The sequence below is a fragment of the Sediminibacillus halophilus genome (assembly GCF_900103695.1).
Lineage (GTDB): Bacteria > Bacillota > Bacilli > Bacillales > Amphibacillaceae > Sediminibacillus > Sediminibacillus halophilus.
The window spans coordinates 288,358-346,028 of record NZ_FNHF01000003.1 but is presented as its reverse complement, the minus strand read 5'-3'; the positions used below and the strand labels follow the sequence as shown (position 1 = coordinate 346,028).

General features: G+C 43.9%; 47 protein-coding genes and 1 riboswitch (1 of these 48 running past the window's edge). Of the genes, 16 read left to right on the top strand and 31 right to left on the bottom strand.

The annotated features are described in order from the left end of the window. Positions 1 to 581: 581 nt before the first annotated feature. Positions 582 to 1,139 (bottom strand): nitroreductase family protein, encoded by a 558-nt coding sequence (locus BLR82_RS12160; RefSeq protein ID WP_074599715.1) that lies wholly within the window; start codon positions 1,137 to 1,139, stop codon positions 582 to 584. A gap of 309 nt (positions 1,140 to 1,448) precedes the next feature. Here BLR82_RS12160 and BLR82_RS12155 point away from each other — a divergent pair, with 309 nt between their 5' ends. The 6 genes from BLR82_RS12155 (at position 1,449) to BLR82_RS12130 (ending at position 8,297) form a co-directional block, all read left to right on the top strand. Further along, positions 1,449 to 2,615, top strand: a complete 1,167-nt coding sequence (locus tag BLR82_RS12155; RefSeq protein ID WP_074599713.1) for a galactokinase — start codon at positions 1,449 to 1,451, stop codon at positions 2,613 to 2,615. Between the two features lie 26 nt (positions 2,616 to 2,641). Next, complete coding sequence (gene galE, locus BLR82_RS12150) at positions 2,642 to 3,643, top strand: UDP-glucose 4-epimerase GalE (RefSeq protein WP_074599711.1); 1,002 nt, start codon at positions 2,642 to 2,644, stop codon at positions 3,641 to 3,643. After that, entirely contained in the window at positions 3,643 to 5,136 is a 1,494-nt protein-coding gene (gene galT / locus BLR82_RS12145; protein ID WP_074599709.1) for a UDP-glucose--hexose-1-phosphate uridylyltransferase, read from the top strand. Before galE ends, galT begins: the two co-directional genes overlap by 1 nt. Positions 5,137 to 5,151: 15 nt before the next feature. Then, positions 5,152 to 6,195, top strand: a complete 1,044-nt coding sequence (locus BLR82_RS12140) for an aldose epimerase family protein (protein WP_074599706.1) — start codon at positions 5,152 to 5,154, stop codon at positions 6,193 to 6,195. Positions 6,196 to 6,358: 163 nt separating this feature from the next. Further along, complete coding sequence (locus BLR82_RS12135; protein WP_074599698.1) at positions 6,359 to 6,901, top strand: sigma-70 family RNA polymerase sigma factor; 543 nt, start codon at positions 6,359 to 6,361, stop codon at positions 6,899 to 6,901. Further along, a complete protein-coding gene (locus BLR82_RS12130) occupies positions 6,879 to 8,297 on the top strand; it encodes a DUF4179 domain-containing protein (RefSeq protein ID WP_074599696.1) in 1,419 nt (472 codons plus the stop codon). Before BLR82_RS12135 ends, BLR82_RS12130 begins: the two co-directional genes overlap by 23 nt. A 45-nt stretch (positions 8,298 to 8,342) precedes the next feature. Here the strand turns inward: BLR82_RS12130 and BLR82_RS12125 are convergent, their stop codons facing one another. From BLR82_RS12125 to BLR82_RS12100, 6 genes are all read right to left on the bottom strand, one after another. Continuing rightward, positions 8,343 to 8,771, bottom strand: coding sequence for a pentapeptide repeat-containing protein (locus tag BLR82_RS12125; protein ID WP_175486802.1), 429 nt, complete (start codon positions 8,769 to 8,771; stop codon positions 8,343 to 8,345). Between the two features lie 87 nt (positions 8,772 to 8,858). Then, positions 8,859 to 10,076, bottom strand: coding sequence for an ROK family transcriptional regulator (locus BLR82_RS12120; RefSeq protein WP_074599694.1), 1,218 nt, complete (start codon positions 10,074 to 10,076; stop codon positions 8,859 to 8,861). Between the two features lie 156 nt (positions 10,077 to 10,232). Beyond that, entirely contained in the window at positions 10,233 to 11,216 is a 984-nt protein-coding gene (locus BLR82_RS12115) for an aldo/keto reductase (RefSeq protein WP_074599693.1), read from the bottom strand. Between the two features lie 344 nt (positions 11,217 to 11,560). Next, entirely contained in the window at positions 11,561 to 12,979 is a 1,419-nt protein-coding gene (gene araA / locus BLR82_RS12110; RefSeq protein ID WP_074599692.1) for an L-arabinose isomerase, read from the bottom strand. A gap of 34 nt (positions 12,980 to 13,013) precedes the next feature. Beyond that, positions 13,014 to 13,709 carry an L-ribulose-5-phosphate 4-epimerase gene (locus BLR82_RS12105; protein WP_074599691.1) on the bottom strand — a complete coding sequence of 232 codons (696 nt, stop codon included), beginning with the start codon at positions 13,707 to 13,709 and terminating at the stop codon, positions 13,014 to 13,016. A gap of 22 nt (positions 13,710 to 13,731) precedes the next feature. Further along, positions 13,732 to 15,342: a xylulokinase gene (locus BLR82_RS12100; RefSeq protein WP_074599689.1), complete on the bottom strand. Its 1,611-nt coding sequence runs from the start codon at positions 15,340 to 15,342 to the stop codon at positions 13,732 to 13,734. Between the two features lie 424 nt (positions 15,343 to 15,766). Here BLR82_RS12100 and BLR82_RS12095 point away from each other — a divergent pair, with 424 nt between their 5' ends. Beyond that, positions 15,767 to 16,852, top strand: a complete 1,086-nt coding sequence (locus tag BLR82_RS12095; protein WP_074599687.1) for a GntR family transcriptional regulator — start codon at positions 15,767 to 15,769, stop codon at positions 16,850 to 16,852. 311 nt (positions 16,853 to 17,163) lie between these two features. Here the strand turns inward: BLR82_RS12095 and BLR82_RS12090 are convergent, their stop codons facing one another. Beyond that, positions 17,164 to 18,018: a Cof-type HAD-IIB family hydrolase gene (locus tag BLR82_RS12090; protein ID WP_074599685.1), complete on the bottom strand. Its 855-nt coding sequence runs from the start codon at positions 18,016 to 18,018 to the stop codon at positions 17,164 to 17,166. Positions 18,019 to 18,190: 172 nt separating this feature from the next. Here BLR82_RS12090 and BLR82_RS21060 point away from each other — a divergent pair, with 172 nt between their 5' ends. The 3 genes from BLR82_RS21060 (at position 18,191) to BLR82_RS12075 (ending at position 20,275) form a co-directional block, all read left to right on the top strand. Then, the gene (locus tag BLR82_RS21060; protein ID WP_074599683.1) at positions 18,191 to 18,451 is read left to right on the top strand and encodes a hypothetical protein; all 261 of its coding nucleotides are present in this window, start codon (positions 18,191 to 18,193) and stop codon (positions 18,449 to 18,451) included. 458 nt (positions 18,452 to 18,909) lie between these two features. Beyond that, a complete protein-coding gene (locus BLR82_RS12080) occupies positions 18,910 to 19,077 on the top strand; it encodes a hypothetical protein (protein WP_175486800.1) in 168 nt (55 codons plus the stop codon). Between the two features lie 277 nt (positions 19,078 to 19,354). Beyond that, positions 19,355 to 20,275 carry a glycine betaine ABC transporter substrate-binding protein gene (locus tag BLR82_RS12075; protein ID WP_074599681.1) on the top strand — a complete coding sequence of 307 codons (921 nt, stop codon included), beginning with the start codon at positions 19,355 to 19,357 and terminating at the stop codon, positions 20,273 to 20,275. 419 nt (positions 20,276 to 20,694) lie between these two features. Here BLR82_RS12075 and BLR82_RS12065 read toward each other — a convergent pair whose 3' ends face one another. Together BLR82_RS12065 and BLR82_RS12060 are read right to left on the bottom strand one after the other, a co-directional pair. Next, on the bottom strand, positions 20,695 to 21,666 hold the full coding sequence (locus BLR82_RS12065; protein WP_074599676.1) for a ring-cleaving dioxygenase: 972 nt from the start codon (positions 21,664 to 21,666) through the stop codon (positions 20,695 to 20,697). 94 nt (positions 21,667 to 21,760) lie between these two features. Beyond that, the gene (locus BLR82_RS12060; protein WP_074599674.1) at positions 21,761 to 22,552 is read right to left on the bottom strand and encodes an SDR family oxidoreductase; all 792 of its coding nucleotides are present in this window, start codon (positions 22,550 to 22,552) and stop codon (positions 21,761 to 21,763) included. A 214-nt stretch (positions 22,553 to 22,766) separates the two neighbouring features. Here BLR82_RS12060 and BLR82_RS12055 point away from each other — a divergent pair, with 214 nt between their 5' ends. After that, positions 22,767 to 24,509 (top strand): solute:sodium symporter family transporter, encoded by a 1,743-nt coding sequence (locus BLR82_RS12055; protein ID WP_083334867.1) that lies wholly within the window; start codon positions 22,767 to 22,769, stop codon positions 24,507 to 24,509. A gap of 864 nt (positions 24,510 to 25,373) precedes the next feature. Here the strand turns inward: BLR82_RS12055 and BLR82_RS12050 are convergent. Both BLR82_RS12050 and BLR82_RS12045 read right to left on the bottom strand, forming a co-directional pair. After that, positions 25,374 to 25,841, bottom strand: a complete 468-nt coding sequence (locus BLR82_RS12050) for an NUDIX hydrolase (protein ID WP_074599670.1) — start codon at positions 25,839 to 25,841, stop codon at positions 25,374 to 25,376. Positions 25,842 to 25,909: 68 nt separating this feature from the next. Then, positions 25,910 to 26,149, bottom strand: coding sequence for a ferredoxin family protein (locus BLR82_RS12045; protein ID WP_026568729.1), 240 nt, complete (start codon positions 26,147 to 26,149; stop codon positions 25,910 to 25,912). A 642-nt stretch (positions 26,150 to 26,791) separates the two neighbouring features. Here BLR82_RS12045 and BLR82_RS12040 point away from each other — a divergent pair. Then, positions 26,792 to 27,616, top strand: coding sequence for an aldo/keto reductase (locus BLR82_RS12040; protein WP_074599668.1), 825 nt, complete (start codon positions 26,792 to 26,794; stop codon positions 27,614 to 27,616). A 167-nt stretch (positions 27,617 to 27,783) separates the two neighbouring features. Here the strand turns inward: BLR82_RS12040 and hmpA are convergent, their stop codons facing one another. Continuing rightward, a complete protein-coding gene (gene hmpA / locus BLR82_RS12035) occupies positions 27,784 to 29,007 on the bottom strand; it encodes an NO-inducible flavohemoprotein (RefSeq protein WP_074599666.1) in 1,224 nt (407 codons plus the stop codon). Between the two features lie 214 nt (positions 29,008 to 29,221). On the opposite strand from hmpA, the gene BLR82_RS12030 reads away from it, so the two are divergent. Continuing rightward, a complete protein-coding gene (locus tag BLR82_RS12030; RefSeq protein ID WP_074599664.1) occupies positions 29,222 to 29,665 on the top strand; it encodes an RrF2 family transcriptional regulator in 444 nt (147 codons plus the stop codon). Between the two features lie 132 nt (positions 29,666 to 29,797). On the opposite strand, the gene BLR82_RS12025 is transcribed toward BLR82_RS12030, so the two are convergent. From BLR82_RS12025 to BLR82_RS11995, 7 genes are all read right to left on the bottom strand, one after another. Then, positions 29,798 to 31,393: a BCCT family transporter gene (locus BLR82_RS12025; RefSeq protein ID WP_083334833.1), complete on the bottom strand. Its 1,596-nt coding sequence runs from the start codon at positions 31,391 to 31,393 to the stop codon at positions 29,798 to 29,800. Positions 31,394 to 31,982: 589 nt separating this feature from the next. Beyond that, positions 31,983 to 32,948: an ATP-grasp domain-containing protein gene (locus BLR82_RS12020; RefSeq protein ID WP_074599661.1), complete on the bottom strand. Its 966-nt coding sequence runs from the start codon at positions 32,946 to 32,948 to the stop codon at positions 31,983 to 31,985. 32 nt (positions 32,949 to 32,980) lie between these two features. Further along, entirely contained in the window at positions 32,981 to 34,030 is a 1,050-nt protein-coding gene (locus tag BLR82_RS12015) for an LLM class flavin-dependent oxidoreductase (RefSeq protein WP_074599659.1), read from the bottom strand. A 120-nt stretch (positions 34,031 to 34,150) separates the two neighbouring features. Continuing rightward, positions 34,151 to 34,259: riboswitch (SAM riboswitch) on the bottom strand. A gap of 806 nt (positions 34,260 to 35,065) precedes the next feature. Continuing rightward, on the bottom strand, positions 35,066 to 37,387 hold the full coding sequence (gene helD, locus BLR82_RS12010) for an RNA polymerase recycling motor HelD (protein ID WP_074599658.1): 2,322 nt from the start codon (positions 37,385 to 37,387) through the stop codon (positions 35,066 to 35,068). Between the two features lie 61 nt (positions 37,388 to 37,448). Then, positions 37,449 to 38,447: an LLM class flavin-dependent oxidoreductase gene (locus BLR82_RS12005; protein WP_074599657.1), complete on the bottom strand. Its 999-nt coding sequence runs from the start codon at positions 38,445 to 38,447 to the stop codon at positions 37,449 to 37,451. A 144-nt stretch (positions 38,448 to 38,591) separates the two neighbouring features. Next, on the bottom strand, positions 38,592 to 40,421 hold the full coding sequence (locus tag BLR82_RS12000; RefSeq protein ID WP_425440898.1) for an ABC transporter ATP-binding protein: 1,830 nt from the start codon (positions 40,419 to 40,421) through the stop codon (positions 38,592 to 38,594). Then, complete coding sequence (locus tag BLR82_RS11995; RefSeq protein WP_074599656.1) at positions 40,402 to 42,141, bottom strand: ABC transporter ATP-binding protein; 1,740 nt, start codon at positions 42,139 to 42,141, stop codon at positions 40,402 to 40,404. The genes BLR82_RS12000 and BLR82_RS11995 overlap by 20 nt, the downstream gene beginning before the upstream one ends. A 248-nt stretch (positions 42,142 to 42,389) precedes the next feature. Between BLR82_RS11995 and BLR82_RS11990 the strand changes: the two genes are divergently transcribed. Further along, complete coding sequence (locus BLR82_RS11990) at positions 42,390 to 43,577, top strand: MFS transporter (RefSeq protein ID WP_074599653.1); 1,188 nt, start codon at positions 42,390 to 42,392, stop codon at positions 43,575 to 43,577. 540 nt (positions 43,578 to 44,117) lie between these two features. Here the strand turns inward: BLR82_RS11990 and BLR82_RS11985 are convergent. The 4 genes from BLR82_RS11985 to BLR82_RS11965 form a co-directional block, all read right to left on the bottom strand. Beyond that, on the bottom strand, positions 44,118 to 45,428 hold the full coding sequence (locus BLR82_RS11985; protein ID WP_074599651.1) for a lysine N(6)-hydroxylase/L-ornithine N(5)-oxygenase family protein: 1,311 nt from the start codon (positions 45,426 to 45,428) through the stop codon (positions 44,118 to 44,120). A gap of 62 nt (positions 45,429 to 45,490) precedes the next feature. After that, the gene (locus BLR82_RS11980) at positions 45,491 to 46,804 is read right to left on the bottom strand and encodes a purine/pyrimidine permease (protein WP_074599649.1); all 1,314 of its coding nucleotides are present in this window, start codon (positions 46,802 to 46,804) and stop codon (positions 45,491 to 45,493) included. Positions 46,805 to 46,906: 102 nt separating this feature from the next. After that, entirely contained in the window at positions 46,907 to 47,824 is a 918-nt protein-coding gene (locus tag BLR82_RS11975; protein ID WP_074599647.1) for a DUF1002 domain-containing protein, read from the bottom strand. Positions 47,825 to 48,086: 262 nt separating this feature from the next. Beyond that, positions 48,087 to 48,467 (bottom strand): RidA family protein, encoded by a 381-nt coding sequence (locus tag BLR82_RS11965; protein WP_074599643.1) that lies wholly within the window; start codon positions 48,465 to 48,467, stop codon positions 48,087 to 48,089. Positions 48,468 to 48,598: 131 nt separating this feature from the next. Here BLR82_RS11965 and BLR82_RS11960 point away from each other — a divergent pair, with 131 nt between their 5' ends. Together BLR82_RS11960 and BLR82_RS11955 are read left to right on the top strand one after the other, a co-directional pair. Continuing rightward, entirely contained in the window at positions 48,599 to 49,642 is a 1,044-nt protein-coding gene (locus tag BLR82_RS11960) for an oxidoreductase (protein WP_074599641.1), read from the top strand. Positions 49,643 to 49,838: 196 nt separating this feature from the next. Then, positions 49,839 to 50,240, top strand: coding sequence for a secondary thiamine-phosphate synthase enzyme YjbQ (locus BLR82_RS11955; RefSeq protein ID WP_074599638.1), 402 nt, complete (start codon positions 49,839 to 49,841; stop codon positions 50,238 to 50,240). 40 nt (positions 50,241 to 50,280) lie between these two features. On the opposite strand, the gene BLR82_RS11950 is transcribed toward BLR82_RS11955, so the two are convergent. The 7 genes from BLR82_RS11950 to BLR82_RS11920 form a co-directional block, all read right to left on the bottom strand. Further along, a complete protein-coding gene (locus BLR82_RS11950; RefSeq protein WP_074599635.1) occupies positions 50,281 to 51,018 on the bottom strand; it encodes an NAD-dependent protein deacylase in 738 nt (245 codons plus the stop codon). Between the two features lie 82 nt (positions 51,019 to 51,100). Next, positions 51,101 to 52,264 (bottom strand): multiple monosaccharide ABC transporter permease, encoded by a 1,164-nt coding sequence (mmsB, locus tag BLR82_RS11945; protein ID WP_074599632.1) that lies wholly within the window; start codon positions 52,262 to 52,264, stop codon positions 51,101 to 51,103. A 2-nt stretch (positions 52,265 to 52,266) separates the two neighbouring features. Then, positions 52,267 to 53,796, bottom strand: a complete 1,530-nt coding sequence (mmsA, locus tag BLR82_RS11940; protein ID WP_074599630.1) for a multiple monosaccharide ABC transporter ATP-binding protein — start codon at positions 53,794 to 53,796, stop codon at positions 52,267 to 52,269. 71 nt (positions 53,797 to 53,867) lie between these two features. Next, entirely contained in the window at positions 53,868 to 54,947 is a 1,080-nt protein-coding gene (gene chvE / locus BLR82_RS11935) for a multiple monosaccharide ABC transporter substrate-binding protein (protein WP_074599628.1), read from the bottom strand. 403 nt (positions 54,948 to 55,350) lie between these two features. Next, positions 55,351 to 56,472: a GntR family transcriptional regulator gene (locus BLR82_RS11930; protein ID WP_074599626.1), complete on the bottom strand. Its 1,122-nt coding sequence runs from the start codon at positions 56,470 to 56,472 to the stop codon at positions 55,351 to 55,353. Between the two features lie 455 nt (positions 56,473 to 56,927). After that, positions 56,928 to 57,266: a YckD family protein gene (locus BLR82_RS11925; protein ID WP_074599625.1), complete on the bottom strand. Its 339-nt coding sequence runs from the start codon at positions 57,264 to 57,266 to the stop codon at positions 56,928 to 56,930. Positions 57,267 to 57,639: 373 nt separating this feature from the next. Next, on the bottom strand, positions 57,640 to 57,671 hold the 3' end of the coding sequence (locus BLR82_RS11920; RefSeq protein ID WP_074599623.1) for an NADPH:quinone oxidoreductase family protein. 967 nt of this gene lie beyond the right edge of the window; the window shows 32 of its 999 coding nt (coding positions 968-999); its start codon lies beyond the right edge, outside the window; it ends in the stop codon at positions 57,640 to 57,642.

Genomic DNA, 57,671 nt, shown 5'->3' with positions numbered 1-57,671 from the left:
AAACTTATCGAGATGGTTAAACTTTCTTGAAAAAGGGAGAAACACAGTAGAAGGATTTACATTGGAGCCATTTACTAATGCGTCTTAATCCTTCAATCTATTACAATACTAAAAGCAAAAACCCGTACTAGCGCGAATTATCGTTGCATAGATGAGCTAGTTGTTTTTCTAGCAACTTTACAATTTCTTTATGGAAAATTCATACTCCCTTAGCATTGAATGGTTAAACTAACAGTGAATACCCCTTTGTGATGGAAGACCAGCTACCTCCCGCTGCTGGTCTTCCATTTTTTTAATCGATTTTTGTTATTGGTAGTGACAAACTACTCGGTGCTTCTAACCCTGCCAATTCCGGGGAAAACAAAACGGCAGCTGGATTGAAGTTCTTCCTCTGTAAAGGAACTCAAGGCCTCCGTCACGAAATTTTGATTATACTCATGCTGGAAGTCCTCCATTGCTGTGCCTTCCACTCCGATATTCATGGCACGGATTGACTTTATTAAGAGATGAAAAGCTTTTCATACGCGCTTCTGCATATAATTTTGCATAAAAAAAGAGCAGCATCTCTGCCGCTCTTCGACTCAATCTAATTCTGTAATTAGTTGTTGAACATCCGCTCTCGGTCTTGGTTTTGGTACTTTTGCGGGGTAACCGATTTGCAACATTCCTGCCACTCTTTCTCCAGGGTTTACACCTACTGCCTCCCGAAATTCATCCTCCATGGTAAGAGCACCTGTCTTCCAAATCATGCCGATTCCTTTTTCCCAGGCAAGCAGACTGAAGTTCTGAATCACACAACTTGTGGCAGCATAATCTTCTTCACGGAATTTCGGATTGTGGTTTTCTTTAATCGTGACAATCAACAAGGCTGGTACGTTGGCTATTTTCTGGTAAGCCTTTTCTCCATTTACTTTGCGCTCTTCAGGATCAGTACCTTTCTCGCCCAACTTGCGGTTGATTTCGGCGACTTTTTTAAGCGATTCGCCATGGACAAATGTAAACCGCCATGGCTGGGTCATTTTATGATTCGGCACCCAAACTGCTGCTTCCAACATTTGTTTCAATTCGTCCAATGGTACAGGACGGTCCTCATAAAGCTGAATGGAACGTCGGTCTTTCATCAATTCAGAAAGATTCATGATTCTCTCCCCTTTATCCTATATATAGCAATATACGAAGCTGTTAGCATTTATTAATAGTGATAATCATTATCATCAGCTGTCAAACTTATCTTATCAGATTTTAGCAATGTGTCAATTTTCCACCGCGGCCACCAGTAACTCGAGCTTATAATCAGAGAGGCTATCCCATTGACAACATTCTTTCGAACAGAAGGAACAAATTATTTTTGGTACTTGAAAAAGCGTTTAAAGCATAGTAAGCTTAAATTTAGATAATTAATTAACTTAATTAAGTTTTTATAAGCTAACTTTAGAGAGGAGCATTGGATGGATATAGAACAACTGGTTCATACCTTTCAAGATGTTTTTCAGACTGCAGAACAGCCCCATTTGTTCTTTGCACCAGGACGAATTAACTTAATCGGTGAACACACGGATTATAACGGTGGACACGTCTTCCCCGCTTCCATCTCATTCGGAACATACGCGGCCGCCGCCAAGCGCGGCGATCAAATCTATAGGTTTTATTCGGTCAATTTCTCTGAAACCGGTATCATTACATGCGAGATAGAACAGCTTGATTATCAAGAGAAAGATCAATGGGCCAATTATCCAAAAGGCATGATAAACTATTTAATGAAGGAAGGACTCAACATTTCTTCAGGAGCAGATATCTTATTTTGGGGTGATATTCCTAATGGTGCTGGTTTATCCTCGTCTGCCTCGATAGAAATGGTAACTGGCGTTGTGGCCGAGTCGCTATACAATTTATCTATTGACCGCACCCGTATGATCAGGCTCGGCCAGAAAGTCGAAAACGAGTATATCGGTGTTAACAGCGGGATAATGGACCAGTTTGCCATCGGTATGGGCAAAAAAGATCATGCCATATTGCTCGATTGTCAATCGCTAGATTATTCCTATGCCCCCATCCAGCTGGAAGGGTATATCGTGATGATCATCAACACCAACAAGCGAAGAGAATTGGCAGGTTCGAAATATAATGAACGGCGGATGGAGTGTGAGCGTGCGCTTGCCGATTTACAAAAAGTGATCGGCATTAGTAGTTTGGGAGATTTAACAGAGGAACAGTTTGAAAAATACAAACTCGCCATCCAGCATCCGCTCGACCGAAAACGCGCCAAACACGCTGTGTATGAAAACCGCCGGACGGTAAAGGCGCTGCAAAGCTTGAAATCGAATGACCTTAAGCAATTTGGAGAACTAATGAACCAGTCGCACATTTCCTTGCAGCAGGATTACGAGGTCACAGGCAAAGAACTCGATACAATAGTCGCAGCAGCCTGGAGGCAGCCTGGCGTTTTAGGGGCAAGAATGACAGGGGCCGGATTCGGCGGCTGTGCAATCGCCATCGTGCCTGAAGAAAACGTGGAGAGCTTTACCGAAAGGGTCAACCACTTATATCGGGAACAGGTAGGTTACGATGCCACGTTTTACCCTGCAACGATCAGTGACGGAGCAAAACAATTATAAAAGGAACCTGAAAAGGAGTGGGATAGATGAGTATTTTAGTCTTAGGAGGGGCTGGGTACATCGGTTCGCACGCAGTCTACCAGTTAATCGATCAGAATGACCGTGTGGTGGTGGTAGATAGTTTGGAAACTGGACATTGCCAAGCTGTTCACCCCGATGCAGCCTACTATCAAGGAGATATTCGCGATAAACAATTTTTGGACGATGTATTTAGCAAGGAAAACATTGACGCAGTCTTGCATTTCTCTGCTAATTCGCTTGTCGGTGAATCGATGCAGGAGCCATTGAAGTATTTCAGCAACAACGTATACGGTACACAAGTACTGCTGGAAACCATGAAAGAACACAACGTCAACAGGATAGTTTTTTCTTCCACTGCCGCAACCTATGGAGAGCCGGATGCTGTCCCAATTACCGAGGATATGCCGACGAAACCGGAAAGCACATATGGGGAAACAAAACTGACAATGGAAAAAATGATGAAATGGTGTGCAATTGCCTATGGAATCAAATACGTTTCTCTTCGTTATTTCAATGTTGCTGGTGCCAGAAAGACAGGTGAAATCGGAGAAGACCACCAACCGGAAACCCATCTGATTCCCATTGTCTTGCAGACCGCTCTAGAGCAGCGTAAAGCCCTCACTATTTTTGGAGAAGACTATAATACCGAAGATGGCACGTGTATCCGGGACTACATCCATGTGGAGGACTTGATTGATGCTCACCTGCTCGCGCTGTCCTACTTGGAAAACGGCGGGGAAAGCGAGATTTTCAACCTTGGAAGCAACCAAGGCTTCTCAGTAAAACAGATAATCGATACTGCCCGAAAAGTGACCGGCAGATCGATACCGGCCGTCCCTGGTGAACGCCGCCCCGGCGATCCCAGCGTCTTGATTGCATCTGCGGACAAAGCTAAGCGCATTTTGGGCTGGGAGCCATCCCGAACTTCGATAGAAGAAATTATCGAGGATGCATGGAACTGGCATCGTAACCACCCACACGGCTATGATGGTGGAGTGGAGGCGTAATGTCAGTATTTCAAACAATTTTCAGATTAATAGAAAAAGCCATTTCTGCCGGATTGATTGAACGACAGGATACCGTATATGTACGCAATCAGCTGCTCGGTCTGCTGAAGGAAAGTGATTTTCAAGAAGAAGTCTTTATCGGAACGCAACATACTTCCATCCCCGACTTGGTCGAGGAGCTAGTCGATTATGCGATAGAACACCAAGTCATCGAGGACGTGCTGGATGAAAAGGAGATATTCGCTGCCAATGTGATGAATATCTTTATGCCGAAACCTTCCGCTGTCCAACAGACGTTTGAAGCCAAGTATAAGGAAAAGGCAGAACAGGCGACCGATTACTTCTACACACTAAGCAAAAATAGCAATTATATTCAAATGAAGCGAATAAGGAAAAATGTCCACTTTAAAGCGGACACTTCTTACGGGAAAATGGATATTACCATCAATCTGTCCAAACCGGAAAAAGATCCAGAACAAATTAGGCGGGAAAAAGAGGAAAAACAGGTGGTCGGGTATCCTCCATGTGTTTTATGCAGGGAAAACGAAGGGTATGTCGGCAGGATCGGCCACCCGGCTCGGTCTAATCACCGGATAGTCAAAGTGCCTTTGCAAGGAGAAAACTGGTACCTGCAATATTCGCCCTATGTTTATTACAACGAACACAGCATCGTACTTGCAGAAGAACACCGCGAAATGAAAATTGACCGGCAGACATTCCTGCGTCTGACCGCTTTTGTAGAAAAGTTTCCGCATTATTTTCTCGGCTCCAATGCCGACCTGCCGATTGTCGGGGGATCGATTCTCAGCCACGATCATTATCAAGGCGGCCGTTATCGGTTTGCCATGGAGACTGCTCCTGAAACGGAAACATTTTTGTTAAAGGATTTTCCAAATGTGCAGGCCGGAATAGTCGATTGGCCTTTATCTGTTATACGCCTTTCCTCCCCCGATCGTTTGAATTTGGTGGATGCTGCAGACCATATCTTGCAAAGGTGGCGAAAATACGAGGATGAACAAGTATCCATCAAGGCTTATAGCGGTGATACGCCGCATAATACCGTTACGCCAATAGTCCGGATGCGGAACGGCCGCCTGGAAATGGACATCGTGCTGCGCAACAACCGTACATCCGAACAGCATCCTTTGGGGATATTCCATCCACATGCCGATGTTCACCATATCAAGCGGGAAAACATCGGTTTGATCGAAGTAATGGGATTAGCGGTCCTGCCAGCCAGACTGAAATCCGAACTGGAGGAAGTCAAACGCTTTTTACTCGAAGAATCGGAAGAAGTTCCTGCTCACCATCGCAAGTGGGCAGAACAAATCAAACAGCAAAACAAGGTGCAAAAGGAGAATGTGGAAGTCATTTTGCAAAATGAGGTAGGGAAAAAATTCACCAGAGTATTGGAAGATGCGGGTGTCTTCAAACGAGATGAACAAGGGAACCAGGCTTTTCAGCGATTTATCATGGTATTGAATCAAGGCTAGCAAGGAGTGTATCGAATGCAAATCAAACAAGAACAAATTTCCCTTTCGAGCGGACAGAATTGGAAACGTTTCATTTTATCCAACGACCGCGGCATGGAGGTAAGCTGCCTCGATTTCGGCGGCATTATCACGGAGATTCTGATGCCAGACAAGAACGGCCGCAAAGAAAATATTGTGGTGGGATATAAAAACTTCGAAGATTATCTCGATAATCCAAATTTCTTTGGTGCTCTGATCGGCCGTGTAGCCGGAAGAATTGAAGGATCTTCTTTTTCTCTTAATGGAAAGACCTTTCAACTCCCCCCCAATGAAGGGGAGAACCATTTACACGGCGGACCGGATGCCTTTCATAAGACCAAATGGCAGACAGAAACGATTGAAAAAGAAAATTCGGTGGGCGTGGTCTTTACCCATCAAAGCGAACATGGTGAAAACGGATATCCCGGCAACTTGGAAATGAAAATCACTTACACCTTGGATAACACCAATCAGTTTTCAATCACCTATCAAGGATCCGCGGACCAAGACACCGTGTTGACAACGACTAACCATTCTTATTTTAATTTAAGCGGCGATTTAAAATCGACGATCCGGGAACATGAAGTGACCCTCGACAGCAGCCAGTTCGTCGAGCTTGATGAAGCATTGATTCCAACCGGTAACAAATTGGATGTCAGGGACACTGTGTTTGATTTTCGACAGGGAAGAAAAATAGAGGATGGAATCCGCTCCGATCACCAACAGAATCGCTATGCCGGACATGGCTACGACCATTACTTTATATTTGATACCAAGCAGGAATCCCAGGTCACTGCTGTCGATCAAACTAGCGGAAGGAAAATGATGATCAAAACCGACCAACCCGGAATGGTCATGTACACTTCCAATGGTCTTGGAGAAGGATTGCAGCTGAAGGAGCGGGAATCGGCGCAATACTTGGGAATCTGTTTTGAAACACAGGCTTCTCCCGCATCCATTCATCACGATGGATTTCCATCCTGCTTCTTGCCTGCTGGTGAAGACTACTATTCCAAAACGAGTTTTCAATTTTTTTCTTAGAATAGAAAAACAACTAACTCCATAACTATTTATCGAAAAAGGGTGCTAATATTGGTTAGCACCCTTTCTTTATGACAGGATCTCTTTTGTTCTAGGAAATAAATATTTTTTTGAAACTTTTCTATTCACTAATTGCTCTAACAGGTGAAAGGAGGGCAAAAACTTGAAACATTCACCCCTAGTCATAAAAGCAATAAAGGGAGACGAAGCAGCCTTTGAAACACTTATAAAAAACGAAAGCGAAAAATTGTATAAAACGGCATTTCTTTACGTTAAGAATAAAGAAGACGCTCTCGATGTGCTTCAGGAAACAATCTATAAAGCTTTTGTCTCCATAAACCAAGTTAAAAAACCAGAATACTTTTACACTTGGCTTACAAAAATTCTTATTCGCACTGCCTATGAGTTATTGAGAAAACGGAAAAAGGTGGTTTATGATGAAAACCTTATTCACCATTTACCTGAAGCAGAGGGAAGTCAGGATGTAGAAGCAAAGATGGATTTACTGAACGCTATTTCTTACTTAAGTGAACAATATCAAACCGTCATCATCTTATTTTATTACCATGACTTACCCATTCATCAAATAGCTGAAACCATGGAAAAGCCGGAAAACACCGTCAAAACCTATTTGCGCAGAGCAAAAAAGGAATTAAAACATTATATGGAAGGAGTGCATCACAATGGACAAAGAGCATTATCATAAAGAAATCAGCGAGATTGATGTTCCCGAAAGCGAGATTTTTCATGCGATAGACAAAGGAATAACCAGAGGGCGAATAGAAAAAAGAGCACGCAGAAATTCCAAAATCAAGCTTTCCGGCACGATTGCAGCAGGTGCAGCCACCTTTTTCCTGGCAGCCGGATTCGTTTTCGCCCCCGTTTCCTATGCCTTGTCGACGGTCCCTTTACTAGGCAGTGTCTATGAAAAAGCAGGCTTACAAATTGGTCATGAGTTAATGGAAAGTGATTTAGTGACCCAGATAAACAAAACGGCGACGAGTAATGGGATCGATATAACCATAACAAGTGCTTATTATGATGGGAATATTATCGGTGTCACGTTCCAAGCAAAAGGGGAGAAAATTTCTCTGGAAAACATGGGTGGCAATCGCGGACCGGAGGCAGGATACTCCTTTCACCTTTTTGATGGAAAAGAACAAAATCAATGGTCTTCGACGATGAAAGAATTAACAGAAACAGAAGATGGATATATCGCTTCAATGGAGTTTTATAACGCAGAAGCTGATTTGCCTGCAAGCTATTCGTTACCATTAACCTTTACTTCGATTACCGGGGTGAAGGGAAAGTGGAATTTCGATATTCCTGTTGAGCAAATTCCTCCAGAGACTATTTACACAGATGCTAAGAGTCAATTGGCAGGCAAGGGCTACTCTCTTACAATGCAGTCGGTCGTCAAAGGGGAAGCAACCACAACATTAAATTATGAGACCACTTTGCCATTAGAAGGGGAGAAAGATGAAATCAGAATCCATGTAGTCGATAATAATGGTAATCGATTATCAAAATTCCATCCAAATCTTTTAACAACCGAGGCAGATGGGGCTTCTGTTTCAAAAGAATACCAAGAATTATTCAGCGACAAAATCAGTGAGGATGCAAGCTCTCTAACAATCCAACCCGAAATAGTAAAAAACGATACGATGCAGGTTGGAGCGATGAATCAACCAACACCTTTCACAGTGGAAAGCAACAGATTTGACTATGCTGTCAAGGTAACCAACATGGAACAAAACGGAGAACAAATAACAGTTGATTACACGATACAACATACCGATACAAGCAAAATCAGAAAAGATATCATTCAAAACTTTGCGGATTTTATTCAACTGATTAAATCAGACAATGTGCGAAGGGATGAAAAAGGAGAACTGGACAGACAAAAGATGCTTGAACATGAGATTCGGAGTGATCAGGCAACTCTACTCGATGAAAACAGTTTGCACTTTCAATCCATTTATACCTTAGATAATCCGGCGGAGTTCAATTTTAAGGACTATTCTCTACTTGTTCCGTTCGCTACCTTAAGCGCAAACGAAAAACCAATTAAAATGGAACCTATAAAAGTGAACTTGAAATAAAGTGACAACGGAAAAGGAGCTGGAAAAACCCGGCTCCTTTTTCTTTTACCTCCAATGTTCCGGTATCTTTAGTGCTGGCGGAAGGATAGTAGCATGGGGTAATGATGTCCGTGAAATCAGCTCCGCTTTCATTTGCATCTCGTAAGTCTGCTCCAATAATATCGACAGCACGTAATCTGTCTTATACAACTCTGCAGCTATCAGCCACTTTCCTCTAAGATCGGCACCCTTCAAATCGGTTCCGCGTAGATTAGCACCTATAAGGTTATCCTTTTCCGTTAGCTGAAAATCCTTACCGCTATTTATCCTTTCGCGCACCAACTCGCTCGTTTTGACTAGCAACTTATTTACTTTATTTCTATGAATGGAAACATTCACTTGTAAAAGTTCGGCCGGGGATAATTCAGTGAGTTGTACCGTTTCTTCCAAGACTTTTTGCAGTTCACCTGACAATGTGATGTGTTGCATTGCCATATGCAAAGTCCTCGGACTTCGCTGCCGACAAAGCAGGAGGAATGCCTTGTTTATTTTCTCCTCCATCTTTCATGGTTTCCCCCTTCTTCAGTCGGAATTACGAGGCAACGGATCAAACAACTCGGTCAGTACCAGAGCTACGGCCCCTAAAACCGTCGCATTGCTCTGCAACGGCGAAATAGCGATTTCCGTCTGTTTCGCTTCATTTGTCAATGCCCTAGCTTTAATGGTTTGCTTAATTGGCTGTAAAATCATGCCCCCCGCACTGGAAACTCCCCCGCCGATAACGATTTTACTTGGGTTGATGACATGAATCAGATTGGTGAGTCCAATACCGATATAGGTTCCGGTTTCCTCCAGTATCGCCTTGGAATCCTTATCCCCTTGAACTGCTGCCTGATAAACGAGTTCGCCGGACACCTGGTCCGGATTTCCTCCGGCAAGTGAAGCCAGACCTCCAGCCCTCCCCTCTGCAAGCAACTGTTTTGCACGTTTTTCAATCGCTGGACCAGAAGCCACCGTTTGCAAGCAGCCATTGTTTCCGCAGGTACACTCTTCCCCATTTACATCAAGCGTCATATGGCCAATTTCCCCAGCCAAATCGTATTCTCCGTGGTAGAGCTTTCCGTCAATCATCAGCCCGGCACCGATACCGCTGCCGATGTTCAACGCCAGCATGCTTTTTACCCCTTCACTATCACCAAACCATGCTTCTCCAAGCGCCATCGCCCGCGCATCATTTTCGACTTTCACTTCATAGTCGAAAGCCTTCTCTAGCTCCTCTTTTATCGCCACATCGTGTAAGTCCAGATTCGGGGCAAACTCGGACACCCCTTCTTCCACTTTCACAACACCGTGCATTGCCACTCCAATCCCGGCAATTTTGCCAGCCAAGGCTTTTCGGGCCGATAGAACGCTTTTAATACCAGTTACCAAGATATTGATAAATTGGTGGCCGGTTATCTTTCTATCGATCGGAATAATTTTTTCTTCCTTTAGTTCTCCCGACAAATCAGCCAGGACAAATTTAACGGTGCGAGGCCCGGCATCGATTCCGATTATGTAGAATTCTGTACTATTGATAATCAGCATCGTCGGCTTGCGGCCGCCCTGTGAGGTTCCCTGGGCACTTTCCCGGACGATTCCCTGCTCGATCAGTTCTTTTACAATACTGCTTACTGTTGGGGGCGTCAATTTTGTATCCTTGGCTATTTGGGCCCGGGATATGGGGCCGCCTGTCCTGATTTTATTCAGGATGATAGACTTGTTCAATGTCTTCATCCACTGAAAGCTTCCACGCTGCATTGCTTTTCCCACCTGTTGTTGTTTTTGTACCTAGATTATACCACAGCTTAATTAAGTTAATTTATCTTTTACCAGTAGAATACCAGGATAAGGACAAAAAAGACCCCCTCGTTAGAGGAAGTCCTTTTATCACCAGAGGGAAATGTCCGATGTTGCTCAATAGGCGCCGCGAATATGGTCTTGGACATCATGCTGGTAAAACTTTTGCAGTTTGTTCATTTCCTCGGCACTGAAGCTTGGTACATCTAATGACTTTAAGTTATCTTCCACCTGCTTGACCGTCTTGAAACCTGGAATCGCACAGGTGATCTCCTCATGGTCCATGATCCAGCGAAGCGCCGCTTTCGACATGCTGTCCCGATCGTTGGCAATCCATCTAAGCTGTTCGCTTAACTGGACACCTTTGTTGAATTCTAGTCCCGCGAATGTCTCTCCCACATTGAATGCTTCCCCGTTCTGATTAAAATTACGGTGGTCGTCTGCCTGGAAGCTGTGATTCTCGCTAAACTTTCCGGTTAACAAACCACTTGCAAGCGGCACGCGCGCGAGTATCCCTACTCCTTTTTGATAAGCCTGCGGAATCAATTCATCTAAAGGTTTTTGCCGGAAAATATTAAAAATGATTTGCAAAGCAGAAACATCCGTGTTTTCTAAACAATACAAGCCTTCTTCTACGGTTTCAACGCTGACGCCATAATGACGGATTTTTCCTTCGGCTTTTAGTTTATCCAACACCTCGAAGACCTTGCCGTCTTTCAATATGGCGAGTGGCGGACAATGAATCTGATACAAATCAATTGTTTCTCTTTCCAACCGTTTCAAGCTGTTTTCACAATACTCCCTAACCTGCCGCTCGGAATAAGTGTCAGGATCCTCGATATCACCGGCTCGGCAAAATTTTGTCGCAATATGAATGTCATTCTCTTTTCCTTTTGTCGCCTTAGCCAGCAGTTCTTCACTGTGGCCATCTCCGTAAACATCGGCTGTATCGAAAAAATTAACTCCGGCATCCATAGCATGCTGGAGAGCCTTCAGGGATTCTTCATCGTTGGTATTGCCCCAGGAACCACCGATTGCCCAAGTACCAAAACTCAACTCACTTACTTTTAAATCTGTATTCCCCAACTGACGGTAATTCATCTGAACTGCTCCCTCCCATTATATATTTCTGAAAATGTAGTTCAATTATGGCATGCCCGCACCATCACCACAAATGTAACGCTTACAATAAGGAGATCGGTTAGCGTCATGGACACCAATAATGAAGGCCGCCCCACTGGAGTGGTGGCGTGTGATAACAAAGACACACATACACTTCCCTTCATGAAAGGTAATTTTAAGCCAAACCTTATGGGAGGATGTTTTCTGCACCCAAAGGCTTGGCTTAAGTTTAAAATAACCTCTACCTATTCAAGCTAGATAGAATTCCATTCTTCTATTCCATTTCGTTTTCAAGGGATGCGGCGTCTTTTATGATAGATCAATTACTTAATAACAACATATTCCAAGTCAACAAGTTTAGCATACATGATAATTTGATCCGTCGATAAGTTCAACGAAACAACTGTATGGTGACCACCACCATTTTCAATCCAAGTCTTCACCCCATCTTGAAAGGATGGTTTAATTTCCCACATCACTCGGGCCACTGGAAGGTTCGGAGCTGGAACAGTAGGCTCAAACGCAGAAATCTCATTGATAAGCAGTTTATAATGCGTCCCAAAGTCAGCCATTGAAACAACCACACCGTCTCCTTCTTTCCCGTCAAATACTAAACGCGCCGGGTCTTCCGCATTTCCCATGCTTAAGGGAGATACCACTATTTTCGGCCTGTTATTAGCTAGTGATGGATCAACCTCAAGCATATGTGATTGAAGAACTGATTCCGAACCGGCAGCTAGTTCGTATGTATAATCCTCCATAAAACCTGTGGATTGGTTATTGCTCATCACTTTGAGCAGACGATCGAGCGCAGCAGTCTTCCAGTCTCCTTCACCTGCAAAGCCGTACCCTTGCTCCATCAAACGCTGGACAGCAAGACCAGGAAGTTGTTTCATTCCATATAGGTCTTCGAAATTAGATGTAAAGGCATTGTAGCCACCTTCATCAAGGAAACGCTTAATGGCAATTTCATAGCTTGCTTGCACTTTAACACTAGCTTCCCAATCTTTCTTGCTATAATTACCATAATCAAATTCATAAAGATTCTCGTATTCTGCAAATAATGCTTCAACCTCTTCCTCTGTTACAGCGTTTACATACTGGACAAGATCTCCGATGCCGAAGTAATCAACTCTCCACCCAAACTGAATTTGCGCTTCAATCTTATCCCCCTCCGTAACACCAACATGGCGCATGTTGTCACCGAAGCGAGCAACTTTTATATTAAAGCTTTCATTATAAGCGACCGCCACATCCATCCAGTCTGCAATTTGCTGTCGTACCTCTGGCCTTTCCCAATACCCAACGACAACTTTATTTTGTTTGTTTAAACGGGCATTAATATAACCGTATTCACGATCGCCATGTGCTGCCTGGTTTAGATTCATAAAATCCATATCAATCGTTTCCCATGGAATGCTCTCGTTAAATTGGGTTACAAAATGAAGCAAAGGCTTCTGTAACAGTTTAGTACCATGAATCCACATTTTACCTGGAGAGAAGGTGTGCATCCAGGTAATCACACCGGCAACCTCGTCCCGATAATTAACTTCTTTCATAATTGTTGTGATTTTATCTGAATCAACAGCCAATTCTTGTAGCACTATCTGATAAGGTAATGCACCACTTTCGTTTAATGCATCCGTCATTGTTTGTGCATGTTCTTTAACCTCTGCCAACGCCTCTTCTCCGTATAGATGCTGCGAACCTACAACAAACCAAAACTCTTTTTTTGTTGACATAACGACCGACTCCTCTTCATTAAACTGGTTCCCACTAATGTTGTCCATAATAAGCATTTTTTCCATGTTTTCTTAAGTAGTGTTTATCTAAGATGCTTTGCGGTAATTCTTCAGCAAAGTGATTTAATTCACGTGCAAATAAATTCATTTTCGCAACTTCATCTAATACCACACTGTTCATTACTGCCGTTTTTGCATCCTTTCCCCAGGTAAATGGTGCGTGCCCCTTTAATAAAACACCCGGAACGGCTTCAATATCTAATCCGCGCTTTTCAAATGTTTCTATAATCACTTTACCAGTTTCCGATTCATAGCCCCGGTCTATCTCCTCTTGTGTCAGAAAACGTGCACATGGTACAGAACCATAAAATGTGTCTGCGTGAGTCGTTCCCATTGCAGGAATATCAAGGCCGGCCTGAGCCCAAATGGTCGCCCAGGTTGAGTGGGTGTGCGAGATGCCGCCAATTTTATCGTAATGCTTATAAAGCACTGCGTGGGTCTGCGTATCTGAAGAAGGATTTAAATCACCTTCCACAACATTGCCCTCTAAATCGACAACCACCATATCACTAGCTTTCATTGATTCATAACCTACACCACTCGGTTTAATAACAAATAAACCACTCTCACGATCGACGGCACTTGCATTTCCCCAAGTATATTTCACAAGTCCATGCTTAGGCAGGTCCAAATTGGCTTGATATACTTCTTTTTTTAGTTGTTCTAACATGGCAATCCCTCCAATTCTTCGCTCATAGAATCAAATTGTCGACTGCAGCCTGCTCAATCGCCAATCCTTTCTGGTACCGCTCAATAAATATTTCAAACCCTTGAACATCTAAGCTGTCAGGATAAATTTCTTGTCCACCGGCATCTTTGAAAACCTTATTGTCAAGGAACTCCTCCAGATTTTCTTTTTGATCCTTCACCATCATATAAGAGGCTAGAATGGCAATTCCCCAGGCACCGCCCTCTCCTGCCGTGTTCATGACGGAAACCGGAGTATTCATTGCAGCGGCCACAATTTTTTGACCGACTACAGGCGTTTTAAACAAGCCACCATGAGCCAAAATACTGTCAATGACAACGCTTTCTTGCTTTCTCAAAATATCCATTCCTATTTTCAACGCACCAAAAGCGGTAAAAAGGTGTGTGCGCATGAAATTCGCTAGATTGAAGTTACTCTCAGGGGATCGAACAAATAATGGCCGGCCATTTTCTAATCCGGTGATGTTTTCACCCGACAAGTATCCATAACTAAGCAAACCACCACCATCTCGTTCGGCCTCCAGCGCTTTATTGAACATTACTTCAAATAATTTATTATGGTCGACCTCGTAACCCATTGCCTCTGAAAATTCACGGAATAATCCTAGCCAAGCATTGATATCACTGGAGCAATTATTAGCATGTACCATTGCTACCGGACTGCCGTTTGGTGTTGTTACTAGATCGATTTCCGGATAGACCTTTGAAATATCTTTCTCTAATACAATCATGGCGAACACTGAGGTTCCTACTGAAACATTCCCGGTACGTTTCCTCACACTATTCGTAGCAACCATTCCCGTACCAGCATCGCCTTCTGGGGGACAAAGTGAGATGCCTGGTTGTAAATTCCGGGATCTATCCAGAATTTTCGCCCCAATTTCAGTTAATTCCCCGGCTTGTTCACCAGAAAGATAGACTTTAGGGAAAATATCTCTCAGTTTCCAGGAATACTCTTTTGCTGATATTAAATCATCAAACTGCTTTACCATCTTTTGATCGTAGTCTTTTGTGGATTCGTCAATAGGAAATATACCCGAAGCATCCCCCACGCCAATTGCTTTGTTACCTGTCAATAACCAATGTATGTAGCCTGCCAAAGTGGTAACGTAGTCCAAACGCGGTAAATGTTTCTCTTCGTTTAACATCGCTTGATAAAGATGAGCAATCGTCCAACGCTCAGGAATATTGAATTGAAATTTGTCAGTTAATTCTTTTGCTGCGACACCAGTGGTTGCGTTACGCCAAGTTCGAAATGGAACAAGAAGCTCACCGGTTTTGTCAAAAGCCATGTACCCATGCATCATGCCTGAAATCCCTATAGAACCAATTGTTCGTATGGTGATTCCATAATTCCTTTCAACTTCCTGCCTCATTTCCTCATAAGCTGTTTGCAGACCTGTAACAATGTCTACTAAACTGTATGTCCAATATCCATCTTCCAAACGATTTTCCCAATCGTAACTTCCTGAAGCAATCGTTTCAAAACAATTATTAATTAGAACTGCCTTAATCCGTGTTGATCCGAATTCGATTCCAAGGGAAGTTTCTCCCTTAGTAATCGCTTGATTAATACTTGCTCGGTCCGCTTTCATGTTAATCTCCTCTCCGGGCGTGATTTCACAGGCTAACTATTAGAGACACGTTTACTTTGCCTTCTTTGTTTTATGATTCAGGAATAAATTATTTTGTATTTATTTCAAAACGATACATAGCATTGCTCCTATTGAAACGTTTACCTTTAACCTATTCTAATCACTTTAATTATATTTTTTGTACGTACAAAAGTCAATATATCAAAATATTTATACTTACAAATCATTAAAAACTTAAAGACTTATTCTATAAATGGTATACTGAAAACTATTACAACAGAACAAAGAAACAGACCGGAAGATGAATCTATTTTAAATAAAGGCTGTGTCTATCGTTTTATCCCAACTAAAAGGAAAATAAATACGGATAACTATTTTAAACGGATCCATTTTACTATAAACAACTAGGAAAGTAGTGACGAAAATGAAACTTAAATATCAAATCATCATTGATGATATAAAAAGTAAAATTATTTCAGGGAATTATCGCGTAGGGGAACAAATCCCAACAGAATCGAGTATGCAAGAAACGTATAAAGTTAGCCGCCAAACTGTTCGAAAGGCGATTTTAGCATTGGTCAGCGAGGGGTATTTAAGGAGTGAGAGAGGATCTGGCACCTATGTTAGTAACCTATATCAATCAAAAACGAATGGGAAAAGCAATAATAAAACAATCGGTGTTATCACGACCTACATTTCTGATTACATTTTCCCTTCAATCATTAGGGGTATTGAAGAAAGATTGAATAAGGATAATTATTCTTTATTATTAGCGAGCACAAATAATGACGTCGCACAGGAAAAAAAGGCACTGGAAACGATGATGGCATTCGGTGTAGATGGCATGATTGTGGAACCTACAAAAAGTAACCTTTACAATCCTAATATTGCTTACTACCTGTCGTTTAAAGAGCAGGATATACCCTTTATTATGATTAATGCTTATTATCAAGAATTAGACGTCCCTTTCTTTTGTCTTGATGATATACAGTCCAGCTATCTAGCTACAAAAGAATTAATTTCAAAAGGACACAAAAAGATTGGTCTTATTTCAAAGGTGGATGACTTGCAAGGGAAGCATCGGATGAAAGGGTATTTAAAAGCTCTCGGTGAAGCCAAATTACAATTTCGTCCAGATCATATGTTACAGTTCGAAACAGAGACAAAGTTAGAACTATATTCAAGGGTGAAGGATTTTCTTAACAAAAACAGAGGCATGATAACTGCAATTGTCTGTTACAATGATGAAGTTGGATTAGAAGTCGCTAATGTGTGCAGACAACTAAATATCTCCGTTCCGGAGGAATTATCCATTATTGGCCAGGATAATTCTTATATTGCCAAAAATGCAAATATCAATTTGACCACATTAACTCATCCGCAAGAACAAATGGGAAGAGACGCAGCTGACTGGGTCATAAAGAAACTAAAGGGAAAAAAGGATTTAGTAAACGAAAACTATTATCAACCTGTGTTAATCCAAGGTGAGACGGTAAAGAAGCTAGAATAAGGTTCTGCTTTAACTTGATTACTCACTCCGATTGTTTATAAATATTAGATGACAGTTTCTACATTGCTTCATGGGTTGATAGAGAACAGTTTCATAGTAATTCCTTGTCCCAGGAGCGGAATTCCGTTCACCCTCATAACACCTTTGCCAAGTTACCTGCAGCCATGCCCGGGGAAATCGAAGTGCCTTGCTGGAGTGGAGCGTCGCACGATTCATATGAGAAGGGTAGAACGGTTTACTTTTTGTAAACAAAAAAACCGAACGAATCGTTCGGTTTTTATTTTGAACACGATGATTTTGTCCAGTCTCTTTTAGTTAAAAAATGTTTCTTGTAAAAATCGGTATAACCCATCTTCTTTGTGACTGTACGTTGTTATTTCATCCACTTGCTGTTTTACTAATTCCGCCGCGTTCTTCATCGCGACTGCATACCCGGCTATTTTCATCAATGGCAGGTCGTTCTCGCTGTCACCGATCATCATGATGTCTTCATTGTTCAACGCATAATGCTCCAACAAATATTGGACACCTGTCGCTTTGGAGACGTTTTTTTCCATCACTTCTACATTATGATCAGAGGAAGCAAAAGCACTAAAGTCATGCTTTTGCTTCAGCTGGTCCAATGTCTGTTTCCAGAAAGTCATCCGCTGCTTGTCCCTGCTGAAGAAATAAATCTTGGCGGCATCGTCCACCGGTAGATTGTCCGTCCATTCAATATCTTCCTGGATGGCCATCTTTCGGGAAAGCCACTCATCCTCTTTGACGGATTCCGGCTTTGGATCCTGAATCTCTTCCGCGAAAAAGACCTTATCCTGGGTCAAGGCTGCCCCCTTTCCCTCTATTGGGTGTACTTCATAATATATTTTCTCCTCTTGCGCCTTAGCTACCAACTCCTTGACTAAAATTTCATCCAAGGAATGTTTTACAATTTGCTTCCCGTTTATGTAGACCACCATGCCATTGGCACAAACAATTCCATCCACCTCCAAATCAGAAGGAAGGGGATCCTTTACTTCCTTTAGGGTCCTGCCGGTGGCAATGAATACCAGCCTGCCATTTTGACGGATTGTCTTGATAATATCTGCTAATGTATCGCTCACTTGGTTTTCTTGATCAAGCATGGTTCCATCCATGTCGAGAATTACCGCTTTTGCCTGAAATGTCATCTGTTTCCCTCCATTATATATCTTCGCCCTTTTCCAGAATACCGGTTTTTGGTTCATTAGCAAATCCAATGATGTGAAAACCCAAAATTAAAAAGGGGATACGTTCCATATTTACGCATTTAATTATTTATGTTGCAATAATAAATAACCCGAATAGGAAGAGGATGATTACATGAAAAGGTACTCTTGGGTAAGTTTCGTTTCTTTAGCTTTTGGAATAATGGCATGTGTTTTCATTTATACATACAGGAACCCAGAGATAATGCAATTTGGCATTCCGATAAATGCATCGATTGGAATAATATTTTCCATCATCGCCTTTTTTAAAAAATCCGAGAAAAAGATCATTGCATTAATCGCGTTCCTGCTATGCCTGGCTGCTCTATTATTCCTTTTAACAGTAATCACTGTGGCTGGTATGGGGCAGACCTGATTTTATGCGCTTATTAGTTTACCCTCAACCAAGACCTCGTACCTAAAGCTGACACAAAAGTTATCATAAAGAGAATCCTTTCCGCCCCCGTTGGAAGCATATATTCCGTATTGTAATAATAATCCGGTTTTCTTATCCATCCAAAACTTTTCTACCCAACAATTCTCCACTTCGTTCTCCGATCATACATACCTACTTGCCAGCCAAACCAGTGCTTCCACCAGCAAACAGAACCCTAACGCCAGCCGACTAAACATTGGGAGATGATTGCTTCGTTGACTAAGGCTCTAAGAGAAGGTGGCCAAAAACATAATGATAAGTATAAAAGGGAAGGAACAGAGAGCTATGATAGGCTGAATAATGTATTGTCCGCAGGAAGGGTTTTGCTTTAAAAAGGATAGCCAGCCTTGTATGTTTATATATGTATTTTGGACGAATGAGCTTTAAGGAGTGAGTAGATGCCAGATTTAACAAATCACGTCGTTCTGATTACAGGTGCCAATCGGGGCCAGAGAAAAGCCATTGCCCTTCACCTTGCCGGACTAGGGGCCAGAGTGAGGATTGGCGCCCGCAACTATGCCGAGGCCGAAAAAGGGCAGAACCTGATATGCCTTTCCATACCGTAATAGCATCGATTCACAGCCATTAATTCACTTTTGAATAAAATCAAATTAGAGATAATGGTGGAAACTGGAGAAAATGAAAGGATATGAATAGAAGACCGCTTTCAGGTTTTATAAAGTTTAAACTGTACAAACAATTCAAACAAAATCATTAATTTTGACGTTTGAGTATTCTTCCACAAAAAAGATATAGTATTTGTAGACGTTAATTGAGGAATAGTAATGCTACATAGAAGACGAAGCAGGTAGCATTAGGCAAATTAAAGGAGTGTTTGATAAGATGTTTCATTTTAAATGGAAAAAAATAGGGGTTGTTGCTGGTCTGTCTTTGGCGCTTGTCGCAGCTGGATGTGGACAACAAGAAGAGGATAGCGGCGGAGATGATCAGTCGGACAGCTCTGCAAATATTAGCGAAGAGGTAGAACATACCATTACTGGTATTGAACCAGGTGCCGGCATCGCTCAAGCAACAGATAATGCATTAGACGAGTATGAGAATCTTGCGGGTTGGGAGCACGAAAAATCCTCCACAGCTGCCATGCTGACAGCCTTAGGAGACGCTATTGACAAAGAGGAACCAATTGTCGTAACAGGATGGTCCCCTCACTATATGTTTGCCAAATGGGATTTGAAGTACTTAGAAGATCCAAACGGTGTTTATGGCGATGTAGAAAATATTATCACTATTGCAAGAAAAGGTTTAAAAGATGATATGCCAGAGGCTTATACAATTTTGGACAACATCCACTGGGAGCCGGAGGACATGGAATCGGTTATGCTTGATGCCCAGGAAATGGAGTTTGAAGAAGCTGCACAAAAATGGGTGGATGACAACCAAGACATGGTGGATGAATGGACGAAAGGAGTCGAGCCTGTCGATGGAGAGTCGATAGAATTGGTTCTTACCCCTTGGGATACCGAGCGTTCTTCAGCCAATGTGGCGAAAATTGTATTAGAACAACAAGGATACGATGTGACCCTTACCCCAGTCGATCCATCTGTTGTTTTTGAGGCAATTGCAGCAGGAGACGCAGATGCTTCCCTTGCTCCATGGATGCCAGCAACACATGGCGCTTTCTATGAAAAGCATGAAGGAGAATTTGAAGATTTAGGAGAAAACCTAACAGGTGCCAAGATTGGTCTCGTAGTTCCGTCGTATATGGATATCGATTCGATTGAAGACCTTGAACCTGCAGAGTAAGATGGACCAAATACTTCCCTTTCCCCAGGGGAGTATTTGGTTTTTTCTGCCATTTTTCTTCCTCCCGCAAAATGGAAGTTCCTTCTGCATTACTCCTTCTTGTGTACGATGCTTCAAGAGGGATACCCTAGGGAAGCAGTGGGTTACTTGGATTATCAAGGCCAAGGTGATTTAATTCATATAAGACAGACTGGTGTAGCTATATATTTATTCAATATGCTCCACAATTTCTGACGGTAGGTTTGCAGATTTTTAAAGTCAACATTCATTTCTGACCTTTTTTAAAGAAATTCTGTCTTCACAATCTAAAGTTACGACACCTTCTATCCAATACTTTACCATAGTAAATCCGTTCCTTATTTAAGGGGAATACCTATTTTTTCCACAAAAACAGCAGGAGAGGTTCCCCTGCTGTTTTTTTATCCATTCTGATTCGTATCCAATGGTTCCAGTCTCGCTTCGATCTCTGGGCGCTTTCCCTCCAGAAACGGCGGCAATGCGACCGTTTCACCAAGATGATCGATGTCCTCGTCTGTTGCAAAACCAGGACCGTCGGTAGCCAGTTCGAACAAAATCCCATTCGGCTCCCGGAAATAGAGCGACTTGAAGTAGAAACGATCAACCAGACCGGAATTAGGAAATCTCGCTTGGTTTATCTTTTCCGCCCATTGAGCAAGTTCCGCTTCATCCTCGACGCGAAACGCGACATGATGGACACTGCCTCGTCCTGGGCGTTCTTTTGACAGCCCTTCCTGTTCCTCGACGTGAATCTCTGCCCCGGTGCCGCCTTTGCCGGTAGCAAACACCTGAATCGCACTGCCACCTTTCGAGGCATAACTTCCCACCTTGCGGAAACCAAGAATGTTTGTCAGCACTTGTACGGTACGTTCCGCCTGCGGAACTGTCAGCTTGGAAGGTCCAAGGCCGATAATGCCCTGCTCCTGCGGTACCGGACTTTGCTCCCAGGGAGTTCCCCCGGCTACACCTTGATTGGTCTCATCCGATACCAACGCAAGCCGCTGATCCTCCGGGTCGCGGAAATACAATACGTTTCTTCCGAATTGCTCGATAATCTCTTCATAAACAACTTGATATTTGTTGAAACGGTCTTTCCAATAAACTAATGCCTCATCATTTTTCACCCGCAAAGATGTAAGCGAAATACTGTTGTTACCGGGATAAGTATGACCCGCCCGCGGAATTTCAAAAAAGGTAAGGTCCGTACCCGGATTGCCCGCCTCATCGGCATAGAACAGATGATACATACTGGTATCGTCCTGGTTCACTGACTTTTTGACCAGCCTCATTCCCATAACCTGTGTATAAAAACCATAATTGTTTTTCGCATTTGCCGTTATCGCTGAAACATGATGGAGTCCTTTTAGTTCCATATGCATCCCTCTTCTAATTGGATTTTAAAATTATCTCGATTTCAAGATAAATTATAAAGGATGAAAGGATCTCTGTCAAACAATGGATATTTTCCTAGCGAAGCAGGGATTCCGTCCCATCGATATACAGCTCCGTCCCGGAAATATGGGAGGATTCGTCAGAGGCGAGAAACCGGATTAAATCAGCTACCTGTTCAGGTTTTCCTGCACCATGCTCCAACGGTTGATTACCCTCCGGGAATTCAACCGGGATTTTGACTTTTTTCAAGTTTTCCTGATCCTTATGGGTGTTTTCCCTGATATTGGTTTCGATTGCTCCGGGGCAAATGATATTGACTCGTATGCGATATTCTGCCAATTCCAATGCTGCCATTTTTCCGAACGCCATTTGTCCTGCTTTGGAGGAACTGTATGCAGACATACCGATGCCGGAAAACGTACGGTTTCCATTGATGGAACTCGTTATCACGATACTTCCACCCCTGCTTTTCATTGCCGGTATTGCATACTTGACGGTTAAAAATGTACTTTTTAAATTATTGGTCAACGTTTGGTCCCATTCTTCTACAGGCAAGTCCTCAATCGGGGCCAAATGTCCATTGACGCCTGCATTGGCAAAAACAAAATCCAACTGTCCCCACGTATCAAGCACTTTTTTGACACTTTGTTCTACCTGGATAGGTTCAGAAACATCCGCTTCGATAATGATGGCCTCTCCCCCTGCATCTCCGATTGCCTGCTTCACTTCTGCTGCATTTTCTTCCTTGATATCGACTAGTCCCACCTTGGCACCTGATTGCGCCAGCCGCAATGCAGAAGCACGGCCGATTCCCGAGCCCGCACCTGTCACAATGGCTGTCTTGCCTTGCAAGCTTTTGTTTTCCATCTAATAGCCTCCTTCTTCAGCTGTGATCAGTTACTTCCTATATATCCTTCCCCCTGCAATGTAAACACCGTCCGCTCGTCGTTTTACTTAATTGGTTGTTTGAAGAAAGTCAAAAAAGGGGAAGGTCACACCAAAACAAACTTACAAACAATGGGAGCGGGTTGCCTTGAATTATTCCAATCTGTGGTTTACATTATTATCGTGTATCTTTTTTATGGGTATAGTAGCCTGGATTGCTTACCGGCAAACCAAAAATCAAGTTAATGATTCAGCCGGTTACTTCCTTGCCGGCCGCGGACTTTCCGGTGGATTTATAGCCGGCTCTTTGCTACTGACCAATCTTTCTGCTGAACAGCTGGTCGGTTTGAACGGACAAGCTTATCGCGCCAATCTGTCGAATATGGCTTGGGAGGTCACTGCCCCGATTGCAGTGGTAATAATGGCACTTTATTTACTGCCTAAATACTTAGGGGGATCCGTGACAACACTCCCCGAATTTTTAAGCCGACGATTCGATAAGACGGTTCGACTCTATATTGTTGTCTTATTTATGTTCGGTTATGTATTTGTGACCATTCCTTCGATGCTGTATTCTGGCGCTTTAGCGGTACTGCGTCTGTTCAATGTACCGGATCTACTGGGCATTTCTTATGTACAGTCTGTCTGGCTGGTCGTGTGGGTTGTTGGCGTGATCGGAGCGGCTTATGCTATTTTCGGAGGTTTAAAAGCTGTTGCGGTATCGGACACCTTGAACGGCATTGGTTTGTTGATTGTCGGTATCCTGGTTCCTGTCCTAGGCTTTTTCGCCTTGGGAGATGGGGATATGCTTAGCGGCATGAAGGAAATCACGGTAAATAATGCAGAAAAATTGAATGCAATCGGCGGACCGGACGACTCGGTTCCCTTTGGAAGTATTTTTACCGGCTTAATTATCGCCAACCTGTTCTACTGGGCATCCAATCAATATGTCATTCAGCGAACGCTGGGAGCCAAAAGCTTGAAAGAAGGACAAAAAGGGGTACTGTATTCGGGCTTTTACAAGCTGATGGTACCCTTATTCATGATGATTCCGGGGATTATTGCCTTTCATCTGTATGGGGAAAACTTGCGCAATGTCGATCTTGCCTATCCGACGCTAATCTCCAACGTTCTTCCTACTTATCTATCGGGATTTTTTCTGGCTGTTTTGCTGGGCGCTGTGCTTAGCTCTTATAACTCCCTCTTGAACAGTGCCGCCACCATGTTTGCCTTTGATGTGTACAAGCCTCGCGTCAAAAAGGAAGTCAGTGATGAAAAACTAATTAAAATCAGTAAACTATTCGGAACGATCATTGCCTTTATTACATTTTTCATTTCACCGCTGCTCATGTATGCACCGAATGGGCTGTGGGATTTAATTCGGCAGTTTACCGGCTTTTTCAACATTCCGATCGTGACTATTCTGTTAGCGGCAGTTCTATCTAAATACACGCCTGCTGTCGCACCGAAGGTTGTCATTGTTTTTCATGTGATTGCTTATTATTTAATGATTTGGGGGACGGATCATTTGTTTGGATTCTCACTGGATATTAACTATATCCATGTTTATGGAATCTTGTTCGTCATCGAGGTCGGCATCATCCTTGCTTTCCGGTTCACCAAACCCAGGGGAGAGGCTTACGTTTTTAAAAAGGATCCTAAAGTCAGCCTGGTGCCATGGAAGTATGCTTTACCCGTCACGATTTTACTGCTCGCACTGATGTGTGCAGTATATGTGGTTTTTTCACCTATCGGCCTCGCTTACCCAGACGCCGTCGTATCAGGAAGTTTCTGGTACACGATAGGAGCATTAGCAGTCGTGACGGCTGCACTTTACTTCCTTGCACTCCGGAATTGGACGAAAAAATATGCTGCCTATTTGGATAAAGAAGCAGAGCAAAAGCAGCCTTTTTCCACATCCCGGCAGGTTAACCAATAAGAGAATGCATCAATGGAACCGGAACGGCTTCATGACCAAGAATAAAGTGGCCGGGACAAAAGCAGGCCACCACAGCAAAAACCGAGCGAATTTCTACATGCTCTAGTAGAATCGCTCGGTTTTTGGGTATGTTCCTTAGATAGACTCTCTTGTTTGAAAGTGCTGTATCGCTAAGTTAAGATACTACGCTTTCCACCGGCACGGCTCAACTTCCTCAGAACACCAACCGCTTTCTTGCGGGATTTTCAGCTCGTGCTGTTCCCGTTGGAGTCTCCGCATCTTGCCTCCGCTACGTTATCGGAGGTCTGATTTTTTATATAATCTCAAGACAACATAAATACAACCGCATTATTTTATTTACTGTTAGGGTTTCTAAACAGTGATGAAGACAAAACTCAGCACGGAATGTTTTTTATGTAGAAATTAGAACTTGCGAACCGGCACCAAAAAATTAAAAAGAAGTACCACCATTCCATACGGTTTTTAGCTTTCTTCCTATAATAGTAGCAGAAAAAAAGAAATCGGCTAGGGGTGGAGCATCGCTCGTTTGCGAATAATTCCGCGTGAACGGAGGCAAGGTACATAGACTCCTGCGGGATGAGCGCAAGCTGAAGATCCACTTGGTAAAGTGCTTTTCTTTACCAAGTTAGCTGAAGCCGTGCCCGCGGAAAGCGAAGTACCTTGCCGGAGTGGAGAGCTACTCTTTAGATAAGTGAATAGTAGAACGGTTTAATTTTTTAACCCAAAACCGAACGATTCCAATTCGTTCGGTTTTTGGGTTGACCACGATACTTTTGTCTCAGCCAGCCGCTCTATAGGTTGCATGCTTTTGTCCCTGTCTCGTTTTTCAAAGGGAGAGTCTAGTCAGTCAACGATCGGCCGCTGTTTACCGTTAGTATAATCGGCAATAATCGGGACGTGGCTGTCAAATAATTGATCGGGCAGTTCATCAAGCGGAAAAAACCTGGCGTCTAACGACTCTTCATTTTCCTGAATTAACTCGCCACTGTATTCCCTGCAAGTAAACCAAATCTGCACCATGGCGACCTGGTCACCGTTCCCAAGTGTTTTTTCTTTGCCCGGTCCAGAATAGATACTGAATAATTCCAAATCACCTAGACGGAGGCCAGTCTCCTCGGACACTTCTCTTCTTGCCGTATCGGAAACCGTTTCTCCCATCTCCATATAGCCGCCAGGAAGTCCCCATGTTTCATTATCGGATCGTAAATGAAGCAGCAGACGATCCTGGTCATCAAAAACGAAAACCCCTGCCACGACCATGATCACTTTTTCATGTCCGACCATCGAACGCAAATAAGATATGTAATCCATGATTCTCCTCCTTTTCAATACGCAAAAAGGCAGGTCCTCCGTGGAAGAACCTGCCTTCAGCTTGTATGCTATCGATTGGCAAAAAACGCTTCTGCCCTTTCAAGATCGACTTCCTGTTCCGGTGTCAGATCATACTCTTCCTCGATTGCATTAACTGGGCATACCGCTTTACAGGCACCACAATCGATGCAAATATCCGGGTCGATAAAAAATTGATCCGGGCCTTCTTCTATACAATCAACCGGGCAGACAGTAAGACATTCTGCCGCCTTTTCGTCTTTACAAGGACTAGTGATAACAAAAGCCATCGCGATTCCTCCTTTATTAAGCAGAAAGTAGATAAGTACTTCATTTATTATTTAATAACACTTGGCCCATAGTTTGCAAGGATATGAATTATTAATTAGCTGCTAATTGTAGTTAGTCTCCCTACTCCGACCCCATTTTTTTCGTCTCTTTTACGTACGGTGAAAACCTATACCTTTTTTCACAGAAGAAGGAAATAATGTATTGTTATTCTATGAAAACTGGTCACTTTTGCGCTATAAATGTAAGCCGCGACATAGTTTGAATGCGTCCTTCTAACTTCCTATAGGTATTGAGGCGGAGTTAGGCGCTGTAGAAGTACCCTGCGCTTTCCGCTGGCGGCTAGTGAGCTTCCTCGACCCTAGGGGAAGGGAGAGCTAACTCATATAGCACCCTGGCTAAAGTGTTTCCCTTGGAAAGGGAGGTTTTCCACAGCACCCGACTTACACTCAAGTTCCTTAGACCGACTAAGGCAATAAAACGTGGATTTTCACTACCTATTAATGGGCAACAAAGAATGGGAATAAGAAAGGAAAAAGAACTGTGTGATAAAAGCAGGGTTAAAGATTTTTCTCCTCTGGAGAAGGGTTTTACTTTTTCATGAAGAACCTTTATAACATACCAGGTAAAAGGAGCAGGATACGATGAATTTTGTCACCTTAAACAATGGAGTACAAATGCCTCAGCTTGGATTCGGTGTATGGCAAGTAGGAAATGACGAAGCTACCACCGCTGTTTCCAACGCCTTGGACGTCGGTTACACTTCTATCGATACGGCAATGATATACAAAAATGAAGCCGGAGTCGGGAAAGCGCTCCAAAAAACTTCCATACCAAGGGACGATTTATTTATTACCACAAAAGTATGGAACGGGGATCAAGGTTATGAAAATACACTACGCGCCTTTGACGAAAGTCTGAAAAGATTGAACCTCGATTATGTCGATTTATATTTGATTCACTGGCCGACCCCCGAATACGATGACTATGTAGATACATATAAAGCACTCGAAAAGCTTTATAAAGAAGAGAAAGTTAGGGCAATTGGCGTCTGCAATTTTGAAATAGAGCACTTGGAACGGATCTTAAATGAATGTAAAATAAAGCCTGTCCTAAATCAGGTTGAATGTCATCCTTACCTCACCCAAACGGAATTAAAGGCTTTCTGTGCCCAGCATGATATATTTGTCGAGGCATGGAGTCCGCTTGATCAAGGCGGAGAAGCTTTAAAAGACAACGTAATCCAAAAAATCGCCGATTCGCATAGCAAGACACCTGCTCAGGTCATCCTGCGCTGGCATTTACAAAACAACACAATCGTTATCCCTAAATCGGTGACTCCTTCCAGAATAGAAGAAAATATTAACGTATTTGACTTTGAGTTATCACCCGTTGAGATAGAGAAAATCAATAAACTGAACAAGAACAGACGAAATGGCTCACACCCAAATGATATGAACAAGCGATAGTCGTATAAGAGCCTGGAAATAAGCATAGTAAAAAGCAAAAACCGAATGATAATCCAACCCTAAACAATCGAACTCGTTCGGTTTTTGCTTTCCTATAAATGGAAAATGGACTTTCGCTTTAGAATATTCGGGTGGCAAACGTTACCGAAACCATTCGCTTGGTCTCATTATGAAACAGTTTCCAAATTCATCGCCGGTCCGAAAAATTCAAAATGGATACGATGTTCAGGGACTTGCCATTCCATTAAAAATTGATTGATTGCTGACATAAATGGAACTGGACCACAGAAATAAAAATCAGCCTGATTAGTACCAAGGACTTCTTTCAGCCATGGCAGTGTCACATAACCTTCTTTGTCAAAGCTTCCGGCTGCTTTGTCTGCTTCCGTCGGATTACTGTACACGACATAGCTGGTGATATCTCCATTCGCTCTTGCCAGCTCCTTGACTTGTTCGTCCAGCGCATGTACGTTTCCATTTTGGGCGGCATGGATGAACGTAACCTTCCTTCCGGGCTGTTGTTCCACAATTGTCCGAAGCATACTCATCATTGGGGTTAATCCGACTCCTCCACTCAACAGCACGACCGGCCTGTCACTATCGAGGTCAAGTGTGAAATCGCCGGCGGGTGCACTAACCTCCAGGGTATCCCCTTCTTTTACATGATTATGTAGATGATTGGAGATTTTTCCATCGGGATTATTTTTTCCTTCTTCCCGTTTCACGCTGATACGATAGTATGGTTTTCCCGGCGCATCGGAAAGGCTGTATTGGCGAATTTGCGTGTATGCCTCCCCCTCAATTTTCACTTTCACAGAAAGATACTGCCCTGGTAAGTAATCGGCCAGCTTGCCGCCATCTGCAGGAACGAGATAGAAAGACGTAATAACATCACTTTCTTTCACCTTTTTGTCTACGATAAACGGACGGAAGTCTTTCCAACCACCCTCTTTTTCGGCTGCTTCCTGATACATATCTTTCTCTACTTGAATGAACACATCAGCAATGACACCGTATGCCTCTCCCCAAGCCTCAATAATTTCATCTGTAGCCTGGTCTCCCAGCACTTCTTTTATAGCCAGTAGTAAATGCTCTCCTACAATAGGGTAATGCTCCGGCTTTATACCGAGACTACGATGCTTGTGTGCTATTTGCTTTACGACCGGCAGAATTGTCTCAAGCTGATCGATGTGAGCCGCAGCAGCATAAACTGCGTTGGCGAGCGCCTGTTGTTGTCTGCCTTTCTTTTGATTGGCATGGTTGAAAATATTCAATAGTTCCGGATGGTTTTCAAATAATTGTTGATAGAAGCAGGTTGTGATCGTTGTACCGTGTTCTTCTAAAACAGGCACTGTAGACTTTACAATTTCAATCGTTTTTTGACTTAACATAGGATTACCTCCAATTAAAGATGTATTACGTATACATCTTTTCACTCTATGGCTTTTAAAGCAATATTTAAAATACATGTTTTTGAATTTTGCCACATTCCATTCACAAATCGTTCAAATTCCTGGAAAAGCATACGAGGGAAAAACGGCGTATTCTCTCCACCTAAGAAAATATGATACACTTAACACATACTCAGAAAAGAGGAAGATGAGCATGAAATTGACACGTTTTACTGATTATTCGTTGCGAGTACTGATGTTTTTGGCCACTCGTCCGGATGGTCAACTGGTCCAAATCAAAACGATTTCAGCCGTTTATAATATTTCGCATAACCATTTGATGAAGATCATTTATGAACTTGGTAAATTAGGATATATAGAGACAGTCAGAGGACGTAATGGAGGTCTGCGTCTTGCAAAAGATCCCCACACCATTTCGATAGGAGAAGTAGTACGCCAAACAGAGGAAGATTTCTTTGTCGTCGAATGTTTTGATCCCTCCAAGAAGGATACTTGCTTGATCAGCGATGCCTGCCGCTTGCAGGGTGTGCTCGGCAAAGCGCTGCATGCATTCCTGGAAACACTTGATCAATATTCTCTCGGCGATTTGATCATCAACAAAGATCAGCTGCAGGCTCTGATGAAAGAAGTTACGTAGAGAAAACCCCAGAATCGTGATACTCCGATTTCCGGGGCTTTTTTGTATAGCCAATGGACCTTACATTGTATTTCTGCGACTTTCGTAAAAAAATGACCGCCTTTGCAAAAGGCGGTCCATAAAATAAATATGTTAGTCTTCGATTAAATCCTTATCAGCTGTCTCTTCTTCCCGGACAGGCTGACTTGCTTTTACAGGAAAGATTTGCTGCTCTTTCCCTAAAATGCGTGCCACTCTGATGGCATCCCACAATGTCGGAAGCATAAGCAAGGATACCGGCACCGCTGTCACGACGATAGAATTTTGGATGGCCGTGATACTTCCCGGATCTATCGCTAATAAAATGATCGATAGCACACCGAAAAGCAGCACCCAAAATACACGAATCCACTTTTGCGGGTGATCGTTCCCGGTTAATGTGACCGCAACGGTATAGGAAATCGAATCGACTGTCGTTGCCACAAACACAAGGGTGACTATCAAGAAGCCAATCGCCAATAGTAATCCAAGCGGCATCTGATCCATTATTGCCATCACTGCAGCAGGCATGCCACCTTCGCTCAATGGATCGGAAATGACTCCCGGATTGGTTAATTCAGCATCGATTCCGCTGCCGCCGACGACGGTAAACCAAAAATTACTAATCAACGGGGCTACAATTGCAACTGCGATGATCAATTCCCTAATGGTTCGTCCCCGGGAAATCCTGCTGATAAAGATAGCCATCATCGGACCGTATCCCAGAAACCAGCCCCAGAAAAACACCGTCCAGGCACCAAGCCATGCTTGATCCCCCTGATACGTCGACATCGTCAACATATTTTGCAGATGGAACCCTTCCGCCGATATAAACTTATTGACAATAAACATCGTAGGACCGACAACCAGCATGAAAGCTGCGAGCACAACGGTCAAACTGACATTCATCCGGCTCAGAAATTGAATACCGCGATCCACCCCCGTTGCAACTGAAATCGCTGCTATTACAACGAGAACGGCAATAACAATGATATTTGTTACCAGGTTATTCGGCACTCCGAACAAGGAATGCAAACCATAGGTCAACTGCATGCCGAGAAAACCGATTGGCCCCATGGTGCCGGCTGCGACTGCTATGATTGAAACAATATCGGCAATTGAGCCGACTGCACTCTTTTGGAAGATTCTTTCACCAAACAGCGGGTAAAGCATTGCTCTTGGTTTCAGCGGATAGCCTTTATGATAATGAGCGTACATGAGAACAATGGTAGCCAATGTCCCCAAAATTGCCCAAGCCATAAATCCCCAATGCATGAAACTTTGCGCTAACGCAGGGTCGACACCCGCCATGGTCGAGGAGTTGTCTTTAAACAACGGGGGATTTGTAATAAAGTGATACATCGGTTCAGAAGCCGCCCAAAACACACCGCCGCTGGCCATTAATGTACATAAAATCATGGCGATCCAGCGGAAATAACTGTTTTCCGGCTTCGCTTTATTTCCTAACCGAACCTTTCCATACTTGGATACGGCAAGGCCCAGGCCAATAAGCAAGTTCGCTAACAGCAGCAGCTGCCAGTAAGAACCAAAATATTTGGCAGAGAAGTTAAAGGATGTAGTAATCCAGCCTCCAACCATATCTAAATCCATCAGTGATAAAAGGACAAATAAAAGCAGCAGTCCTCCACTTATGATAAAAACGGTATTGTCCGTCTTGTTATTCAAATTTGTTTTTTTATCTTGTCGCACTTTTTTCCTCCTGAAAGTTAAGGAGCAAGTGCCTACAATAACGCTTCCCTCTCTCTATCTGTCATCATTGCAGACCATTGGATGGGAAATTATTCTGCTATAGAATTTATAATCATACCATTTAAAAATCGAATAATTTTCAAGTCCGAAAACCATCGGCTTGCTCTCTGAGTTATTTTTTTACTATGTCTGTAGTGTCTTTTCATTCGACTTTAAACGCTAAAGGAAAACGGTCCACGTCCTTTCTTAGTTTGCCAAAGCTAATAAATATTATAGGGTTTCTTTTAAACATTCGTCAAATATTATATACAAAACGGAAAAGCATAGGCATGCTTGTCTAATCCCGCTATAGAGTGGAACGAATAAGAAGATATAAATAGGTAAAAGTGTTTTTAATAAGGACGCTTGAACAGAGACTATCGTTACAGCAATTCCACTATTTAAAAGTTGGAATGACCAAGATAGTCCGGTTCCACTTTTCCGTTATATTTGCGGGCAACGGAAAAAGCGTCTTAGGGGCGATTAATCCAACCAACCCTAAAGGCGCTTTTAACTTGCTAGCAAGTATAACAGTAATAATTACGTTCTCTTACACCACTTGGCATGTATCAGATTTTTGTTGTACTGCTTCCAATTCCCGCTTCAAAAACCTGGCCATTTCCAGCATGCCATACTGGCCGGCTTTTGCTTCCGCTTCAGAATTATAGTTGGTATTTGTATTGACGTCGTAAGTGAAAAGCTCTCCATCTTCACTGAAAATGAACTCAATACCGGCTACTCGTATACCATTTTCCGCCAGGAATTGCTCATACTTTTCAATAATCGGCTGGTTGAAATTTTCTACAATTCGGAACTTCGATTGATCCTCCGGTTGTTCTCCAGCCGGGCAAAACAAGTCGTCGATCGCGCAGGCATCCGCAGGACATAGTTCGAATCCTTCCGACGTATCGACCTGAACAGCATATAGAAACTTGCCGTCGATAAATTCACAGCGGGTAATATATGGCTCGGGTGCCTGTATATATTCCTGAACAAGGGTGATACCGTCGACCGGCTCGTCAAAATCGGGACCATCCAAGTACTCCTTCAAGCCATCGATAGTATGAAATAACTGTACTCCCAATCCCTTACCGGCCCTGTTGTGTTTCGTGATAAAGGAGGCTGCATGGAGTTTTTCTGCTGCTGCAACGATCTGCTCCTTGCCGACGGCTGCCAGCGTTCTCGGAGTACGAATTCCCGCTTCATTCAACGCCATATACTGATTTACCTTACTCAATTCAAGCCGAAGTGCACTGCTGCCATTGATCACCGTGCGCCCATGTCGCTCCAGCCACGCTAAAACTGCCTCCGTCAACTCAGGGGCATATCGATGATCTCTTGTATGAGATGAGGCACTGATCCGGCTATAAAAGATTCCTTCGGGTGGTTCTGCTGTTAAATCGACCATACCCTGATCCAAAAACCATTCTTCATAAGGAACCTCCAGCTCCTCCAACCGTTTCGTCAGATGTTCGGTCCACTCGCTATTTTCATGGATTACGTACACTTTGCTCATACTGCGGTCTCCTCTCCTTGGTGGGTTTCACATTATTTAAATAACTGACGTCGTTTTTCTTCCACAAGCGGCATGACTTGCTGCGAGAAACGCTCCATTCCTTCCAGCTGAGGCGAAAACTGCAGCAATAATAAGTCCAATCCCGCTTCTTCGTATGCCGCTATCCGTTCCGCGATTTGGTCGGGTGTCCCGATTAAGTTGGGTCGCAATCCCCGGTTCGAGACCGAATAATCGTTACGTTCTACTTGTTGCTCCAACTGCGACTTGCTGACGAAGTCATGGTAGCCAGCATATCCCGCGCTATCTTTCACGTCAGTTATTCGTTTCCATTCTTCCAAAGCTTCTTCCTCGGTGTCCCGACAAATCACGTAAGCCGCCATGCCAAACGATTGGAATTCCGGCTGACCTGCTTCTTCCCGTCTTACCTTCATTTCCGCTATCTTGCTGGCAATTTCATCGACCGTGCCGCCGTGCATGACATAAGCGTCACAGGAATCGACAATCGCCTGTTTGCCACGATCGCTTTCGCCTCCCGCATACAAGGTCGGATAAGGTTTTTGAACCGGCTTAGGAGCCAGTTTGGCATTGTTCACTTCATAATAGTTGCCCTGGTAAGAGAACGTTTCTTCCTGCCACATCCCTTTCAATACCTCCAGAAACTCCTCTGTCCGATCATACCGCTCATCGTGGGCAGTAAATGCTCCACCATATTGTTTCGCTTCTTCTTCCCACCATGCCGAGACGACATTCAGTGTAAACCGGCCATTACTGATATGATCAATGTTCGCTGCCATTTTTGCTGCTACAGCCGGATTGTGAAAACCGGGACGGACAGCTGTCATAATTTTGATTTTTTCGGTCACCGCTGCCAGTCCGGCCGCTGTCGTCCATGCTTCCAGAGAATCTGCATCGATACCTTTTATATCATTTAAATATAACTCAGCAATCAACGTGGTATCATAGCCCCATTTCTCTGCTGATTGGATCACTTGTTTTGCATAATCAAAGGTTGGAGGCATCTGTTCATCCTCTACGTTTCGCAACCATCCGCCGAAAATCGGCAGCCAAAATCCATACTTCATGTTATCTCTCCCCTGCCTGCATGCTGACAAATTTTGTTTCCGAATAAGATCTTATTTGAAACCAGGCGTTATAAAAAAAGCCTTCTCCCAGAGAGGAAGAAGGCTTATTCGTCATTCAGCTTCTTATCTCTCAGAGTACATTCACTCTGTAGGAATTGGCACCTTCCTGAATATATCAGTGGGTTGCCGGGCTTCATCGGGCCTTTCCCTCCGCCTCTCTTCATAAGAATCGTTATTCGGTTGAAGTAATCTTATCAAATAACTCGGGTTAATTGCAACTGGTTGATTTCCCTAATTACATTGATTTAGTTTTTCCGAAGTCTTGTTTTTCGTAAAAAATATAAACTTCACCGTAACTGTAACGGGAAGCTCCATTGCCAATCCAAAAAGCGTGCTAACCAACGCTTCGGTAGCATACTTCGCTTTCCGCGGGCACGGCTTCAGCTAACTTGGTAAAGAAAACCGCTTTCCCAAGTGGATCTTCAGCTCGCGCTTTTCCCGCAGGAGTCTGCGTATGCTACCTGCGCTAGAAGCATGCTGTTTATCGCAAGCCTAGAGACTTTTTCTTTGAGTCCCAACAAGCCATCTTAAAATCGCTTGTCAGGAGACACGTACTTCTCTTCATAAAAAACTGTTCAAGTTAACTCTCGGCTTTCTTCCTATTTTCCCAGCTATAACTATTGATGAGACCTCTCATGTAGTACCAAGTGAATCAAGAGAAAATGCCTAGTGCTCTAGTTTATAAACAGGAATCTGTTCCTAGCGAAGGAAATACCCGGAGACTCCAGCGGGAGGAAAGGCCTCGGTGAGATCCCGCAGAGCGTTAGCTCGAGGAAGCTCACCAGCCGCCCGCGGAAAGCGCAGGGTATTTTCGCAGCGTCGAACTCCCACTCGACGAATATAAGAAGTTAGGAAGACAAATTCAACCTAAATCGCTGTTTCTATCAACTCTCAAGACGAAACAATAACGTCTACGAAAGTATCCTTGTTTTAACTACGGTCCAACTCGGACGGAAATGGTTATACACCTTTTGGCTAAGCCTTTTCGTACAAATCTTCCGGCAGCTGTTGCAAAAAGGCGGACATTGGGCCGATCGAGAACACAGCCAGTTCATGCATCGCCCTCGTACATGCAGTATAAAGCAAATTCCGTTCCAGTTCCCGGTAATATTGAGCAGCCGAAGCATTATAGATGATCGCCGCATCGAACTCGATTCCTTTTGCCAGATAGGCAGGAATCACAAGCAGCCCTTTTTGGAAGGTGTGTGTTTCTTCATCCATCAGTTTCGCTTCCGTTTCCTCGCGTAATAATTGATACGCCTCCTGACTCTCCTCCATCGTTTTGCAAATAATGGCGATCGTTTGGTGGTCAGCACCGGTATAGCCCTTTATTGTCTGTAGGATTTGCTGTTTTAACTTTTGCTGATCAGACACCTCGGTCACCAAGGGTTTTGAACCTTCTCGATTAAACGGCTCAATGATATCACCGCCAGGCATTAAGGCTTTGGTAAACTCCACAATTTGTCTCGTGGAACGATAACTTCTTGTCAGTGTGATCCGTTCGTGCTTCGCTCCCATTTTCGGAGATAGCAACGTCTGTCCTGTTGAGGCATGAGCATAAATTGCCTGGTTGTAATCTCCGAGCAGAGTCATTCTACTAGATGGAAAAACCTCCTTGAAATAGGCAAACTGGAACGAGGAATAGTCCTGAGCTTCATCAATGAATAAATGTCTGATAGACCGATTCACCTGAAAACCGACCAGTCGATTATAAAAATATAAGTATGGTGCAGCTTCTTCCCAGGTTAATTTCCTTTGCTCCAGTAACTCCAGCGATTGACGGCAAATTTCCGGCCAATTTTCCGGAAGCTTTACCCCATCTACTACAACCTCAGCATCAAACAGCTTGTGAAAAGTTTTTTCCGCATGAAAGAAGCGTCGACGCTTTAACTTTTGGCGCAATGGATAGAAGTTATCGTCAATCACCTTTTGACGGAGCAGTTCTTCTTCACGTACAAAGTCATAATAAGGATCATCAGAGGATGCGTCCTCTTCCTGTAATTGCTGATACACCGAAAGAAAATCTTCTTTTTCCAGAAGCTGGCCTTCTTCCAATACCCAGTCCTCCTGCAGCTGTCCCTTCGCATACTTGTCCACTTGCTTCAACAACCATTTAGCAGTCGCCTCCATTTTATTCGGAAGACTCATCACCGGATCAAGACCATAAAAGTATTCCGCTATGGATTCTTTATCAACGATGACTGTCCCACGGAAGGTAACATTCCTGAACTCAACTCCGCCAGTATGCAGTGCTTCGATAAACTGATCCACCAATTTTTTATACTGCGTCCCAGCTTTGAACGTCATTGCGGTTACCCGCGTCTCATATTCCGGTTGCTGGCTTGCAGACAAGTAATATTCCATTTGGGCAAAAGGCGTTTCTATGTCAAAGCGACCGCCAAGGCGCTGGTCCAAATATTCATGGAAGGTCGTCTGCTGCATGTTTTCTTCTCCAAGCTCAGGTAAAACCGTGGATACATAGCTATTGAACAGCGGATTGGGAGAGAACAATACCATATTATCCGAAGATAATACTTCACGGTATCGATACAATAAATACGCGACACGCTGTAAGGCGGCCGATGTTTTACCGCTCCCGGCAACCCCTTGCACAATCAGCAAATCGTTTTTCTCATTGCGGATGATTTGGTTTTGTTCTTTTTGAATGGTCGCAACTATGCTCTTCATCTGAGTGCTGGCATTGTTCCCCAGCACGGACTGCAGCAAGTAATCACCGATAGTCAGACCGGTATCAAACATCCCCTTCAACTGGCTGTTTCGGATAATGTATTGTCTTTTCAGCTTAATATCACCGCTGACCGTTTCTTCCGTCGTTTGGTATTCCGCGGGTCCGGGCGGATAGTCATAGTAGAGGCTCGAAATCGGAGCGCGCCAGTCATAGACAAGAAACTCGTCTTCTTGTTCATCCATCAACGAAGCAATGCCTAAGTAGATTTTATCCGGGCCTTGTTCGCCCTGCTCCTGAAAATCAATCCTTCCAAAATAAGGCGACTCTTTTAATCTGGCCAGTGTTTTCAATTGCTCACTCAGCTGCCCATGACTTCTTTCCCGCTCTGATAACAATTCGGCCTGCTGCTTCAAGCTCGCCTGCGTTTCGATTACGTCATCCGGTTCATCCAGGTTGACGGTAACGTCTTCCCAAAAGTTTTTGCGCAGATCCAGTACCCTGTCTTTAATGCCGCCCTTTCTTTCCTGTAACTTTTCAGCGGTTGTGTCAATCACATCCAATACGTCGTTCAATCGTTCTCTTTCTTGCTTCCAGTCTTTTTCGTCCAAGCCGCCACACTCCTATCGGCATTAATAATCATATTCACGCAACCGCTCCTGACTTGAAAACCTAGGAAAAGGCTGTAGCCAGAAGCTCATATCCTTTTTGTTTATCGGCAAAATAGTAGTTCATCGATGCCAGCATGAACTCCTCTGTCCCATACTCTTCACTCAACTGCAGCAGTCGGTTGCGGACCATTTCCGGAGAGCCTACCAGCATCCGGTTTCGATTCTCCCGGACCATTTGTAACTCGTAAGGCGCAAATTGGTATTCTGCCGCTTCTTCGGGAGGAAGGATGCCTTCACCGGCCTCCCCTCTAGCCATTTTCAACATCTGCAGATCCATGCTTTTCGCCTGCCATTCAGCCTCCTCATCCGTTTCTGCACATACAAGGAAAAATGCCGCCAGTGCTTGCGACTCTCTCTGCAATATCGACGGTTTAAATCGTCGTTGATAACTTTTTACAACCGAACCTCCATGCTGTCCACTGATAAACTGGGCGAATGCATAGGAAACTCCCTGACCTGACGCCAAGCCTGCACTGCCCCCGCTAGAACCAAGCAGCCATAGTTGTGGTGCAGTGTCGATATCGGGCATGGCTTTCAGTCCTCTAAAACGATGGGTTTCAGCGGAAGATCCCGATAAGTAATGAATAAGGTCTTCGATTTGTTGGGGATAGCTGTCTCCTCCCCCAGGTCCTTTATTTTCTTGCAAGGCAGCCGTGGCCAATGGGATTCCCCCTGGCGCCCGCCCGACCCCGAGGTCGATTCTGCCTGGATGCAATGCTTCGAGCAATCGAAAGTTCTCCGCTACTTTATACGCGCTGTAATGCGGAAGCATCACACCGCCGGAGCCGACCCGGATGGTGGTCGTGTTCGCCGCAATGTGAGGCAGAAATACCTCTGGACTGGAGTGGGCCAACGTTTCCAAATGATGTTCCGATACCCAAAAGCGGTGGTAGCCGAGCTGTTCGGTCATCCGTGCCAATTTCACCGTATTCTGTAACGCTTCCCGGGCTGACCCGCCCCGTGGGATCGGTGACTGATCTAACACACTTAAACGTACCATGTACTTCCTCCTAAACAGAGAGTGCCACTTCAACCATTCCAAGCGGCGCATTCAGCTCGATTTATTTATGATGCTTGATTATTCATTATTTTAATATGGTACATCCATAATTATGTATTTGCCAATTTCTTGCATACAAATTTTTCACCCATTTGCCCGTAAGCTGCTGGATTGGACTAGCGAAGCGTAGTAACCGTTTTGCTTGAGCAGTTCTTGATGCGTTCCCTTTTCGGTGATTTTCCCAGACTGAATCACTACAATCATATCCGCACTTTTTACCGTGTTGAGGCGATGGGCAATCACGAAACTCGTTTTTCCTTTCATCAGCTGCCTGAAGGCGTCATTGATTTTCATTTCCGTAATCGTGTCGATACTGCTGGTTGCTTCGTCCAGAATCAACAATGCAGGATCAGCAACCATCACTCTGGCGATGGACAACAACTGCCGCTGGCCATGGCTGATGCCGGAACCATCCGCATGCAGAATGGTGTCATACCCATTGGGAAGCTTTTGGATAAAATCATCTGCATTCGCAGCTTTAGCTGCTTGTACGACCTCTTCATCCGTTGCTGCCAGCTTGCCATAACGGATGTTTTCCCTGACAGTTGTTTCAAACAAATAGGAATCCTGCAGGACAATACCCATGTTACTGCGCAGACTTGACCTCCGTATCTTGGAAGCATCTTGTCCATCCAACAAAATTCTACCACGTTCCGGTTGATAAAACTGGGCCAGCAACGAAACCAGCGTCGTTTTCCCAGCTCCTGTAGGTCCGACTAACGCTACGGTCTGCCCGGAATCCACCCGAAAATCGATATTCGACAGCGTCCGCCCCCCTTCCTGATAAGCAAAATCAACGGACTGGAACTCCACCTCACCATGCAAACGTTCAACTCGGATTGCTTGCGGATCATCCTTTTCCGGCTCTTCATCCATAATTTCAAATACCCGTTCTGCCCCCGCTACTGCAGACAAGACCACATTGTACTGGTTGGCCAGATCATTTAGCGGACGTGTAAACTGTCTTGCATATGTAGTAAAGGTGACAATGATACCGATGGAAATCAAGCCATTCACAGCAAGAATGGCACCGAACCCTACAATGATGGTGAAACTTAGATTGTTCAGGGAGTTCATCAGTTTGGGAATGAAACCCGAGTATGTCTGTGCCCAATACCCTGAGTCACGGAGACGTTCATTTTTTTCGTGAAATGCTGCTGTTACCCGTTCCTCCTGGGAGAACGCTTTGATAATATGGTGACCGGACAGTGTTTCTTCTACATATCCGTTTACATCACCAAGGTCTTTCTGCTGCGCTTTAAAGTATCGCCCTGTCCTGTTTGTAATCCACTTCATTCCCCAAAACATCAATGGTACAATCGTGAGGGTCAACAGCGTCAGTAGCGGACTTAACCAAAGCATGATCGAAACTGTTCCGGCCAGCGTCAGTACACTCGTTGCCAGCTGAATCACGGAGGAATTCAACGTCCTGCTTACGTTTTCCATATCATTGGTCAAGCGGCTCATCACTTCACCGCTCTGCCGTCTTTGAAAAAAAGGCAGCGGCAGCAGTTGTATATGATAGAATAACTCGTTTCGCATTGTCTGCACGGTTTCCTGAGCAATCGTAATCATCCAATAGTTTTGCAGCCAAACAGCAACGGACTGGGTAATAAAGATTACCCCAAGCAGGATGAGCATGAAGGTCAACTCACTGGTTTGAAAATCAGCGATCATGTGATCCACCGTTACGCCAAGCAAATACGGTCCGAGCAGCGAAAGAGTAGAACTGGCAACCACCATGAAGAGGGTAAGAAAAAACAGCAGTTTTTTAGCATACATGTATTGCCATATCCGTTGTAGCGTCTGTCTCATGTTTTTTATTTCCGGCTTTTGCCTGGGGGCTCCGTGGTGATGTCTGGAGGGCATTCTGGCAGGCTGCTGCCCAGATTGGTTACCATTTGTTTCCTGCATGCTCGAATACCTCCGTTTCAGACTGGGATTGATAGATTGTACGGTAATAAGCATTTTGTTTGATAAGCTCGTGATGTGGACCGCTTGCCTCCAGCTCTCCGTGTTTCAGCAGCAATATTTGCTCAGCACTTTTAACGGAACTGATCTTGGAAGCGATAATAAAAACCGTACAGGACCGTCGACGAAGCGCCTGTAACACCTTCGCCTCCGTGTTTGCATCCAAAGCGCTCGTACTGTCATCCAGAATCAGAATTTTCGGTTCGCGGACTAATGCCCTGGCAAGAGAAAGGCGTTGTTTCTGCCCGCCCGAAAGGTTGATTCCCCGCTGACCGATTACCGTATCATACCCATGAGGCAGACTGATGATGTAATCATGGATGCTGGCATCTTCCGCCGCCTGAATGATCTCCTTATTGGACGCCTCCTCATTTCCCCAGAGTAGATTTTCTCTAATCGTTCCGGAAAACAAATGCGCTTGCTGTGGAACTATTCCGATTTGCCGCCGTAGCTGCTGAACCCCGATAGATTCGATCGGCCTTTCGTCAAAATAAATACTGCCCAGGGTCACAGGAAAAAGGCCCGGAATCAGTTGTACAAGGGTCGATTTTCCAGACCCGGTTTCCCCAATGACGCCCACCACTTCACCAGCCTCAACAGAAAAAGATACGTGCATTAATGCCGGCTGCTTTGCTTTCGGATATCGAAAGGAGACCTCGTCAAAAGTAATTTGACCCGAAAGCTTTTGTTCTCTTTGGTCACCTTTATCCAGTCGTTCTTCCGGTTGTTCCAAAAGCACTTCTGTTATACGTGCAGCTGAGGCCTTGCCACGGGAAAAATTCATCAATAAAAAAGAAAAGACACCGAATGAACCGAGGATTCGCGTTGCATAATTTAAAATAGCGACAACCTCGCCCGGTTGAGCATCACCTGCCTCCATTTGAACTGAACCAAACCAGAGGATAGCGATGATTCCCGTATTCATCCCAAGCATCACTAGCGGCATCACTGTCTCCATTAACTGCAGTGCCCGTTTGTTGACCTCCATCAGGGAATGATTGACCTTCCGGAACCTGGTCGCTTCGAAGGTGCTCCGCAAAAAAGCCTTCACCAGCCGGATACCGAGTAAATTTTCCTGAATGATGGCATTCAGTCGATCAATTTTACCCTGGACCGAACCAAACAGCTTGACTCCCTTTGTCATCAGAAAAAACATGATGAGTAGTAAAAAAGGCACGAATGCTGCCAAAATAAGTGCCAATCGTACGTTTACGGTAAAAGCCATGATGACTCCGCCTATGATGAACAAAGGTGCACGCAGCATGATTCGCATTGCCATGAAAATCAACGACTGAATTTGGGTGACATCAGCCGTCAATCTCGTAATTAACGAAGACGCCGCAAACCGTTGAATTTGCGTCACGGAAAAATGCTGAATCCGTTCATACACATCTTTTCGCAAATCATACGCAGTTCCCTGGCTGACTTTTGAAGCAAAAAAAGAATTAAGGATGCCGGAAGCAAAGGCGAGCACGGAAATGCCGAGCAGGACCGCCCCCCAAAAACCAATACTACCTATATCGTGCTGCGTTACGCCCGTATCAATAATCGCGGCCATGATAACCGGCTGGATCAATTCGACGACAAGCTCGATTGCCATCAAAAACAAAGCAAAGACTGCCGCTGCCTTATATTTGGCTACGTATGTAAAGATTTCCTTCATCTCTATTTCCCCCGTAATGTGCCGTTGAACAAAAATGTTACTTATTATTATACGTCATTACCTAGAAGGTATGGCGGTTAACGGTTCATTTTTCGAGGTTTCATTACCGACACTCGGTAAAAACAGATTGCAAATTCCTTTTTATTTGAGAGTGTATCGGCTAATATATTTAGTGTTACGAAATATTTTGAAAGAAGTGACCCATTATCACGACACAGGAGAAAATCGCAAAAAAGAACTTGTTCATCATGTGGTTTGCCAACTTTTTTATCGGCGGGAGTATGACCATGATTCTGCCGTTTATTTCGTTATACATCGAAACGCTTGGCAATTTTTCTGATACATTTGTGCAAAACTGGTCTGGGTGGACATTTGGAATAACATTCGTTGCCGCCTTCACCTTCTCTCCGATCTGGGGAAGGATCGGAGACCGATACGGAAGAAAACCGATTCTGGTCATTTCTGCAGCAGGGCTTTGTGTATCTGTTTTCGCGATGGGATTTGTCACCACGGTTTGGCAGTTATTTTTACTTCGGCTGTTCATGGGGATTTTCACTGGATTCATCTCGATGTCGCAAGCGCTGATTTCCACCCAGACTCCGAAGCACATCGCCGGAAAAGTACTAGGCACGTTACAGACCGGCAGCATCACCGGCAGTCTGATGGGACCATTGATCGGCGGTGCTGTCGCCGATGCGCTCGGGTTCGCCACAACATTCAAAAGCATATCGATCGCTTTGCTCATATCGGCTTTGCTCGTGTTATTCGGCATCAAGGAACAACGAATTGAGGAGGAAACCGGAAGACAAGCATCCTATACAAGTAAGGAAGTCATCCTGCACATCATTCGTCATCCTGTTCTGCTGATTGTGATGCTTGTCTCGATGTTTGTCCAAATCGCCCATTTCAGTATTCAACCGATTTTATCCTTGTATGTGGCAGAATTGCACGGTCCCGCGAATATCGCCCTCTTTTCCGGGATTGCATTTTCAGCGGCAGGGCTTGGGAATTTGCTGATGGCAAGGAATTGGGGGAAAATCGGAGACCGGGTCGGCTATATTAAAATTTTGGTGTTTTTATTATTCATGGCCGGTATTGTCTATTTTCCCGGAGCCTTTGTTACGAACATTTGGCAGCTGGTTGTACTACGCTTCTTTCTGGGAGTGGCGATCGGGGGCATTATACCAGTCCGGATTGCCTATATCCGGCAGGAAGCTCCTATTGCCATGCAGGGAGAAGTACTTGGCTACAATACCAGCATCCGCTTTTTCGGCAATATGATCGGACCAGCCTTGGGCGGGATGCTGTCGGGGTTCTTCGGCTTCGCCTCGGTGTTTTTTGTTACAAGCAGCCTGCTCGTTTTAAGCGGACTTGTTTTACTCGGCACGATGTATCGCCATCCTGGCTTGTCAGGGCAACAGTCTCATTCCCATTAAGATGGAAATGATTATCACTTCACAAGGAAGTTACCATTCCAGACTGCAATTAGTAGAAATATCAAAAAGGTGGAGCTGGGACAAACGCATGTTGGCCAAAGCAAAAACCGAGCGAATTCGAACACTTAGCATGTCGAATATCGTTCGGTTTTTGCTTTACTATTTTTTCATATTGGGTAATCCATCAATAGGCTTCTTTTTACATTGTCTTTTGCTGGGTGCTTCGGATCGCTACGGCAAGATACTACGCTTTCCATAACGTAACAGCAGCCGGCAAAAACGGAAATCTTATATAGAAGGGAAGTATCTAAACCCAACGCTGCAGGCTCCAGCGGAAAAAGCGCGAGCTGAGGATCCACTTGGTAGAGCGGCTTTCTTTACCAAGTTAGCAGAAGCCGCGTCCGCGGAAAGCGAGTTACCTTCCCGGAGTGGATTGGTTATCATCATTGAAAACAGAATTTTTTTCATACTTCCTACCTGATTATCGTTTGGTTTTTACAAATTCGGTTTGTTCCAACTCTCAACTCTTTATTCATTATTCTATTCCATGGTGAACTGCTGAAAAATGGTATCGCGCTGATTGGGGTAGACCTCCCTGCCGGCAATATTGTTGATTATATGCACGTTCCGCTGAACAGCCAAGCCTAGGTTGGTCGCTCCCGCCCCATGGGAATGCTCCAAATTGGTCAAGGTGAAAAATTGGTTCGGACGTGTCTGCTTGAAGGCAAGTTGGTAATCCCTCGTCACCTTGAATCGTTTGTCATCCTCCCACTCAATTTTAGCCGCGAATCGGTCCTGGAACCAATCAGGAATGGCAGGCTTGTATCCTGTTGCAAGCACCACTTTATCGGTGTGAAAAGGGAACGTTTTATCCTGCTGCCATTGATGACAGGTTAACTGATAGCCACCCCGATTTTTCTTAATATCTTTTATCTCTGTCAATGGTTGGATGGTAACTGGAATTTTCCGGCCGCCATGAGATTTCTGATATAGTATGTTGTAAATCTCCCTCAACGTGTCCGGGTCGATTCCTTTTCGGAGCTTGTCCAACATTTCTAATGTATTGTTACGCTCTTCAAAACCCAGAGAATGAAAGTAATCAACATAATCCGGGGAAAAGAACTCCTGTCCCAGCTTTGCCTGCTCCAGTTGAAACAAACCAGGAGAACGGGTGAACAAAGCCAGATGGCAACCGATCCTGTCCTGTTCTCTCAACAGATCGAGAAACACTTCGGCTGCACTTTGTCCAGAACCAACAATCGTAATACATTCTGCTTCAAGCAGATTCTCCTTTTCCTCCAGGTAGCGGCTAGTATGTACAACGTCACTGGCCGGCATCCCTTCAAGTTGCTGGGGTACAGATGGTGTACTTCCGGTACCCATCACGACATGGCGCGCATAGTGTCGGGTGCGCTTTCCGTTGTTAACAGCTTCTACAACCAACTCATAATGAGGGTCGTTTGCATCCTGATGATCCAGAATATCGACAACCCGTGATTGAAAGTGGAGGTTATCCAGCTTTTGGATCGCCCACCTTAAATAGTCATTGTATTCATTTCTCGGGACCTCAAACTTTTTAAAAAAATAAAATTGGTACATTCGGTTGCGCTCATGAAGAAAGTTCAAATAACTGAAGCGGCTTGTCGGATCTGCGAACGTCACCAAGTCGGCCAAAAATGGGACTTGTAAATCCATTTCTTCAATCAACATGCCTGGGTGCCAGGCAAATTCCTGCGATTCATCGAAAAAAGCAGCTTCCAATTCTGGTGCTTTTTCGAGCAATGCGGCAAGTCCCAGGTTATAAGGGCCGAGGCCTATTCCGATTATATCCTTTATATTTACACTGTCCATCGGTTGCACACTCCATCCTTGCAAGAAATAATTAGTATAGGTATCCCCAAGGCTGGGTTATTTTACGCTGGACGACTAGTTCCCGTTTCTCTCCAGCACTGTTCCAACACTATGACCAAAATGGTTCCAACCAGCAGGCCGTTGCTCGCCAGATTTTGAATCAGCACTGGAAGCTCTGCGAATACCTCCATCGGTAAAAACATACAGCCAATCCCGAATAAGTAAGAAACGCCGATGATGGTCAACCTTCTGGAATCCAGCTGCTCGCTGGCGATATTGCTAAGACCAAGTCCCATCAGCTGTACGAAAGTCGCGAGGATAGCTGCATTGGCTATCGGTGCAGGAATGCCGGAAATCCAAGCCACGATTGGTGGAAAGAACGCAACGATGATCAATAAACCGGATGCATACAAGAACGGTCGCTTCCTCGTTTGACCGGTCATTTTTATAAATCCAGCCGACGTTGCAAGCGGTACGTTGGCAATTGCTGAAAACATTCCGACCAATCCATGGTTAACCCCGAGAACCGTGCTGCCCCTATTAATTTGACTACTCGAATAGGAAGCCTTTCCATACACCGACTGGCTCGTCGCCACTACGGAAGCCACCACGTTCGATAACAAGATGACAGCTGTTATGAAAGCGATTGGAACGACTCCCCAGTCCATAGTGGGGAATCCCCAGGCAAACCATTCCGGTACGGAAAAACCGGCCATTTCCGTTGTCTGGGAAGGTTCATTCCCAATAAATATGCTGTAGGAAATCCAGCCGATTACAATACCAATCAGTACGGCGTAATTGCCAAGCCAACCCTTGCCGAAAATCGACAGACCCAACACAATAAAGAAAGTAAGAAATGCCAAGATTGCTTCTGTACCGTGAATCGCTTCCACTTTCTGCTGGATACCGAGCATTCCTTCCAGAAACGTACCGCTCAATTGTATTGTCAACAGGAACAGAAACGATCCCGTTGCTAGTGGCGTAAACAGCGGCAACAACTTCTCAGCAAGACGGAATACCCCAAAAATGACCAGAAAGCCACCGGTGAACAACATCGATGTCTCTACTGATTGCAGTGTCTCTCCAGTGCTCATTCCTTGCTGGGCCCCAGTGACTGCCATCACGGAAAAAATACTGATCCATAAACCCGCAGGACCTTCCATGATAGGCAATCGATGGCCGAGCAGACCTTGCAATAACGAGGCTGCCCCAACAATAAAAAAAGTGCGCTGCATTAAGCCGGCGACTTCTGTAAAGCTCATCTCATATAGAGAGCCGATAACAATCGGCAAAGCGACCGAGCTAGCCAACAAAAAGATGAACCATTGTAACGTCTCAAGCCCGGTTTTGGAAAACGATATATTGGATGAATTCATGCTAATCTACGCTCCTGTAGCCCAAAATATAATGTGCTCTTTTCCTATCATAATAGGAAAAAGCCGCTATCGTCTATTATAGCGGCTTTGCAATAACATTTTTTAATTGAATAACCCTTTGATTCCTTCGATCAACCGATTAAAGAAATCGGCCACTCCCTGCCAGAATCCTTCATTGCTGGCAACTTCATCAAGTTTGGAACGGATATCACCGGCGATATCATCCAGCTGGCTGCGTACATTATCAAAATCGATGTTGATGTTTCGCATTTTTTCGAAAAGATTCGTGAGCATTTGCCTGTCCTCTTCGCTCAACTCGATATTCATTTTATCCAGCTGTTCCTGGACGATTTGTTCCACTTCTTCCTTGGTTGCAGGATTTTGTTCTGCAATTTGCTGCTTGATTTGAGTCAACAAATCACTTACTTTTTCCTGGTCCATTCCTTCCTCATCGGCAAGATCGGTCGCAACGTCCAATTCTTCATTCGCCACTTCCATCCGATCCTTATCCAACGACTCACCTTCCACGTTAAAGGCTTTGTAAATACCGGTGAGCGCCGAATGACCCGTCACTTTTACCGGGGAAGCGACATCTACAACCGCATTTTCCACTCCTGCAGTCAACAAGGCGTTCGCATACATCTCATTGGTAACCTGTGTAATGTTTTCGGAATTGACGACATTGATCACCAAGCCGCTTCCTTCTTCTGTCCGGGTGATTTTCGCAGACGAATACATTCTGGAACTCGGATCGCCATCAATGTAATTGACAAGATCCTCAGCCGTTACGATGTACTCGTCCACCGATTCTGGATTCTCCACTTCGAGGAGCTTTCGTACTTGATCTTTCTGGGCCTCTGTCAGTGTTTCTCCATAAACAACCCGAGGAACTCCCAATTTTTCATTGATCACTTCACCGCTTTCTTCACCGTTACCGTCACTGGCGAATACCGTGGTGGCTGTACTGAGAAATCCTATGACTAACATCAAAATGAACGATAATTTTACCCATCTTTTCATTGTGTTAACGTCTCCTTTTTTCAAAGCGAGTAATAATGGTTGTCCCATCATTATTATTATGCTGTTTTTTTCATAATATGGGAAGATATTTTGAGAAGTTATTGGAACAAACATACTGCCAACTCTATCAGTATCTCTGGTGAAAGGAATCGGCCTAAAGGCGTATTTTTCTCGGCGATACCCAAGCAAAAGAGGACTGAACCTGAATCCGCACTGCTGGGAGAGTATAAAGGAGGACAGCAAATTGCAGCCCTCCTTCCTTTTACTCTGTAACTGCCAAGACGTCCATCTCGATGCGGACATCTTTCGGAAGCCTGTTGACTTCTACGGTGGCTCTGGCTGGATATGGTTTGCTCAAATAGTTAGCATACGCTTCATTCACGGTCGCAAAATCATCCATTGATGTTAGGTAAATCGTAAACTTTGCGACGTTGGCAAACGTCAAGTCCGCCTCTTCCAGCACTGCCTGGAGGTTTTTCATCACCTGGTTGGTTTGCTGTTCGATCCCTTCAACGACTTCACCTGTAGCTGGATCAATCGGAATTTGACCGGATACAAACACAAATCCTCCCGCTTCGATGGCCTGAGAGTAAGGTCCAATTGCCTGTGGGGCGGCATTTGTTTGAATTTCTTTTCTGTTCATCAGCTTTCTCCTCCCATTTTTCTGAATCTTTTTCTATTTCCAGTCTATCATATTCAAGTCCTCTCAATAAGCTTTATAGAGCCTGCATGTTACAATAGGGAAAACAAACGGAGCAGCGAGGAGGATACATTTTGGATAAAATCAATGTCGGTCTTGTCGGGTATGGCTTCTCAGGGGCGGTGTTTCACGCTCCGCTACTGAAGGTTTCCGAACAGTTCGCTATCACCAAAGTACTCACTTCCCGGCTTGACGAAGTGGCCAAGGACCTGGGGACAGTGGAAGTTGTCGATGAATTAGACGAAATACTCCAGGATAGTACGATAGAGTTGGTTATCATCACCACCCCCAATCAATTTCATTTCGACATGGCCAGGCGCAGTTTAACAGCCGGTAAACATGTGGTACTGGAAAAACCGATGGTGCTCACCAGCAAAGAAGCAGAAACGCTCATTGAATTGGCAAAGCAGAACGATCGTGTGCTCAGTGTTTACCAAAACAGACGATGGGACAGTGACTTTTTGACCCTGAAAGAATTAATCCAAAACGAGAACCTAGGGTCCATCAACACGTATGTCGCTCATTTCGATCGATTTAATCCGCAGCCGAACCAACAATGGCGAGAGGACCGTCAAAAAGGTTCCGGGATGCTCTATGATTTAGGTTCTCATCTAATCGATCAAGCCTTATATTTATTCGGTGAACCACAGGAAGTATTTTGTGATCTTTGGAATCAGCGGGAAGCCTCGCTGGTAGATGACTACTTTCATATCATCCTGGGGTACCAGCGAATGCGTGTAATCCTGCACTGCGGCTCGATCGTCAAGCAGCAAGGACCGAAATTTATGGTGCATGGCAGTAAGGGCAGCTTTATTAAGTATGGAATCGACGGGCAGGAAGCAGCCTTGAGTGCAGGACAATTGCCCGATCAAGAGGATTGGGGTGCCGATAAACCGGAATTCTACGGGAAGCTGTATGTAAACGAGACTGGACAAGAGATGGAAAAAACGATTAAAACCGTTCCCGGCAATTATCCGGCTTATTATCAGGGGATTTATGCGTGCATCCGGCATGGCGCTGAAAATCCGGTCCCGGCAGAAGATGGATTGCGTACCATCAAGATCATCGAAACCGCAGTGAAAAGCAGCAAAGAAAAGGCGGTAATCCGGCGTTACTAAAGACTTTAACGCAAATGATTGTTAAGTGTGTCAGACCCCGCAGTGCTTAGCTCGAGGGGGCTCTCTGCAGCCACTAGCGGAATGCGTAAGTTTTTCCGCAGCGAAACGCCAAAACATGCTTTGGTTATCCCAGACAACATGCCATAGCTTCTTGTATCTTTTTTTAAAACAACAAAAATGTGAAAGGAGACTCGCCATGAAGAAGACTTTTCAAGTGAAGACAAGCAAACACTCCCAAATGATTGATATTACCAATGAATTGGAAACCTGGATAAGAGAGGAAAACGTCGATGAGGGGATACTCGTTGTTTCCTCTATGCACACCACGGCAGGAATCACAGTGAATGAAAATGCAGACCCCGATGTAAAAACAGATTTTTTAATGCGTCTTGATGAAGTGTTTCCCTGGGAACACCCGAAGGACAAGCATGCAGAAGGTAACACCGCCTCTCATTTGAAAACGAGTACGGTAGGCCACGCTCAAACCTTGATTATATCCAATGGCAAGCTTGAATTAGGAATATGGCAAGGGGTTTACTTTTGTGAATTCGACGGCCCGCGCAGCCGGAAATATATCGGAAAAATCGTGAGGGGATAAATGTTAAAGGAGCTGCTTCTGTTTGCAGCTCCTTTAACATTTATCCTTCTTTTTTCAACTCTTTGATAGTCCTACTTAAATCGGCATGGATGACAAACTCAAACTGATCATCCATCGGTGTCGATTCCCGATTAATCAATCCGGATGGTTTCCGGCCATCCCATGCGTATACCGGCAACAGGTTAAATGGAGATACAAATAACGAGGTCCCCATTACCAGCAAAAGATCAGCTTGTTGTACAGCTGCTTCCGCCTCATCATGCTTGGTGATTGGATCGCCAAATAAAACGATATCCGGCTTTAAAATATCACCACAACCAGCCTGGATACAGTGGGGCACCTGTTCGGTCATTACATGCACCAACGGGTACTGCATTCCACAGGCAGGACAAGTTGCTGTATTTAGGTTGCCGTGGTATTCAATCACATGTTGATTTCCTGCAGCGGTATGCAAGCCGTCTACGTTTTGGGTGACTATAGAAATCTGCTTGCCCTTCTGTTCCATTTCCCGCAAATACCGGTGGACATGGTTGGGAGCGTAATTCTTCAGCAGCTTCAGTCGGAAGATTTCCTTGTACTTGACCCAGAAATCTTCTGGATCCTTATGAAAATATTCACGAGACATATAGTATTCACGCGATTGGTCTTCCTGCCAAATTCCGTTAGCAGAACGAAAGTCGGGAATACCGCTTGCCGTAGATACCCCTGCGCCGGTCAAGACCGCAATCGAATTGGCGTTATCTATTTCGTCTGCGAGTTTTTTCACTTGTGACTCCAAGAGAGATGACCCCTTTTCTTCGATGTTATGGCATTATCTTATAACTAATGCTCGCTTTATGTAAACAAAAGGGCCCGTTCTTTTATTTGGACTTATTTTTGCTGATCATATCCAATGCTACAGCAGTTAAAAGGACCAATCCTTTGATTGCCTGCTGCCAATCAATTCCTATACCCAAAATGGACATCCCATTGTTGAGCACGCCCATTATCAACGCTCCAATCACCGCTCCTACTACAGTACCTACGCCGCCCGCTAATGAGGCACCCCCAATAACAGCAGCGGCGATAGCATCGAGTTCGAATAAATTGCCGGCCTGAGGTGTTGCCGCATTCAGCCGACCTGCAAATATCAAACCGGCCAATGCCGAGAGGACCCCCATATTGACAAATACCCAAAAGGTAACCTTTTTTGTCTTAATACCCGATAATTGTGCTGCATGTGTGTTCCCGCCTACTGCGTAAATATGACGCCCTGTGGTTGTGTTATTCATATAAAAACTATAACCGATAATCAGGAATAAAAGGATCAATAATACATTGGGCATCCCGGCATATAGTGCAAGAATATAGGAAAAAGCTAAGATAATAATAGAAATAGCAATCAATTTACCTAAAAATAACGGAAAACTGATAATGTTATAGTTATACTTGAGGTAGTCTCTCCTTAACTTCAGCTCATTGAGCAGATAAACAATCACAGCCAATCCACCCAACAGCATAGTTAACAAGTGTAAATTCCCTCCGCCAAGCAGATCAGGGAGAAAGTCTGAACTTATTGTACTAAATCCTTCAGGAAAAGGAGACAATGTCCTTCCGCCCAACACGATTAAAGTTAAGCCTCTGAAAATCAACATCCCGGCCAACGTTACAATAAAAGCCGGCACATTAACATATGCGACCCAAAAACCTTGCCAGGCCCCAATGAGAGCTCCTGCAAGTAGAGAAAGAATGACCGCCACAGCTACAGACATATCAAGATTGATCATTAAATATGCGGAGATCGCCCCGATAAAAGCCGCCACCGAACCAACAGATAAATCTATCTCTCCAGTGATAATAATCAATGTCATTCCGATCGCCAGCACGATGATATAGCTGTTTTGCATCACGATATTCGTTATATTCAAAGGAGTAAGCAGGATACCGCCTGTAAGTATTTGAAACAACACAGCGATACCAATTAACGCAATCACCATTCCAAATCTTCTAATATTCTGTGAAAATACTTCTTTTAACTCTCCCATTCTCAAGACCTCCTGCTACGAGTCATATAAGTCATTAACTGTTCCTGATCCGCATCCTTTTTATTGACCTCTCCAGTAATTCTCCCTTCTGCCAAGGTATAGATTCTGTCACACATACCCAATAATTCCGGCAGTTCAGAGGAGATCATTAAGATACCCTTCCCTTCCTGGGCGAGATCATTGATTTTTTTGTATATCTCGTTTTTGGCTCCTACATCTATACCTCTTGTAGGCTCATCCAATATCAGGACATCCGGATTGGTAAATATCCACTTTCCCAGTACAACCTTTTGTTGGTTCCCGCCACTTAAGTTGATTGCCTTCTGCTCGATGGTAGGGGTTTTAATATTCATCGATCCTTTTAAGTTTTCAGCCTGCTTAACTTCTTCATGTTTATTAAGAATCGACCGCCGGGAAATTTTAAACAGGTTGGCCAAGGTCAAGTTCTCTCTTACGCTATCGTTCAAAACCAGCCCATATTTTTTGCGATCTTCTGATACATAAGCCAGCCCCTGCTCGATAGCCTGGTTCACATTTTCTATTTTAATTTCCTTTCCATCTTTAAAAATCCGGCCGCTTATATTTCTTCCGTAAGACTTACCAAATACACTCATTGCCAACTCGGTTCTACCTGCCCCCATTAAGCCGGCTATGCCGACAATTTCTCCCTTTTTAATATGGAAGTTGGCATTGTGGATGATTTGTTGTTGAGGATTCTCCGGATTGTAGACATTCCATTCCTTTACTTCCAGGACAACACCCCCTGGTTGGGAAACTCTTTCAGGGTAAAGATCGTTCATATCACGCCCTACCATCCCTTTGATGATACGTTGTTCTGTCACCCCGTCTTTTTCCATTGAGAGTGTTTCAATTGTTTTTCCATCACGGAGAATGGTAATTCTGTCTACTACAGCCATTAATTCATTCAATTTATGGGAAATCAATATCGAAGTAATGCCCTGTTTTTTAAATTCAACCAAAAGATTCAGGAGATTCTCACTGTCCTCTTCGTTTAGCGCTGCAGTAGGCTCATCCAAAATAAGCAATTTTACTTCTTTCGAGAGTGCCTTGGCTATTTCGACAAGCTGTTGTTTCCCCACTCCTATTTGTTTGATTAATGTTTGCGGATTGATATGTAATCCCACTTTGTCAAGCAGCGCTTTGGTTTTCTCTATTGATTCGTTCCAATTAATGATTCCTTTGGTCGATTGCTCATTTCCTAAAAACACATTTTCTGCTATCGAAAGCTCCGGAATTAAAGCCAGCTCCTGGTGTATAATCACAATCCCCAATTCTTCACTTTGGTTAATGTTCTTGAATTCGCATTTCTGTCCTTGGAATAAAATGTCACCAGAATAACTATGGTGAGGGTGAACGCCGCTTAGCACTTTCATCAACGTGGATTTACCTGCACCGTTCTCTCCTACCAACGCATGGATTTCCCCCTGCTCTACCTCCAGATTTACATTATCGAGCGCTTTTACACCCGGAAACGTTTTCGTAATGTTCTTCATTGATAATATCGTTGCCATCTGAGTGATCACTCCTGCAAAAAAGGATATAGATGACTCAGTTAACAACCGAATCATCTATGTACCAGTTCTTACTTTAAATCTTCTTCTGAATAGTATCCTGTTTCAATAAGTTCTTCTTCATAGTTAGAGGCATCAACGGAAACCGGCTCGACAAGATAAGAAGGAACTACTTTCTTTCCATTATCATAAGTCTCTGTATCATTGACTTCCGGCTCTTCCCCTTTAAGCACTGCATCAGCCATCGAAACAGCTTGTTCAGCTAGCGTGCGGGTATCTTTAAAGATTGTTTGAGTCTGTTCTCCAGCAATAATTGATTTTACCGAAGCACTTTCTGCATCCTGCCCAGTTATTACTGGCAGCGGCTGATCGTCTGAACCATAGCCGACAGCTTTCAAAGAAGAAATCACACCGATGCTTATTCCATCATATGGGGAATAAACGGCATCCAATTTCTTATCTGAGTAGTGAGCACTAAGGATATTGTCCATACGTTCCTGTGCCTCTGACCCACTCCATCTTAAAGTCGCGGCCTGATTAAAATCGGTTTGACCGCTTTGTACCTTAAGCTTTCCTTCATCCATGTAAGGTTGAAGGACCGACATGGCTCCATCCCAAAAGAAATAGGCATTGTTATCATCAGGCGAGCCTGCGAACAACTCAATATTGAATGGTCCTTCTTCCCCGTCAGCAAGACCTAACTTTTCTTCGAGATACTCTCCTTGAAGGACCCCGACTTGAAAATTGTCAAAGGTAGCATAGTAACTTACATGTTCACTGTTCATGATCAATCGGTCATATGCAATAACGGGAATATCGGAACGTTCAGCTTGTTCCAGCACATCCGTCAAAGCCTCTCCATCAATAGAAGCGATAACTAATAAATCGACTCCTTTCGTGATCATGTTCTCAATTTGGGATACCTGGTTTTCGACCACATCTTCTGCATATTGTAAATCTGTTTCATATCCTAATTCTTTAAACTGCTCCACCATATTTTCTCCATCGCGAACCCATCTCTCCGATGACTTTGTCGGCATGGCGATACCTATCGTTTTATCGCCTTCTTCTCCGCCTGCCTTACCGCTGTTTCCACAAGCACTCAATACCAGTGCAAACATAACTATTAATAGTGCACAGCTTTTTTTCATGCTTCTCCCCCTCACCTTTTTCAAGTGATTTTTAGACAGCGCTTTCAAAACATAATAAAAAAATATGTCTTTAGGCACCGATAATTTGTACGTACGTTTATTATAAAAGAAGCACTTCCATTAGGCAATAACTTTTTTAAAGTTTCGAAAAACTTGTATAATATGCGCTTGAATCATTGCCAACAAAGGAGGGGAGTTGCTTCTAACAGCATGCAAAACAGACGCCGAATTGTACGTACTTTTTATCCGGCGTCGTATCTCTTCACTTTATAGAGGAAAAATAATTGCAAATATAACAGACAAGAATGCAATCGCGGGCATTACGCAATATGACTATTTGCACTTTCTCGCAGCGCCCGAAAGCGGATAACAATTTCGTTTCGGGCGCTGCGATGACGTATTATTATCCCTTTACTATTTGCAGATTTTTAGTGGAATTTCTTTCAACTAATTCCGGTTCATAAACCACAGAAGAAATGGAATCTGCATCCATCTTCTTTCTCGCGCCTTGGACATCTATCAGGTCAAGGATTACCTGTGCCGCTTTTTCGCCCATTTTGCTCTTTGGATGGGCAATCGTCGTCAATTTCACTTCAGACAGTTGAGCGAGGATGGAATCATCATATCCTACAATCGAGATATTTTCCGGAACAGATAACATCCTGGTCCTTAACACATCAAGGATATTTAATGCAAGTTCATCGTTATAACATACAAGCGCACTTGGTCGATCACCTGGCGCAGCAAGGATTGATTCTAACTCATTCGAAGGCTTTGAGCGTTTCTCCTCGGTGGAATAGGTAATAATATTTTGCGGATTTACTTGTAATCGGTTTGCTCTATGTGCCTTGATAAATCCCTTCATTCTTTTGATTCCTTGCAAGTCATCCGTTTTAAAGAACCCTACTATGTTGGTGTGGCCTTGGTTAATTAAATATTCTGTTTGTATGTATCCTCCTTTTTCATCATCCATTACGATATATAGCGGCTCCAATTCCTCGTAAAAAGCGTTAATCATCAAATATGGAATGTTCAACCTTTCTAAATTCAAGTATAAATTGATATTAGGGTTGCTGAATGCGCTTTGTGTAGGCTCCACAATCACTCCGTCATACTTTTGCGTCAAAAGCTTTTCCAATATTTCTTTTTCATTCTGGTGATTATTATTGGTACTGAACAGCGACACATTATACCCCTTATCGCTTAAATAGGATTCTGCACCACGAATAATAGAAGGAAAAATGTAATCAGAAATATAGGTTGTGATGATGGCAATATTTTTTTGACCAACGCTATCCTTACCTTCTAACTTAGATCGATCTGCACAAAACGTGCCAGCGCCCTGTTCGCGGTATAGCCACCCTTGATTCACTAAATCACCGATTGCTAATCGAACGGTATGACGACTGACATTGAACTGTTTCATCAATTCACTTTCAGAACTTATTTTCTGATTAGGCTGATATGTTCCATCCAGTATTTTGGATTTTATTGCTTGCTTTACCATACTATGTTTCGTCTGCATGTAAACACCTCTGTTTATTATCCATTACAAGTTATTCGTATAAGTTATCTTTGTCAGTATAACACCTCCTTTTGCTGAAGGCTATGGCTCACATACATTATCCGTTAAGCTTGTTTTCTTTCTGGCAATGAAGGAGAAAGAAACGGATTAATTGCCAGAATTTCTTACATCGTGGCAGAAAGGGGGAAGAGAAGAGGGTATATCAGCAATCAGAAGTAATCTTGTCCCCCGCACCCCATTTTTCTAAGCCCCTCCTGGTTGACGCTTAATTCTGCCGCTCCCTTTAATCAAATCATTATTTTTATGTGTACGTATGTTATAAATGATAATGCAATTCAATAATATGTTTAATTGTACGTATATCCAATAGTTCTGCGATGCTATAGAAAGTCAGTGTTACATGGTGAGGGAGTCAAACGCAAAAAAAGCTCAACCATACTTGGTTGAGCTTTTGACTAGTGGGTGAATTTTCCTTCATGTTTTCCATGATGATGTTTGCGATCGATAACAAAGCCGTTCTCTTCAAGCATTTGATAATGCTCATCAAGATGCTTGATGATTTGATCGGCCTTTTCTTTCTCCAAAACACCGAACTCTACATATTTGCTGATGATCCCTTTGCGCTTATCAAACATGTCCTGATACATAATTGCCAGTTCTTTTTGTTGGTTATCTGTTAGTTCCGGCATTGGTTCTGTAGGCTCCTGGTCCTCCGCCTGAATACTGACTGCACCTGTAAACAGAACCGCGACGAGTAGTGTAATGGCCCAACAGCATCGATAAAAACGCTGCATCGCTATCCCTCCTATCTATTGTTACCGTCATTTTTTGCATCTTTTGCAAAACTATACAAAAAGAAGTTGAGATAACAACAAGCCATTAAGAAAGAGTGATAACCGGATAGAAAGTGTGAAAGGAACTTCTTTATGTATCCGGTTGACTTCGAAAGGGAAGAAAAAAGGCATCCTTTCATTTTTTGTTTGATAAGTGCCAGCAAGATACGCTTTCCCCGGACACAGCTTCCACTTTCTCTGTGAGTCAAGTTGAGGTTTTCACACACCAGTCCTTTGTAAAAAGAAAAACCGAACGAGTTCGAATCCTTAGGATTTCGAAATATCGATCGGTTTTTGCTTTGGGTATTTTGCTTTTGTCCCTGACTCTTTGCCGTTATTTTTGAAGGTTGACGACCATGCGTCCTT

What these genes read in the sequence shown, in the direction of transcription:
- BLR82_RS12160 (WP_074599715.1), bottom strand. Translation starts at nt 1,139, where the DNA reads ATGAATCTTTCTGAATTGATGAAAGACCGACGTTCCATTCAGCTTTAT.
- BLR82_RS12155 (WP_074599713.1), top strand. Translation starts at nt 1,449, where the DNA reads ATGGATATAGAACAACTGGTTCATACCTTTCAAGATGTTTTTCAGACT.
- galE (WP_074599711.1), top strand. Translation starts at nt 2,642, where the DNA reads ATGAGTATTTTAGTCTTAGGAGGGGCTGGGTACATCGGTTCGCACGCA.
- galT (WP_074599709.1), top strand. Translation starts at nt 3,643, where the DNA reads ATGTCAGTATTTCAAACAATTTTCAGATTAATAGAAAAAGCCATTTCT.
- BLR82_RS12140 (WP_074599706.1), top strand. Translation starts at nt 5,152, where the DNA reads ATGCAAATCAAACAAGAACAAATTTCCCTTTCGAGCGGACAGAATTGG.
- BLR82_RS12130 (WP_074599696.1), top strand. Translation starts at nt 6,879, where the DNA reads ATGGACAAAGAGCATTATCATAAAGAAATCAGCGAGATTGATGTTCCC.
- BLR82_RS12125 (WP_175486802.1), bottom strand. Translation starts at nt 8,771, where the DNA reads ATGGCAATGCAACACATCACATTGTCAGGTGAACTGCAAAAAGTCTTG.
- BLR82_RS12120 (WP_074599694.1), bottom strand. Translation starts at nt 10,076, where the DNA reads ATGCAGCGTGGAAGCTTTCAGTGGATGAAGACATTGAACAAGTCTATC.
- BLR82_RS12115 (WP_074599693.1), bottom strand. Translation starts at nt 11,216, where the DNA reads ATGAATTACCGTCAGTTGGGGAATACAGATTTAAAAGTAAGTGAGTTG.
- araA (WP_074599692.1), bottom strand. Translation starts at nt 12,979, where the DNA reads ATGTCAACAAAAAAAGAGTTTTGGTTTGTTGTAGGTTCGCAGCATCTA.
- BLR82_RS12105 (WP_074599691.1), bottom strand. Translation starts at nt 13,709, where the DNA reads ATGTTAGAACAACTAAAAAAAGAAGTATATCAAGCCAATTTGGACCTG.
- BLR82_RS12100 (WP_074599689.1), bottom strand. Translation starts at nt 15,342, where the DNA reads ATGAAAGCGGACCGAGCAAGTATTAATCAAGCGATTACTAAGGGAGAA.
- BLR82_RS12095 (WP_074599687.1), top strand. Translation starts at nt 15,767, where the DNA reads ATGAAACTTAAATATCAAATCATCATTGATGATATAAAAAGTAAAATT.
- BLR82_RS12090 (WP_074599685.1), bottom strand. Translation starts at nt 18,018, where the DNA reads ATGACATTTCAGGCAAAAGCGGTAATTCTCGACATGGATGGAACCATG.
- BLR82_RS21060 (WP_074599683.1), top strand. Translation starts at nt 18,191, where the DNA reads ATGAAAAGGTACTCTTGGGTAAGTTTCGTTTCTTTAGCTTTTGGAATA.
- BLR82_RS12080 (WP_175486800.1), top strand. Translation starts at nt 18,910, where the DNA reads ATGCCAGATTTAACAAATCACGTCGTTCTGATTACAGGTGCCAATCGG.
- BLR82_RS12075 (WP_074599681.1), top strand. Translation starts at nt 19,355, where the DNA reads ATGTTTCATTTTAAATGGAAAAAAATAGGGGTTGTTGCTGGTCTGTCT.
- BLR82_RS12065 (WP_074599676.1), bottom strand. Translation starts at nt 21,666, where the DNA reads ATGGAACTAAAAGGACTCCATCATGTTTCAGCGATAACGGCAAATGCG.
- BLR82_RS12060 (WP_074599674.1), bottom strand. Translation starts at nt 22,552, where the DNA reads ATGGAAAACAAAAGCTTGCAAGGCAAGACAGCCATTGTGACAGGTGCG.
- BLR82_RS12055 (WP_083334867.1), top strand. Translation starts at nt 22,767, where the DNA reads ATGGGTATAGTAGCCTGGATTGCTTACCGGCAAACCAAAAATCAAGTT.
- BLR82_RS12050 (WP_074599670.1), bottom strand. Translation starts at nt 25,841, where the DNA reads ATGGATTACATATCTTATTTGCGTTCGATGGTCGGACATGAAAAAGTG.
- BLR82_RS12045 (WP_026568729.1), bottom strand. Translation starts at nt 26,149, where the DNA reads ATGGCTTTTGTTATCACTAGTCCTTGTAAAGACGAAAAGGCGGCAGAA.
- BLR82_RS12040 (WP_074599668.1), top strand. Translation starts at nt 26,792, where the DNA reads ATGAATTTTGTCACCTTAAACAATGGAGTACAAATGCCTCAGCTTGGA.
- hmpA (WP_074599666.1), bottom strand. Translation starts at nt 29,007, where the DNA reads ATGTTAAGTCAAAAAACGATTGAAATTGTAAAGTCTACAGTGCCTGTT.
- BLR82_RS12030 (WP_074599664.1), top strand. Translation starts at nt 29,222, where the DNA reads ATGAAATTGACACGTTTTACTGATTATTCGTTGCGAGTACTGATGTTT.
- BLR82_RS12020 (WP_074599661.1), bottom strand. Translation starts at nt 32,948, where the DNA reads ATGAGCAAAGTGTACGTAATCCATGAAAATAGCGAGTGGACCGAACAT.
- BLR82_RS12015 (WP_074599659.1), bottom strand. Translation starts at nt 34,030, where the DNA reads ATGAAGTATGGATTTTGGCTGCCGATTTTCGGCGGATGGTTGCGAAAC.
- BLR82_RS12005 (WP_074599657.1), bottom strand. Translation starts at nt 38,447, where the DNA reads ATGGTACGTTTAAGTGTGTTAGATCAGTCACCGATCCCACGGGGCGGG.
- BLR82_RS12000 (WP_425440898.1), bottom strand. Translation starts at nt 40,421, where the DNA reads ATGCAGGAAACAAATGGTAACCAATCTGGGCAGCAGCCTGCCAGAATG.
- BLR82_RS11995 (WP_074599656.1), bottom strand. Translation starts at nt 42,141, where the DNA reads ATGAAGGAAATCTTTACATACGTAGCCAAATATAAGGCAGCGGCAGTC.
- BLR82_RS11990 (WP_074599653.1), top strand. Translation starts at nt 42,390, where the DNA reads ATGTGGTTTGCCAACTTTTTTATCGGCGGGAGTATGACCATGATTCTG.
- BLR82_RS11985 (WP_074599651.1), bottom strand. Translation starts at nt 45,428, where the DNA reads ATGGACAGTGTAAATATAAAGGATATAATCGGAATAGGCCTCGGCCCT.
- BLR82_RS11980 (WP_074599649.1), bottom strand. Translation starts at nt 46,804, where the DNA reads ATGAATTCATCCAATATATCGTTTTCCAAAACCGGGCTTGAGACGTTA.
- BLR82_RS11975 (WP_074599647.1), bottom strand. Translation starts at nt 47,824, where the DNA reads ATGAAAAGATGGGTAAAATTATCGTTCATTTTGATGTTAGTCATAGGA.
- BLR82_RS11965 (WP_074599643.1), bottom strand. Translation starts at nt 48,467, where the DNA reads ATGAACAGAAAAGAAATTCAAACAAATGCCGCCCCACAGGCAATTGGA.
- BLR82_RS11955 (WP_074599638.1), top strand. Translation starts at nt 49,839, where the DNA reads ATGAAGAAGACTTTTCAAGTGAAGACAAGCAAACACTCCCAAATGATT.
- mmsB (WP_074599632.1), bottom strand. Translation starts at nt 52,264, where the DNA reads ATGGGAGAGTTAAAAGAAGTATTTTCACAGAATATTAGAAGATTTGGA.
- mmsA (WP_074599630.1), bottom strand. Translation starts at nt 53,796, where the DNA reads ATGGCAACGATATTATCAATGAAGAACATTACGAAAACGTTTCCGGGT.
- chvE (WP_074599628.1), bottom strand. Translation starts at nt 54,947, where the DNA reads ATGAAAAAAAGCTGTGCACTATTAATAGTTATGTTTGCACTGGTATTG.
- BLR82_RS11930 (WP_074599626.1), bottom strand. Translation starts at nt 56,472, where the DNA reads ATGCAGACGAAACATAGTATGGTAAAGCAAGCAATAAAATCCAAAATA.
- BLR82_RS11925 (WP_074599625.1), bottom strand. Translation starts at nt 57,266, where the DNA reads ATGCAGCGTTTTTATCGATGCTGTTGGGCCATTACACTACTCGTCGCG.